The 57,671-nt window shown below is 73.4% G+C and carries 44 protein-coding genes (2 of these 44 cut by a window edge); 29 read left to right on the plus strand and 15 right to left on the minus strand.

Annotation, left to right across the window (positions count from 1 at the left end):
* The 9 genes from ACFXGN_RS24540 to ACFXGN_RS24580 form a co-directional block, all read left to right on the plus strand.
* Positions 1–813: the 3' portion of an EamA family transporter gene (locus tag ACFXGN_RS24540; RefSeq protein ID WP_384862926.1), read on the plus strand. It extends 174 nt beyond the left edge of the window; 813 of the gene's 987 nt are visible here — the last part of the coding sequence; its start codon lies beyond the left edge, outside the window; its stop codon occupies positions 811–813.
* Positions 814–1,026: 213 nt separating this feature from the next.
* Positions 1,027–2,472, plus strand: coding sequence for an aldehyde dehydrogenase family protein (locus tag ACFXGN_RS24545; protein WP_384862929.1), 1,446 nt, complete (start codon positions 1,027–1,029; stop codon positions 2,470–2,472).
* Positions 2,473–2,791: 319 nt separating this feature from the next.
* On the plus strand, positions 2,792–4,027 hold the full coding sequence (gene aroA, locus ACFXGN_RS24550) for a 3-phosphoshikimate 1-carboxyvinyltransferase (RefSeq protein ID WP_384862931.1): 1,236 nt from the start codon (positions 2,792–2,794) through the stop codon (positions 4,025–4,027).
* Positions 4,028–4,061: 34 nt separating this feature from the next.
* Positions 4,062–5,312: a 1-deoxy-D-xylulose-5-phosphate reductoisomerase gene (dxr, locus tag ACFXGN_RS24555; RefSeq protein WP_384862934.1), complete on the plus strand. Its 1,251-nt coding sequence runs from the start codon at positions 4,062–4,064 to the stop codon at positions 5,310–5,312.
* Entirely contained in the window at positions 5,309–6,616 is a 1,308-nt protein-coding gene (locus ACFXGN_RS24560; RefSeq protein WP_384862937.1) for a M50 family metallopeptidase, read from the plus strand. Before dxr ends, ACFXGN_RS24560 begins: the two co-directional genes overlap by 4 nt.
* Before the next feature lie 103 nt (positions 6,617–6,719).
* Positions 6,720–7,877, plus strand: coding sequence for a flavodoxin-dependent (E)-4-hydroxy-3-methylbut-2-enyl-diphosphate synthase (gene ispG / locus ACFXGN_RS24565; RefSeq protein WP_351787056.1), 1,158 nt, complete (start codon positions 6,720–6,722; stop codon positions 7,875–7,877).
* 424 nt (positions 7,878–8,301) lie between these two features.
* Entirely contained in the window at positions 8,302–9,147 is an 846-nt protein-coding gene (locus tag ACFXGN_RS24570) for a GNAT family N-acetyltransferase (protein ID WP_384862940.1), read from the plus strand.
* Positions 9,148–9,175: 28 nt separating this feature from the next.
* Positions 9,176–9,721 carry a GNAT family N-acetyltransferase gene (locus tag ACFXGN_RS24575; protein ID WP_384862943.1) on the plus strand — a complete coding sequence of 182 codons (546 nt, stop codon included), beginning with the start codon at positions 9,176–9,178 and terminating at the stop codon, positions 9,719–9,721.
* A 103-nt stretch (positions 9,722–9,824) separates the two neighbouring features.
* Positions 9,825–11,525: a proline--tRNA ligase gene (locus ACFXGN_RS24580; protein WP_384862946.1), complete on the plus strand. Its 1,701-nt coding sequence runs from the start codon at positions 9,825–9,827 to the stop codon at positions 11,523–11,525.
* A gap of 162 nt (positions 11,526–11,687) precedes the next feature.
* Here ACFXGN_RS24580 and ACFXGN_RS24585 read toward each other — a convergent pair whose 3' ends face one another.
* Genes ACFXGN_RS24585 through ACFXGN_RS24600 form a run of 4 tightly spaced genes read right to left on the minus strand, consistent with a single transcriptional unit; the run spans position 11,688 to position 14,610 of the window.
* Entirely contained in the window at positions 11,688–12,617 is a 930-nt protein-coding gene (locus tag ACFXGN_RS24585) for a slipin family protein (protein WP_384863045.1), read from the minus strand.
* Positions 12,618–12,677: 60 nt separating this feature from the next.
* Complete coding sequence (locus ACFXGN_RS24590) at positions 12,678–13,577, minus strand: aminoglycoside phosphotransferase family protein (protein WP_384862949.1); 900 nt, start codon at positions 13,575–13,577, stop codon at positions 12,678–12,680.
* Positions 13,578–13,609: 32 nt separating this feature from the next.
* A complete protein-coding gene (locus tag ACFXGN_RS24595) occupies positions 13,610–14,026 on the minus strand; it encodes a ferritin-like domain-containing protein (RefSeq protein ID WP_384862951.1) in 417 nt (138 codons plus the stop codon).
* Complete coding sequence (locus ACFXGN_RS24600; protein WP_384862954.1) at positions 14,023–14,610, minus strand: hypothetical protein; 588 nt, start codon at positions 14,608–14,610, stop codon at positions 14,023–14,025. The genes ACFXGN_RS24595 and ACFXGN_RS24600 overlap by 4 nt, the downstream gene beginning before the upstream one ends.
* Before the next feature lie 169 nt (positions 14,611–14,779).
* On the opposite strand from ACFXGN_RS24600, the gene rimP reads away from it, so the two are divergent.
* The 10 genes from rimP to ACFXGN_RS24650 all read left to right on the plus strand — a co-directional run bounded on the left by rimP (position 14,780) and on the right by ACFXGN_RS24650 (position 29,162).
* Positions 14,780–15,277, plus strand: coding sequence for a ribosome maturation factor RimP (gene rimP / locus ACFXGN_RS24605; RefSeq protein ID WP_384862956.1), 498 nt, complete (start codon positions 14,780–14,782; stop codon positions 15,275–15,277).
* Between the two features lie 2 nt (positions 15,278–15,279).
* The gene (gene nusA, locus ACFXGN_RS24610; protein WP_384862958.1) at positions 15,280–16,275 is read left to right on the plus strand and encodes a transcription termination factor NusA; all 996 of its coding nucleotides are present in this window, start codon (positions 15,280–15,282) and stop codon (positions 16,273–16,275) included.
* Positions 16,276–16,350: 75 nt separating this feature from the next.
* On the plus strand, positions 16,351–16,632 hold the full coding sequence (locus ACFXGN_RS24615) for a YlxR family protein (protein ID WP_384862960.1): 282 nt from the start codon (positions 16,351–16,353) through the stop codon (positions 16,630–16,632).
* 153 nt (positions 16,633–16,785) lie between these two features.
* The gene (infB, locus tag ACFXGN_RS24620) at positions 16,786–19,869 is read left to right on the plus strand and encodes a translation initiation factor IF-2 (RefSeq protein WP_384862962.1); all 3,084 of its coding nucleotides are present in this window, start codon (positions 16,786–16,788) and stop codon (positions 19,867–19,869) included.
* Positions 19,870–20,015: 146 nt separating this feature from the next.
* Positions 20,016–20,309, plus strand: a complete 294-nt coding sequence (locus ACFXGN_RS24625) for a DUF503 domain-containing protein (protein ID WP_351787021.1) — start codon at positions 20,016–20,018, stop codon at positions 20,307–20,309.
* 30 nt (positions 20,310–20,339) lie between these two features.
* On the plus strand, positions 20,340–20,780 hold the full coding sequence (gene rbfA, locus ACFXGN_RS24630) for a 30S ribosome-binding factor RbfA (protein WP_351787018.1): 441 nt from the start codon (positions 20,340–20,342) through the stop codon (positions 20,778–20,780).
* Positions 20,777–21,676: a tRNA pseudouridine(55) synthase TruB gene (gene truB / locus ACFXGN_RS24635; protein ID WP_384862965.1), complete on the plus strand. Its 900-nt coding sequence runs from the start codon at positions 20,777–20,779 to the stop codon at positions 21,674–21,676. Before rbfA ends, truB begins: the two co-directional genes overlap by 4 nt.
* A 234-nt stretch (positions 21,677–21,910) precedes the next feature.
* Positions 21,911–26,320, plus strand: coding sequence for a serine protease (locus ACFXGN_RS24640; protein ID WP_384862968.1), 4,410 nt, complete (start codon positions 21,911–21,913; stop codon positions 26,318–26,320).
* A 31-nt stretch (positions 26,321–26,351) separates the two neighbouring features.
* Positions 26,352–27,320, plus strand: a complete 969-nt coding sequence (locus ACFXGN_RS24645; RefSeq protein ID WP_384862971.1) for a bifunctional riboflavin kinase/FAD synthetase — start codon at positions 26,352–26,354, stop codon at positions 27,318–27,320.
* A 711-nt stretch (positions 27,321–28,031) separates the two neighbouring features.
* On the plus strand, positions 28,032–29,162 hold the full coding sequence (locus ACFXGN_RS24650; protein WP_384862972.1) for a type III polyketide synthase: 1,131 nt from the start codon (positions 28,032–28,034) through the stop codon (positions 29,160–29,162).
* Positions 29,163–29,429: 267 nt separating this feature from the next.
* Here ACFXGN_RS24650 and ACFXGN_RS24655 read toward each other — a convergent pair whose 3' ends face one another.
* From ACFXGN_RS24655 to eccE, 8 genes are all read right to left on the minus strand, one after another.
* Positions 29,430–30,428 (minus strand): ABC transporter ATP-binding protein, encoded by a 999-nt coding sequence (locus ACFXGN_RS24655; protein ID WP_384862974.1) that lies wholly within the window; start codon positions 30,426–30,428, stop codon positions 29,430–29,432.
* Entirely contained in the window at positions 30,425–31,387 is a 963-nt protein-coding gene (locus ACFXGN_RS24660) for an ABC transporter ATP-binding protein (RefSeq protein WP_384862977.1), read from the minus strand. The genes ACFXGN_RS24655 and ACFXGN_RS24660 overlap by 4 nt, the downstream gene beginning before the upstream one ends.
* Positions 31,384–32,268 carry an ABC transporter permease gene (locus ACFXGN_RS24665; protein ID WP_384862980.1) on the minus strand — a complete coding sequence of 295 codons (885 nt, stop codon included), beginning with the start codon at positions 32,266–32,268 and terminating at the stop codon, positions 31,384–31,386. The genes ACFXGN_RS24660 and ACFXGN_RS24665 overlap by 4 nt, the downstream gene beginning before the upstream one ends.
* Positions 32,265–33,326 (minus strand): ABC transporter permease, encoded by a 1,062-nt coding sequence (locus tag ACFXGN_RS24670; protein ID WP_384862982.1) that lies wholly within the window; start codon positions 33,324–33,326, stop codon positions 32,265–32,267. The genes ACFXGN_RS24665 and ACFXGN_RS24670 overlap by 4 nt, the downstream gene beginning before the upstream one ends.
* Before the next feature lie 3 nt (positions 33,327–33,329).
* The gene (locus tag ACFXGN_RS24675; RefSeq protein ID WP_384863048.1) at positions 33,330–35,183 is read right to left on the minus strand and encodes an ABC transporter substrate-binding protein; all 1,854 of its coding nucleotides are present in this window, start codon (positions 35,181–35,183) and stop codon (positions 33,330–33,332) included.
* Positions 35,184–35,373: 190 nt separating this feature from the next.
* Positions 35,374–39,105: an SCO5717 family growth-regulating ATPase gene (locus ACFXGN_RS24680; protein WP_384862984.1), complete on the minus strand. Its 3,732-nt coding sequence runs from the start codon at positions 39,103–39,105 to the stop codon at positions 35,374–35,376.
* Positions 39,106–39,323: 218 nt separating this feature from the next.
* On the minus strand, positions 39,324–40,124 hold the full coding sequence (locus tag ACFXGN_RS24685; protein ID WP_384862987.1) for a hypothetical protein: 801 nt from the start codon (positions 40,122–40,124) through the stop codon (positions 39,324–39,326).
* Positions 40,124–41,428 (minus strand): type VII secretion protein EccE, encoded by a 1,305-nt coding sequence (gene eccE, locus ACFXGN_RS24690; RefSeq protein WP_384862990.1) that lies wholly within the window; start codon positions 41,426–41,428, stop codon positions 40,124–40,126. Before eccE ends, ACFXGN_RS24685 begins: the two co-directional genes overlap by 1 nt.
* 189 nt (positions 41,429–41,617) lie before the next feature.
* Here eccE and eccB point away from each other — a divergent pair, with 189 nt between their 5' ends.
* From eccB to ACFXGN_RS24710, 4 genes are all read left to right on the plus strand, one after another.
* The gene (eccB, locus tag ACFXGN_RS24695; protein ID WP_384862991.1) at positions 41,618–43,168 is read left to right on the plus strand and encodes a type VII secretion protein EccB; all 1,551 of its coding nucleotides are present in this window, start codon (positions 41,618–41,620) and stop codon (positions 43,166–43,168) included.
* A 213-nt stretch (positions 43,169–43,381) separates the two neighbouring features.
* Positions 43,382–44,500 (plus strand): type VII secretion-associated serine protease mycosin, encoded by a 1,119-nt coding sequence (mycP, locus tag ACFXGN_RS24700; protein ID WP_384863050.1) that lies wholly within the window; start codon positions 43,382–43,384, stop codon positions 44,498–44,500.
* 190 nt (positions 44,501–44,690) lie between these two features.
* Positions 44,691–45,029, plus strand: coding sequence for a WXG100 family type VII secretion target (locus tag ACFXGN_RS24705; RefSeq protein WP_351795789.1), 339 nt, complete (start codon positions 44,691–44,693; stop codon positions 45,027–45,029).
* A 53-nt stretch (positions 45,030–45,082) separates the two neighbouring features.
* The gene (locus ACFXGN_RS24710; RefSeq protein WP_384862994.1) at positions 45,083–45,376 is read left to right on the plus strand and encodes a WXG100 family type VII secretion target; all 294 of its coding nucleotides are present in this window, start codon (positions 45,083–45,085) and stop codon (positions 45,374–45,376) included.
* A 77-nt stretch (positions 45,377–45,453) separates the two neighbouring features.
* Here the strand turns inward: ACFXGN_RS24710 and ACFXGN_RS24715 are convergent, their stop codons facing one another.
* The gene (locus tag ACFXGN_RS24715; protein WP_351795831.1) at positions 45,454–45,660 is read right to left on the minus strand and encodes a DUF397 domain-containing protein; all 207 of its coding nucleotides are present in this window, start codon (positions 45,658–45,660) and stop codon (positions 45,454–45,456) included.
* 217 nt (positions 45,661–45,877) lie between these two features.
* Entirely contained in the window at positions 45,878–49,846 is a 3,969-nt protein-coding gene (gene eccCa, locus ACFXGN_RS24720; protein WP_384862996.1) for a type VII secretion protein EccCa, read from the minus strand.
* Positions 49,847–50,029: 183 nt separating this feature from the next.
* On the opposite strand from eccCa, the gene eccD reads away from it, so the two are divergent.
* The 6 genes from eccD to ACFXGN_RS24750 all read left to right on the plus strand — a co-directional run bounded on the left by eccD (position 50,030) and on the right by ACFXGN_RS24750 (position 57,115).
* Entirely contained in the window at positions 50,030–51,499 is a 1,470-nt protein-coding gene (gene eccD / locus ACFXGN_RS24725; RefSeq protein ID WP_384862998.1) for a type VII secretion integral membrane protein EccD, read from the plus strand.
* A gap of 200 nt (positions 51,500–51,699) precedes the next feature.
* Positions 51,700–51,990 carry a 30S ribosomal protein S15 gene (gene rpsO / locus ACFXGN_RS24730; protein WP_351795801.1) on the plus strand — a complete coding sequence of 97 codons (291 nt, stop codon included), beginning with the start codon at positions 51,700–51,702 and terminating at the stop codon, positions 51,988–51,990.
* Between the two features lie 294 nt (positions 51,991–52,284).
* On the plus strand, positions 52,285–54,504 hold the full coding sequence (locus ACFXGN_RS24735; protein WP_384863001.1) for a polyribonucleotide nucleotidyltransferase: 2,220 nt from the start codon (positions 52,285–52,287) through the stop codon (positions 54,502–54,504).
* Positions 54,501–55,880, plus strand: coding sequence for a M16 family metallopeptidase (locus ACFXGN_RS24740; RefSeq protein WP_384863004.1), 1,380 nt, complete (start codon positions 54,501–54,503; stop codon positions 55,878–55,880). Before ACFXGN_RS24735 ends, ACFXGN_RS24740 begins: the two co-directional genes overlap by 4 nt.
* 27 nt (positions 55,881–55,907) lie before the next feature.
* On the plus strand, positions 55,908–56,660 hold the full coding sequence (gene dapB, locus ACFXGN_RS24745) for a 4-hydroxy-tetrahydrodipicolinate reductase (protein ID WP_384863007.1): 753 nt from the start codon (positions 55,908–55,910) through the stop codon (positions 56,658–56,660).
* A 2-nt stretch (positions 56,661–56,662) separates the two neighbouring features.
* On the plus strand, positions 56,663–57,115 hold the full coding sequence (locus tag ACFXGN_RS24750; RefSeq protein WP_384863008.1) for a hypothetical protein: 453 nt from the start codon (positions 56,663–56,665) through the stop codon (positions 57,113–57,115).
* Between the two features lie 32 nt (positions 57,116–57,147).
* On the opposite strand, the gene ACFXGN_RS24755 is transcribed toward ACFXGN_RS24750, so the two are convergent.
* Positions 57,148–57,671, minus strand: the 3' portion of a protein-coding gene (locus ACFXGN_RS24755; RefSeq protein WP_384863011.1) for a hypothetical protein. The gene runs 37 nt beyond the window's last position; 524 of the gene's 561 nt are visible here — the last part of the coding sequence; its start codon lies off the right edge, out of view — the gene reads right to left on this strand; the stop codon is at positions 57,148–57,150.

Raw genomic sequence — 57,671 nt, forward strand, 5'->3', positions numbered from 1 at the left:
CGGATCGTCGTCGAGACGATGCCGCCCTTCCTCTCCGCGGGCACCCGCTTCGTCACGGCGGGACTGCTGCTCGCCGGGATCATCGCCTGGCGCCGGGGTCCTGAGGCCCTCAAGGTCACCCGGCGGGAGCTCGGCTCCGCCGTCCTCGTCGGCCTGCTCCTGATCCTCGGCGGCAACGGCCTCGTCGTCCTGGCCGAGACCTCGATCCCGTCCGGTCTCGCCGCCCTGCTGATCTCCGTCGTCCCGGCATGGGTCGTCCTCCTGAAGGCGACTTCCGGCCAACGGCCGACCGCGGGCGGCCTCGCGGGCGTGCTCCTGGGGCTCGCCGGACTCGCCGTGCTGACCCTGCCGGGGCTCAGCGGAGAGGTGCGGACGAGCGGTGTCCTCCTCGTCGTCGTGGCGACCCTGCTGTGGTCCGTCGGCTCCTTCTCCTCCGCGCGCCTGCCGATGCCCAAGGACCCGTTCACGGCCAGCGCGTACGAGATGATCGCGGGCGGCCTCGGCGGTCTGCTCGTCGGACTGGTCCGGGGCGAGCAGCGAGGGCTCGATCTGGCCGCGATATCGGGGCGCTCGTGGGTGGCCCTGGCCGGTCTGATCGTCTTCGGCTCGCTGATCGCGTTCACCGCGTACGCCTGGCTGCTCCAGGCCGCCCCGCTCTCGCTGGTCGCCACCTACGCGTACGTGAACCCCGTCGTCGCCGTGGCCCTCGGCGCCCTCGTCCTGAACGAGGCCCTGACCTGGTCCATCGTCCTCGGTGGCGCGATCGTCGTCGGAGGGGTCTGGCTGATCGTCTCCACGGAGCGGCGCGGCTGACGGACGGGCCGGGGAGGCCGGTGCGCCCGGCGCGGCGCCCGTACCGGGCAGGGGACGGCGTCCCCTCGGCGGATGTCCGGAATCCGTTCGGCCAATTCGGACAGAGGTCTGGACCCATCACTCCACAGCGGACAAGCCCATGCCCGCCGCCCCGGCCCTAACGTGTCACGAGAGCAATCGCTCGCTCCCCGAAACGGAAAGGGCCGGGACGCAATGACGACCACCCACGCCTTCTGGCTCGCCGGCCGCGAGGCCACCGGCGAGGCCACCTTCGACGTCACGAACTCGTACGACGGACGTCTGGTCGGCAAGGTCAGCGTGCCCACCGAGGCCCAGGTCGAGGAGGCCGTCGCCGCCGCGCACGCCGTCGTCGACGAGTTCGCCGCCACCCCGGCGCACGTCCGCGCCGCCGCCCTCGACCACGTGTCGAAGCGGCTCGCCGAGCGCACCGAGGAGATCGCCCAGGTCATCTCCGCCGAGAACGGCAAGCCCGTCAAGTGGGCCCGCGGCGAGGTCGGCCGTGCCGTCTCCGTCTTCCGCTTCGCCGCCGAGGAGGCCCGCCGCTGGAACGCGGGCGAGGCCCAGCGCCTGGACACCGAGGCGGGCGGCGCGGGCCGCCTCGCCCTCACCCGCCGGATGCCCAAGGGCGTCGTCCTCGGCATCGCGCCGTTCAACTTCCCGCTGAACCTCAGCGCCCACAAGGTCGCCCCGGCCATCGCCGTCGGCGCCCCGATCATCCTCAAGCCGGCCCCGTCGACCCCGATCTCCTCCCTGATCCTGGGCGAGATCCTGGCCGAGACCGACCTCCCGGCCGGCTCCTGGTCGATCCTGACCGTGCCGAACGACCGGATGCCCGCCCTGGTCCAGGACGAGCGCCTGCCCGTCATCTCCTTCACCGGCTCCGACAAGGTCGGCTACGCCATCCAGCGGTCGGTGCCGCACAAGCACTGCACCCTGGAGCTGGGCGGCAACGCCGCCGCCGTCGTCCTCCCCGACTGGTCCTCCGAGGAGGACCTGGACTGGGCGGCCAGCCGGATCGCGACCTTCTCCAACTACCAGGGCGGCCAGTCCTGCATCTCCGTCCAGCGCGTGATCGTCGACTCCTCCGTCCACGACCGCCTGCTGCCGAAGATCGTCGCCGCCGTCGAGGCCCAGGTCACCGGTGACCCGTCCGACGCCGCCACCGACGTCGGCCCGCTGGTCGACGAGGCCGCCGCCGTGCGCGTCGAGTCCTGGGTGGACGAGGCCGTCGCGGCCGGTGCCAAGCTCCTCACCGGAGGCAAGCGCGAGGGCGCGACCTACGCGCCGACCGTCCTCACCGACCTCCCGGCGGACGTCACCCTGGCCCGCTCCGAGGTCTTCGGACCGGTCCTGACGATCGCGAAGGCGGACGGCGAGGCCGAGGCCTTCGCCGCGGTCAACGACTCCGACTTCGGCCTCCAGGCCGGTGTCTTCACCCGGGACCTCCAGGCCGCCTTCCGCGCCCACCGGGTCCTCGAAGTCGGCGGCGTGATCATCGGTGACGTGCCCTCGTACCGCGCCGACCAGATGCCGTACGGCGGTGCCAAGCGGTCCGGCGTGGGCCGCGAGGGCGTCAAGTTCGCGATGGACGACTACACCTACGAGCGCGTCCTCGTCCTGACGGGCCTGGCCCTCTAGGCGCTCCCAGGGGCGCCCCACCCGGGGCACACGCCCCACCCGGGGCACACGCCCCACCCGGGGCACACGCCCCACCAGACCAGGCGGTCCGGACCCACTGTGCGGGGGCCCGGACCGCCTTTCGCCGCACCGGGACCACCGGAGTCCGGGGAACCTCCAGGTGTGCCCGGGACCCCGCGTGCCCGGGGAACCTGGCGCCCCGCGCGCCCGGGAACCCCATGTGTCCGGGGCCGCCCGGCCCCACCCGTACGGCCGCTCCTCCGTTCCGTCATGCGGAACACCCCACCTTCCGGCGGGTCCACCCGGCAGGATGAGGGGCGTGACCGTCATAGACATCCCCGGCTCCAAGTCCGTCACCGCCCGCGCGCTGTTCCTCGCCGCGGCGGCCGAGGGCACCACGACCCTCCTGCGGCCCCTCGTCTCCGACGACACCGAAGGCTTCGCCGAAGGGCTCACCGCCCTCGGCTACGCCGTCCGTCGGGAGCCCGGCGCCTGGCACATCGAGGGCTGCCCCGCGGGCCCCGGCGCCGACAGCGCCGACGTCTACTGCCGCGACGGCGCCACCACCGCCCGCTTCCTGCCCACCCTCGCCGCCGCGGGCCACGGCACCTACCGCTTCGACGCCTCCGCCCAGATGCGCCGCCGCCCCCTCGGCCCGCTCACCGAGGCCCTGCGCACCCTCGGCGTCGACCTGCGGCACGGCGAGAAGGAGGGCCACCACCCGCTCGCCGTCCACGCCCACGGAGTGAAGGGCGGCGCGCTCACCCTCGACGCCGGACAGTCCTCCCAGTACCTGACGGCCCTCCTGATGCTGGGCCCGCTCACCACCGAGGGCCTCGACATCACCGTCACCGACCTGGTCTCGGAGCCGTACGTCGAGATCACCCTCGCCATGATGCGGAGCTTCGGCGCCGACGTCCGCCAGGAGGGACGCACCTACCGGGTCGCCCCGACCGGCTACCGCGCCCGGACCTACGGCATCGAGCCCGACGCCTCCACGGCCAGCTACTTCTTCGCCGCCGCCGCGCTCCTGCCCGGCCGCTCCGTCACCGTCCCCGGGCTCGGCACCGGCGCCCTCCAGGGCGACCTCGCCTTCGTCGACGTGCTGCGCCGGATGGGCGCCGACGTCGAGACCACCGACGCGGGCACCACCGTCCGCTCCACCGGCACCCTGCGCGGACTCACCGTCAACATGCGGGACATCTCCGACACCATGCCCACCCTGGCCGCCCTCGCGCCCTTCGCCGACGGACCGGTCCGCATCGAGGACGTCGCCAACACCCGGGTCAAGGAGTGCGACCGCCTCGACGCCTGCGCCGAGAACCTGCGCCGCCTCGGCATCACCGTGCGCACCGGCCCCGACTGGATCGAGATCCACCCCGGCACGCCCACCGGACCTGCCGGGATCGCCACCCACGGCGACCACCGGATCGTCATGTCCTTCGCGGTCACCGCCCTGCGCACCCCCGGCATCGGCTACGACGACCCCGGCTGTGTGAAGAAGACGTTCCCCGACTTCCACCGGGCGTTCGAGGCGTTCGTCCGCACCCCGTGAAGAGCGCGCGGGGTTTGGGGCAAGAATGGGGGGCATGAGCGACCGCCCCTCTCCTCTCGCCGACCCCCATATCGCCTTCGACGTGTCCGAAGGACGCCGGGACCTCGTCGTCCTCGGTTCCACGGGGTCCATCGGCACCCAGGCCATCGACCTGGTCCTGCGCAACCCCGACCGCTTCCGGGTCACCGCCCTGGCCGCGTCCGGCGGCCGGGTCGGCCTCCTCGCCGAGCAGGCGCACCGGCTGAAGGTCGACGCGGTCGCCGTGGCCCGCGAGGAGGCGCTGCCCGAACTGCGCGAGGCGCTGAAGGCCCGGTACGGCTCCGAGCCGCTGCCCGAACTGCTCGCGGGGCCCGACGCGGCCACGCGGCTGGCCGCCTCCCCGTGCCACACCGTCCTCAACGGCATCACCGGCTCCATCGGTCTCGCGCCGACCCTCGCCGCCCTCGAAGCCGGCCGCACCCTCGCCCTCGCCAACAAGGAGTCGCTGATCGTCGGCGGCCCCCTGGTGAAGGCGCTCGCGAAGCCCGGCCAGATCATCCCGGTCGACTCCGAGCACGCGGCCCTCTTCCAGGCGCTGGCCGCGGGCACCCGCGCCGACGTCCGCAAGCTGGTCGTCACCGCCTCCGGCGGCCCCTTCCGGGGACGTACACGCGCCCAGCTCGCCGACGTCACCCGCGAGGAGGCGCTCGCCCACCCCACCTGGGCGATGGGCCCGGTGATCACGGTGAACAGCGCGACCCTGGTCAACAAGGGCCTGGAGGTCATCGAGGCCCATCTGCTCTACGACATCCCGTTCGACCGCATCGAGGTCGTCGTCCACCCGCAGTCGTACGTCCACTCGATGGTCGAGTTCACCGACGGCTCGACCCTCGCCCAGGCCACCCCGCCGGACATGCGCGGCCCGATCGCCATCGGCGTCGGCTGGCCCGAGCGGGTCCCGGACGCGGCCCCCGCCTTCGACTGGACCAAGGCCTCCACCTGGGAGTTCTTCCCGCTGGACACCGAGGCCTTCCCGTCCGTGGGCCTCGCCCGGCACGTCGGCGCACTGGGCGGCACCGCCCCCGCCGTCTTCAACGCCGCCAACGAGGAGTGCGTGGCGGCGTTCCTGGCCGGACGGCTGCCGTTCAACGGCATCATGGACACGGTCACCGCGGTCGTGTCGGAACACGGCACCCCTCGTACGGGAACCTCCCTCACCCTCCCGGACGTCCTCGAAGCGGAGACCTGGGCCCGTGCTCGGGCCCGAGAGCTCGCAGCGAAGGCAACAGCGGAGGCCCGCGCATGAACGAAACGCTCCTGTACGTCCTGGGCATCGTCCTGTTCGCGTTCGGGCTGCTCGTCTCGATCGCCTGGCACGAACTGGGACACCTCTCCACCGCCAAGCTCTTCGGCATCCGCGTCCCGCAGTACATGGTCGGCTTCGGCCCCACCATCTGGTCCCGGAAGCGCGGCGAGACCGAGTACGGCATCAAGGCCATCCCCGCCGGCGGCTACATCCGCATGATCGGCATGTTCCCGCCGGGCGACGACGGACGGATCGAGGCCCGCTCCACCTCGCCCTGGCGCTCCATGATCGAGGACGCCCGCGAAGCCTCGTACGAGGAACTCGAACCCGGCGACGAGACCCGCCTCTTCTACACGCGCAAGCCGTGGAAGCGCGTCATCGTCATGTTCGCCGGACCCTTCATGAACCTGGTCCTGGCCGCCGCGCTGTTCTTCGGCTCGATGATGACGCTCGGCACGGAAGGCCAGACCACCCAGGTCGCGGGCGTCCAGAAGTGCGTCATCAAGCAGAGCGAGAAGCGCGAGAAGTGCGAGACGGGCGACCCCGTCTCCCCGGCGTACCGGGCGGGTCTGAAGGACGGCGACAGGATCGTCGCCTTCGACGGCGCCCCGGTCAACGACTGGGACACCCTCTCCGACCGCATCCGCGACACCACGGGCCCCGCGACCGTCACCGTCGAACGGGCCGGACAGCGGATCGACCTGCACCCCACCCTGGTCTCCAACAAGGTGCCGAAGAAGGACGCCGACGGCAGGATCGTCCAGCCGCTGACCTACATCGACGCCGGATACCTCGGCTTCGCCTCCAAGACCGAGGTCGCGCCCCTCACCTTCGGCGAGACCAGCGACCGCATGGTCGACCTCATGCAGAACGGCGTCCACTCGGTCATCGCCCTCCCCGGCAAGATCCCCGGCCTGTGGGACGCCACCTTCGGGAACGGCGAACGCGCCGACGACTCCCCGGTCGGCGTGGTCGGCGCCGCCCGGCTCACCGGCGAACTCATGACCGTCGAAGCCCCGCCCGAGCGGATCCTCGTCTGGTTCATGAACATCCTGGTGATGTTCAACGTCTCGCTGTTCCTGTTCAACATGCTTCCGCTGCTCCCGCTCGACGGCGGCCACATCGCGGGCGCCCTCTGGGAGTCCCTGCGCCGCCGGACGGCCCGGATCTTCAAGCGCCCCGACCCCGGCCCCTTCGACGTGGCGAAGCTGATGCCCGTCGCGTACGTGGTGGCGGGGGTCTTCGTCTGCTTCACGCTGCTCGTGCTCGCCGCCGACCTCGTCAACCCGGTGAAGATCACGTAACCCCCAGGGGGGCCGGACCCGTACGTGTCAGGCCCCCCACGCCCGGGGCGGTAACCTCGATTACCTGAGCCCGCCGACGCACAACCCTGAGGTTGCACAGAAGATGACCGCGATTTCTCTCGGTATCCCGACCGTCCCGACCCGGCTCGCCGAGCGGCGCAAGAGCCGCCAGATCCAGGTCGGCACCGTGGCCGTCGGCGGTGACGCACCCGTATCGGTGCAGTCGATGACGACCACCCGCACGTCCGACATCGGCGCCACCCTCCAGCAGATCGCCGAGCTGACCGCCTCCGGCTGCCAGATCGTGCGCGTGGCCTGCCCGACCCAGGACGACGCCGACGCCCTCGCGGTCATCGCGCGGAAGTCGCAGATCCCCGTCATCGCCGACATCCACTTCCAGCCCAAGTACGTCTTCGCCGCGATCGACGCGGGCTGCGCCGCCGTCCGCGTCAACCCGGGCAACATCAAGCAGTTCGACGACAAGGTCAAGGAGATCGCCAAGGCGGCCTCCGACGCCCGCACCCCCATCCGCATCGGCGTCAACGCGGGCTCGCTCGACGCCCGGCTGCTGAAGAAGTACGGCAAGGCCACCCCCGAGGCGCTCGTCGAGTCCGCCCTCTGGGAAGCCTCCCTCTTCGAGGAGCACGGCTTCCGCGACATCAAGATCTCGGTCAAGCACAACGACCCGGTCATCATGGTCGAGGCCTACCGCCAGCTCGCCGCCCAGTGCGACTACCCGCTGCACCTCGGCGTCACCGAGGCGGGCCCCGCCTTCCAGGGCACCATCAAGTCGGCCGTCGCCTTCGGCGCCCTGCTCTCCCAGGGCATCGGCGACACCATCCGGGTCTCCCTCTCCGCCCCCCCGGCCGAGGAGATCAAGGTCGGTATGCAGATCCTGGAGTCGCTGAACCTGCGCCAGCGCCGTCTGGAGATCGTCTCCTGCCCGTCCTGCGGCCGAGCCCAGGTCGACGTCTACAAGCTCGCCGAGGAGGTCACCGCCGGACTCGACGGCATGACCGTCCCGCTGCGCGTCGCCGTCATGGGCTGTGTCGTCAACGGCCCCGGCGAGGCCCGCGAGGCCGACCTCGGCGTCGCCTCCGGCAACGGCAAGGGCCAGATCTTCGTCAAGGGCGAGGTCATCAAGACCGTCCCCGAGTCGAAGATCGTCGAGACCCTCATCGAGGAAGCGCTGAAGATCGCCGAGCAGATGGAGAAGGACGGCGTCGCCAGCGGCGAACCCACCATCGCCGTCGCGGGCTGAGCACGCCTTTTCCCACGGCTTGCTTCGCCTCAGGGGCGCTTCAGCCGGTGGACCGGCCCCGACCGTGCTCGCCTCCCTCGTTCCTCGGGAGGCTCCGCGCGCTCGGGACCGGTCCACCGGCGCGCCCCTTCGGCTCAGCCGCCGTGCGGGCCCGTCCCTTCGGGTCGGCCGCCGGGACGGGGCGGCGAGGTGCCGCCGCCGGGAGCAGCCCCGGGTCGGCCCCGGGCCGTCCGGGCTCCCCGGTCCTCGGGCCCGCCGCGCGGGCCGATCGGCCGAGCCCGCACTCGGCCCACCGGCTGCCCGGCGCGCCGCGCCGCCACCGCCCCGTCGCCCCCGGCGGCGGGGCTCCGTGCTGCCAAGGGCAGGTCCGGGGCCCGCCGGGTAGAGTGCGCAGACCAGCAGAACCGTACGGTGAGGGCCCCTCGTGTTGACACAACCCGCCACCCGGGTCCTCGAACCCGCCGATCTCGGCGCCGCACTCGCCGTCCTGGAGAGCGCCCCCGTCGAGAACGCCTTCGTGACCGCCCGCGTCCAGATCGCCGGGCTCGACCCCTGGCGCCTCGGCGGCGAGATGTGGGGCTGGTACCAGGAGGGCAGGCTCCGCTCGCTCTGCTACTCGGGCGCCAACCTGGTGCCCCTCTGCGCCACCCCCGAGGCCGTCCGCGCCTTCGCCGACCGGGCCCGCAGGACCGGCCGCCGCTGCTCCTCCATCGTCGGCCCCGCCGAGCCCACCGCCGAACTCTGGCGGCTCCTGGAACCCAGCTGGGGACCCGCCAGGGACGTGCGCGCCCGCCAGCCGCTGATGGTCGCCGAGGAGCCCTCCACCACCGTCGCCGCCGACCCGCTGGTCCGCCGCGTCCGCAAGGACGAGATGGACGTGATCATGCCCGCCTGCGTGGCCATGTTCACCGAGGAGGTCGGCGTCTCTCCGCTCGCCAACGACGGCGGACTGCTCTACCAGGCCAGGGTCGCCGAACTCGTCGGCTCCGGCCGGTCGTTCGCCCGCGTGGAGAACGGCAAGGTCGTCTTCAAGGCCGAGATCGGCGCCGCGACGAACCGCGCCTGCCAGATCCAGGGCGTCTGGGTCGCCCCCGAACACCGGGGCAAGGGCCTGTCCGAGACCGGCATGGCCGCCGTCCTCCGGTACGCCCTGGCCGACATCGCCCCCGTCGTCAGCCTCTACGTCAACGACTACAACACCCCCGCGCGGGCCGCGTACCGCCGGGTGGGCTTCCGCGAGACCGGCGCCTTCATGAGCGTGCTGTTCTGAGACCCGGCCCGCTTGTAGGGTGCGCCGCATGGATGACGCAGACGTCGTGGTCGGACCGGTCAATCTCGCCGCCCGGGTGGACGAGGCCCTCGCCGTGCAGGCGCTCGCCTTCGGTCTGGGCCGCGACGAGGTCGCCGTCCGCCGCCACATCGTGCTGCGCCACCTGCTGTGCACCGGCGCCCGCGCCTACGGCGCCACCACCCCCGACGGGACGCTCGTCGGCTTCGTGTACGGGATGCCCAACGACCGCTCCCACTGGTGGTCCACCGTCGTCGAGTCGTATCTGCGGATCACCGGCGCCAACGACTGGCTCGACGACTCCTTCGTCATCACCGAGCTGCACGTCCACCCCGCCCACCAGGGGAAGGGCGTCGGCCGGAAGCTGATCACCACCATCACCGACGGAGCCGCCGAACCCCGCTCGATCCTCTCCGCGATCGACACCGAGAGCCCCGCCCGGGGCCTCTACCGCTCCCTCGGCTACCAGGACCTCGCCCGCCAGGTGCACTTCCCGAGCGCCGCCCGCCCGTACGCCGTGATGGGCGCGCCGCTGCCGCTCCCGCACCGGAACTGATTTCTCCGACCAGGGGCGGCCCGGCTAACCTCCTAGCCATCACCCCCCCTTCCCGGCCCCGTCCGGACCGGGGGACCATCCGCCCGGCAGGAGTACGAGAACCATGGCCAACGCACCGGTCCAGCGCATGTCCCAGTTGATGGCGAAGACGCTGCGCGACGACCCGGCCGACGCCGAGGTCCTCAGCCACAAGCTCCTCGTGCGCGCCGGATACGTGCGCCGCACCGCCGCCGGCATCTGGAGCTGGCTGCCCCTCGGCAAGAAGGTCCTCTCCAACGTCGAGCGGATCGTCCGCGAGGAGATGGACGCCATCGGCGCGCAGGAGGTCTCCCTGCCCGCGCTGCTGCCCCGCGAGCCCTACGAGGCCACCGGCCGCTGGGACGAGTACGGCGCCGAGCTGTTCCGCCTCCAGGACCGCAGGGGCGGCGACTACCTCCTCGGCCCGACGCACGAGGAGATCTTCACCCTCCTGGTCAAGGACCAGTGCTCGTCCTACAAGGACCTGCCCGTGATCCTCTACCAGATCCAGACCAAGTTCCGCGACGAGGCCCGCCCCCGCGCCGGCATCCTGCGCGGTCGCGAGTTCCTGATGAAGGACTCGTACTCCTTCGACACCGAGGACGAGGGCCTGGCCAAGTCCTACGCCCTGCACCGCCAGGCCTACCAGCGGGTCTTCGAGCGCCTCGGCCTCGACTACCGCATCGTCGCCGCCACCGCCGGTGCCATGGGCGGCTCCAAGTCCGAGGAGTTCCTCGCCCCGGCCGAGGCGGGCGAGGACACCTTCGCCGACTGCCCGAACTGCGACTTCGCCGCCAACACGGAGGCCATCTCCTACGAGCTGGTGTCCGTCGACGGCTCCGCGGTCCCGGCCGCCGAGGAGATCCCCACCCCCGACACCCCGACCATCGAGACCCTCGCCGCCTCGCTCGGCGTCCCCGCCTCCGCGACCCTGAAGAACCTCCTGGTGAAGGTCGACGGCGAGATCGTCGCCGTGGGCGTCCCCGGCGACCGCGAGGTGGACCTCGGCAAGGTCGAGGAGCACTTCGCCCCGGCGACCGTCGAGATGGTCACCGAGGCCGACTTCGCGGACCGCGCGGACCTCGTGCGCGGCTACGTCGGCCCGCAGGGCCTGGAGAAGGTCACCTACATCGCCGACCCGCGCGTGGCGCCGGGCACCGCGTGGATCACGGGTGCCAACAAGGAGCACACCCACGCGAAGAACGTCGTCGCGGGCCGTGACTTCGAGGTCGACGCGTACGTCGACGTGGTCGTCGTGCAGGAGGGCGACCCGTGCCCGAAGTGCGGCACCGGCCTGAAGCTGGACCGCGCCATCGAGATCGGCCACATCTTCCAGCTCGGCCGCAAGTACGCCGACGCCCTCAAGCTCGACGTCCTCGGCCAGCAGGGCAAGCCGGTCCGCGTGACCATGGGCTCGTACGGCATCGGAGTCTCGCGCGCGGTCGCCGCCCTCGCCGAGCAGACCGCCGACGACAAGGGCCTGTGCTGGCCCGCCGAGGTCGCCCCGGCCGATGTGCACGTCGTCGCCGCGGGCAAGGCCCTGCAGACGGAGCTGGCCCTGGAGGTCGCCGACAAGCTGTCCGCCGCCGGGCTCCGCGTCCTGGTCGACGACCGCGCGGGCGTCTCCCCGGGCGTCAAGTTCACCGACGCGGAGCTGATGGGCGTCCCGAAGATCCTGGTGGCCGGGCGCCGCTCGGGCGAGGGCGTCGTGGAGCTGAAGGACCGCCGCACGGGCGAGCGCGAGGAGCTGACCGTCGACGAGGCGCTCGCCCGCCTCACCGCCTGAGCCGTCCCCCGGCCCCTGCGGCCGGGGGCCCGGGGCCTCCCCTCGTCCGTCCGCCGGTCCGGAAGGGGCGGGGCCCGCAGGCCGCACCCGTCCGCCGTGCCCGCCCGCTCCACCGGGCGGGCACGGCGGACGTCGTCGCCCTTCCGGGCCGTCCGCGCGCCGTCAGGCCGTGTCCTCCCGGGGCGCCGGTTCCACCGAGGGCCCGGTCAGGTCCTCCACCGCCTCCCCCGCGTCCACCGGATCCGCCGACGCGGGAGCGTCCGGCGGCAGGGAGGGAGGTGGGGGTACGGGCGTGGGCCGGGGCGCGGGCCCGGCCGGATCGGCCCCGCCGCCCGGGGTCGCCCGCTCCAGGAACCGGAGCAGTTCCACCGGGATCGGCAGGACCAGCGTCGAGTTCTTCTCCGCCGACACCGCCATCACCGTCTGCAGCAGCCGCAGCTGGAGCGCCGCGGGCTGCTCGGACATCACGGCCGCCGCCTGCGCCAGCTTCTTCGATGCCTGGAGCTCCGCGTCCGCGTTGATCACCCGGGCGCGCCGCTCCCGGTCCGCCTCCGCCTGCCGGGCCATCGACCGCTTCATGGTCTCCGGCAGGGACACGTCCTTGATCTCGACCCGGTCGATCTGCACGCCCCAGCCGATCGCGGGGGAGTCCAGCATCAGTTCGAGGCCCTGGTTGAGCTTCTCGCGGTTCGACAGCAGGTCGTCGAGGTCGCTCTTGCCGATGATCGACCGCAGGGACGTCTGGGCCATCTGGGAGACCGCGAACCGGTAGTCCTCGACCCGGACGATCGCCTCCGCCGGGTCGACGACCCGGAAGTAGACCACCGCGTCGACCCGGACCGTGACGTTGTCCCGGGTGATGCCCTCCTGCGCGGGCACCGGCATCGTGACGATCTGCATGTTGACCTTGCGGAGCCGGTCCACGGCCGGGACGACCATGGTGAAGCCCGGCCCCCTGATGCCCTCGCGCAGCCGTCCGAAGCGGAAGACGAGCCCGCGCTCGTACTGCTTCACGACCCGCGCCGCGGCACTCGTGTACACGGCGACCGCGGCTCCCGCGCCCGCCACGGCGAACAGCAGTTCTTCGATCATCACGGCTCCTCGCATCGAGCCGGACCATATACATCCGAACCGTACGAAAAGGGTATTCCCTTAAAGCCAGCCCGCGAACTCGAGGAGCAGCTCGGCGTCCTGCCGCCGTCCCGCCGTCAGCGCCCGCGTCCCCGACTCGACCGCGCGGAACAGGGTCCAGCCGCGCAGCCGCTCCCGGTCCACCTCCAGGGAGTCCGCCAGCCTGTTGACCCGCCGCCGGGCCGCCGAGGCGCCGGAGGAGGCGGCCACCAGGTCCTCCACCCGGTCCCTGACCAGCCGGGCCAGGTCGTAGGCCCGCTCGCCGACCAGCGGCTCGGGCCCGACGACCAGCCAGGGCGCCCGGTCCCCGGCGAGCACCTTGCCCTGCCGGAAGTTCCCGTGCAGCAGCATCGTCTCGGCCGCGCCCGCGAGCAGCTCCTCGCGCGCGTCGAGCGCCGCCGAGGCCAGTGCCCCGGCCGTCGCGTCGGCGCGGTGGTGCTCCATCGCCGAGGACTGCCGGGCGGTCCGCTCGGCCACCGACTCGAAGCCGTGCCCCGCCGGGGGCTCGACCCACAGCTTCCGTACGGTCCCGGCCGCCTCCAGGAGCGCCTTCGCCTCCGGGAGGGAGCGCAGGGACACCTCGGGGTGCAGCCGTTCGAGGAGGAGCGCGTCCCCCGGGGCGCCGTCGAGCGGCCGGACCGCGCCCCAGCCGTTCCAGTGCGCCAGCGCGTCCCGCTCCCGGTCGGGCCGGGCGAACGGCGGCGCGACCTTCAGGGCGGCGGGGGAGCCGTCGGACCGCCGGACGAGCACCACCAGGCTGCTCCGGCCACCGGGCGCCACCACCCGTTCGGCGGCCAGGGAGGCACGGCCGACCAGGTGGCCGGTGAGCTCGGGCAGCTTCCCCAGCCACTCGGCCGCGACGGTGTCCCCGTACGTCTCACCGAGCGTCCTGGTCAGGCGCTGCGGCGGTTCGAAAGCCATGGGTACGTCGATCCTTCGGTCGGGGAGCGGGCTCACACCCGCTCGGCGAGCCCAGGAAAGGTTACGTCGCCGCCGCGCCAGCGCACGGCCCGTACCGCCGCCTCGGTGAGTGCCGCTGCGGCCTCCCGCCGGTCCGCGCCCGTGGTGGCCCTGACCAGGTCGGAGTACACCCCGGCCACCCGGTCCTCCAGGACGGCGGCGAGCCGGACGGCCCCGGCCGGGCCGGTCACCGGGAACGGCAGCGCGTACGCGGCCTCCGCCACCACCGGGGCGCCGCCGAGGTCGCGCACGGCCCGGCGCAGCGCGTCCCGGCGCGCCCGGTGCGCCTCGTGGGCGGCGGTGGCCTCGGCGCGGCGGTCCGGGGCGACCCGGGCGCCGACCACTCCGTACCCGTACACGGCCGCGTGCTCGGCGGCCAGCGCCGCCCGGGTGGCGTCGAGGGCGCTCACGCGCGGGCTCCTTCGGTCAGCAGGAAGGCGTGGGCGGCGCCCGCGGCGGCCACGGAGGCCAGCAGCCGGGCGTACTCGGGCGGCGCGGTGAGCAGGGCGGCGGTGTGCGCGGCGGAGGCGGTGCGGGCCGCCCGCGCGAGGTCGGTGAGCGCGGTCCGGGGGTCGGCGGCCACGGGCGCGGCGGGGGGCCGGGGACGCCCGGACGGCGCCCGGGTCCCGGCGGCGGTGGGGGAGGGGCCGGTGGTCGCGCCGCCGTCGGCCGGGGCCGTCACCGGGGCGGTCGTCGCACCGCCCTCGGCGAGGGCGGCGGTGTGCGCCGCCGCCGAGCGGCGCAGCGGGGCCAGCCGGTCGGCGAGCGCCGGATGGGCGGCGAGGGTCGTGTCGTAACGTTCCAGCAGGGTCCGGGAGACGGCCACGGAGCGCCCCCGGAGGGCGGTCTCGGCGCGGGCCGCCCGTGCGGCCTCCGCCTCGGCCGGGCTCGGCCGCCGGGGCGCCGGGTCCCCGGAGACGCAGCCCGTCAGGGCCGTCGCGGCGGCGGCGGAGAGCCCCGCCACCAGGAGCGCGCGCCTGTCCGTCGTCGTCACGTTCTCTCCCTCGGCCGTGGCGGGTCGTCGAAGATCTTCGGGATCACCGCAGGCGAGCGTACCCGTGGCCCCCGGGCGGGTGGACGGCAACACCCTCCGGGACCGGATACCCTTTGGTCTGACACGCGACGAACCCCACAACAGCACACGCGGCCGAGGAGTCACCCGGATGAGCACCACCCAGAGCGACAGGCTGCGCGGACTCGTGGAGCCGCTCGTCCACGCGAAGGACCTGGATCTGGAAGAGATCGAGGTGTCCCGGGCGGGTCGGCGCGGACTGGTGAGGATCGTCGTCGACTCGGACGAGGGCGTGGAGCTGGACGCCTGTGCCGAGCTGAGCCGCGCGATCTCCGAGAAGCTCGACGAGACCGACGTGATGGGCGAGGGCGAGTACGTCCTCGAAGTCAGCTCCCCCGGCGCCGACCGCCCCCTCACCGAGCACCGCCACTACGTGCGGGCCACCGGCCGGCTGGTGAAGCTCCAGCTCGCCGAGGACGGGGAGCTGGTCGCGCGGATCCTCGCGGTGGACGAGGACGGTCTCGACCTCGAAGTGCCGGGCGTGAAGGGGCGCAAGCCCACCGCCCGCCGGGTCGGGTTCGCCGATGTCGTCAGGGCGCGTGTCGAGATCGAGTTCAACCGCAAGGACAAGAAGGAAGAGGAGGCGTAGCCGTGGACATCGACGTGAAGCTGCTCAAGGGCTTGGCGCAGGAGAAGGAGATCTCCTTCGAACTGCTGGTCGAGGCGATCGAGTCGGCCCTCCTCATCGCCTACCACCGCACCCCCGACGCCCGCCGCCACGCGCGCGCGGAGCTGAACCGGCAGACCGGTCACGTGACGGTGTGGGCGAAGGAAGACCCCTCCGATCTGGAGGAGGGCCAGGAGCCCAAGGACTTCGACGACACCCCGTCCGACTTCGGACGGATCGCCGCGAGCACCGCCCGCCAGGTGATCCAGCAGCGGCTGCGGGACGCCGAGAACGACGTGACGTTCGGCGAGTACGCGCGCCGCGAGGGCGATGTCGTCGCCGGTGTGGTGCAGCAGGGCAAGGACCCGAAGAACGTCCTCGTCCGGCTGGACGACAAGCTGGAGGCCATCCTCCCGGTGCAGGAGCAGGTGCCGGGCGAGGAGTACACGCACGGTCTGCGGCTGCGCACGTACGTCGTCCGGGTGGCGAGGGGCGTGCGCGGTCCGTCCGTGACGCTCTCGCGGACGCACCCCAACCTGGTGAAGAAGCTGTTCGCCCTGGAGGTGCCGGAGATCGCGGACGGTTCGGTCGAGATCTCGGCCATCGCCCGTGAGGCCGGTCACCGCACCAAGATGGCGGTCCGTTCCACCCGTTCGGGTCTCAACCCCAAGGGCGCCTGCATCGGCCCGATGGGCAGCCGGGTCCGCAACGTGATGGCGGAGCTGCTCGGCGAGAAGATCGACATCGTCGACTGGTCGGACGACCCGGCCGAGATGGTGGCGAACGCGCTCTCCCCGGCCCGGGTCACCAAGGTCGAGATCGTCGACATGGCGGCCCGCTCTGCCCGGGTCACCGTGCCGGACTACCAGCTGTCGCTGGCCATCGGCAAGGAGGGGCAGAACGCCCGCCTGGCCGCGCGCCTGACCGGCTGGCGGATCGACATCCGGCCGGACACGGAGCCGGACGGTCCCCAGGACTGAGACCGTTTTCAGGCCAACAAGTGTTCGAATCTTGCCCCAAACAGGTGAGGTCGGTACGGGGAGGTAGACTTAATCGTGTCTGGCCGGACGCATACCCGCACGTGCCCTGAGCGAACCTGCGTGGGATGCCGGGAGCGAGCGGCCAAGAGCGAACTGCTGCGCATCGTGATGACAAAGGACGAGTGCGTTCCCGATCATCGCGGTACGCTGCCCGGCCGGGGTGCGTATCTGCACCCCGCCGTGGCTTGTCTCGATCTGGCGGTCCGCCGCCGAGCGTTTCCGAGAGCCTTCAGGTTTCAGGGTCCGCTCGACACCGCGGCACTCCGCCACCACGTCGAGCGGTCGGCACAGCAGTGAAGGAGTACGGCACTGGGGACACCCCGTGCGGTCAGGTACCTCGCGAGTTGGAAGTAGGTCGAGATTGCGATGAGCACCACTCGATGAGTACGCGATGAGTACGCCCATGAAGTAGCGACGGTCCGGCGGTAACCCGGACCTCAAAGGAGCGAAGTGGCTAAGGTCCGGGTATACGAACTCGCCAAGGAGTTCGGTGTGGAGAGCAAGGTCGTCATGGCCAAGCTCCAAGAACTCGGTGAGTTCGTCCGTTCGGCGTCCTCGACGATCGAGGCGCCGGTCGTGCGCAAGTTGACTGACGCTTTGCAGGGTCCCGGTGGCAACGCCGGCAAGACCGCTGCCAAGCCCGGCGCGCCCCGCAAGGCGACGCCCACCCCCGCCGCGCCGAAGCCGGCGTCGGCCACCCCCGCGCCGTCCCCGGCGCAGGCGGCACGTCCCGCTGCCCCCAAGCCTGGCGCGCCCACCCCGGCGCCCAAGCCCGCGGCGGCGGAGAAGCCCGCGGCGCAGGCTCCGGCCTCGCGTCCGACCCCGGGTCCGAAGCCCCCGGCCGCGCCGAAGCCGGCGCCCGCCTCCCCGGCTCCGACGACTCCGGAGTTCACCGCGCCTCCGGCGGCTCCGGCCGCCCAGCGCCCCGCCGGTGCGACCCCGGGCCCCCGCCCGGCCGCCGCCCGTCCGGGCCAGGCGTCCCGCCCGCAGGGCCAGGGCGCGCCGCGCCCCGGCGGCCAGCAGGCCCCCCGTCCGGGCGGCAACCGTCCGGCCGGTCCCCGTCCGGGCAACAACCCGTTCACCTCGGGCGGCTCCACCGGCATGGCGCGTCCGCAGACGCCCCGTCCCGGTGGCGGCGCCCCGCGTCCCGGCGGCCCCGGTGCCGCTCCGGGCGCCCCGCGCCCGCAGGGCGGCCCCGGCGGCGCCCCGCGTCCGCAGGGTCAGGGCGGTCAGCGCCCCACCCCCGGTGGGATGCCCCGTCCGCAGGCTCCCCGTCCGGGCGGCGCGCCCGGCGGCAACCGTCCGAACCCGGGCATGATGCCGCAGCGTCCCGCTGCCGGTCCGCGTCCCGGTCCCGGCGGTCGTGGCCCCGGTGGTCCCGGTGGTCGTCCGGCCGGTCCCGGTGGCGGTGGCGGCGGCGGTCGTCCCGGCTTCGCCGGTCGTCCGGCCGGTCCCGGCGGTGGCGGCGGCGGCTTCGCCGGTCGTCCCGGCGGTCCCGGTGGTGGCGGCGGCGGTCGTCCGGGTGGTCCCGGCGGCGGTGGCGGCGGCTTCGGCGGTCGTCCCGGCGGCTTCGGTGGCCGTCCCGGCGGTCCTGGTGCCCGTGGTGGCACGCAGGGCGCCTTCGGCCGCCCCGGCGGTCCCGCGCGTCGTGGTCGCAAGTCGAAGCGTCAGAGGCGCCAGGAGTACGAGGCCATGCAGGCCCCGTCCGTGGGCGGCGTGATGCTTCCCCGCGGTGGCGGCGAGGTCATCCGCCTGTCGCGCGGTGCCTCCCTCACCGACTTCGCCGAGAAGATCGGCGCCAACCCGGCGTCGCTCGTCGCGGTGATGATGAACCTCGGCGAGATGGTCACGGCGACGCAGTCGGTCTCCGACGACACGCTGACGATGCTCGGCGAGGAGATGAACTACACCGTTCAGATCGTCTCGCCCGAGGAGGAGGACCGCGAGCTGCTCGAGTCCTTCGACATCGAGTTCGGCGAGGACGAGGGCGGCGAAGAGGCCCTGGTCTCCCGTCCGCCGGTCGTCACCGTCATGGGTCACGTCGACCACGGAAAGACCCGACTGCTCGACGCGATCCGCAAGACGAACGTCGTCGCGGGCGAAGCCGGTGGCATCACCCAGCACATCGGTGCCTACCAGGTGGGTACCGAGGTCAACGGCGAAGAGCGTCGCATCACCTTCATCGACACCCCGGGTCACGAGGCGTTCACCGCCATGCGTGCCCGTGGTGCGAAGTCGACCGACATCGCGATCCTCGTGGTCGCGGCCAACGACGGCGTCATGCCGCAGACGATCGAGGCGCTCAACCACGCCAAGGCCGCCGGCGTCCCGATCGTCGTCGCGGTCAACAAGATCGACGTCGAGGGCGCGGACCCGGTCAAGGTCCGTGGCCAGCTGACCGAGTTCGGTCTGGTGGCCGAGGAGTACGGCGGCGACACCATGTTCGTCGACATCTCCGCCAAGCAGGGTCTGCACATCGACTCCCTGCTGGAGGCCGTCGTCCTCACCGCCGACGCCTCGCTCGACCTGCGGGCCAACCCGAACCAGGACGCGCAGGGCATCGCGATCGAGTCCCACCTCGACCGCGGTCGCGGTGCGGTCTCGACCGTCCTGGTCCAGCGCGGAACGCTGCGCATCGGCGACACCGTGGTGGTCGGCGACGCGTACGGCCGTGTCCGGGCGATGCTCGACGACAAGGGCAACAACGTCGAGGAGGCGACCCCGTCGACTCCCGTCCTGGTGCTCGGTCTCACCAACGTGCCGGGTGCCGGCGACAACCTCCTGGTCGTCGACGAGGACCGTACGGCGCGTCAGATCGCCGAGAAGCGCGCGGCGCGTGAGCGCAACGCCGCCTTCGCCAAGCGCGTCCGCCGGGTGTCCCTCGAGGACCTCGACAAGGTGCTCAAGGCCGGTCTCGTCCAGGAACTCAACCTCATCATCAAGGGCGACGCGTCCGGTGCGGTCGAGGCCCTGGAAGCCTCGCTGCTCCAGCTCGACGTCGGCGAAGAGGTCGACATCCGCGTCCTGCACCGTGGTGTGGGTGCGGTCACCGAGTCGGACATCGACCTGGCCATGGGCTCCGACGCCATCGTCATCGGCTACAACGTCCGTGCGGCCGGCCGTGCCGCGCAGATGGCGGAGCGCGAGGGCGTCGACGTCCGGTACTACTCGGTCATCTACCAGGCGATCGAGGAGATCGAGGCGGCCCTGAAGGGTCTCCTCAAGCCGGAGTACGAAGAGGTCGAGCTGGGTACGGCGGAGATCCGCGAGGTCTTCCGCTCGTCCAAGCTGGGCAACATCGCCGGTGTCCTCATCCGCTCCGGCGAGGTCAAGCGCAACACCAAGGCGCGCCTCGTCCGCGACGGCAAGGTCATCGCCGAGGACCTCACGATCCACGGTCTGCGCCGCTTCAAGGACGACGTCACCGAGATCCGCGAAGGCTTCGAGGGCGGTATCAACCTCGGAAACTTCAACGACATCAAGATCGACGACGTCATCGCGACGTACGAGATGCGCGAGAAGCCGCGCGCCTGACGCGTCCGCTCGCAGCACTGAGCCGGGGCCGGTCGGCGGAAAGTATTCCGTCGATCGGCCCCGGCCGTTGCGTGTACGGTTTCGGATGTCCCCGCCGGTTCGTCGGCGGGGCACCGAACCCGAACCGGCGGGACATCCGGACACACATGTACGTGGGGACCCTGTCCTTCGATCTCCTCCTCGGCGACATACGTTCGTTGAAGGAGAAACGCTCCGTCGTCAGGCCGATCGTCGCCGAACTGCACCGGAAGTTCGCGGTGAGCGTGGCGGAGACCGGCGACCAGGACCTCCACCGGCGGGCCGAGATCGGCGTCGCGATGGTGTCCGGGGACCCGGGACACCTCAGCGACGTGCTGGACCGGTGCGAGCGGCTCGTCGCCGCCCGCCCCGAGGTGGAGCTGCTGTCGGTGCGCCGCAGGCTCCACACTGATGAAGACTGATCTGAGCAAGGCGAAGAAGGAGAAGGACCAGTGGCCGACAACGCGCGGGCGAAGAAGCTGGCGGACCTCATCCGGGAGGTGGTCGCCGAGAAGCTGCAGCGCGGCGTCAAGGACCCCCGACTGGGTACGCACGTGACCATCACGGACACCCGTGTCACCGGTGATCTGCGGGAGGCCACGGTCTTCTACACGGTCTACGGCGACGACGAGGAGCGGGCGAGCGCCGCCGCCGGACTGGAGAGCGCCAAGGGCGTCCTCCGTTCGGCCGTGGGCCGCGCCGCGGGGACCAAGTTCACCCCGACGCTGACCTTCGTGGCGGACGCCCTTCCGGAGAACGCCAAGACGATCGAGAACCTCCTCGACAGGGCGCGGGCCTCGGACGCCCAGGTGCGGGAGGCGTCCTCGGGCGCCGCCTTCGCGGGCGAGGCCGACCCCTACAAGAAGCCGGGCGAGGACGAAGCCGCCGAATGAGCAACGCAGCAGCCACGCCCGACGGCCTCGTCATCGTCGACAAGCCGTCGGGCTTCACCTCGCACGACGTCGTGGCCAAGATGCGGGGGATCGCGAAGACCCGCCGCGTCGGCCACGCGGGCACGCTCGACCCGATGGCGACCGGAGTCCTCGTCCTCGGCGTGGAGCGGGCCACCAAGCTGCTCGGTCACCTCGCGCTGACCGAGAAGGAGTACCTGGGCACCGTCCGGCTGGGCCAGAGCACGGTCACCGACGACGCCGAGGGCGAGATCACCGCCTCCGTGGACGCCTCCAAGGTGACCCGCGAGGGCATCGACGCGGGCGTCGCCGAGCTGACCGGCGCCATCATGCAGGTCCCGTCGAAGGTCTCCGCGATCAAGATCGACGGCAAGCGGTCGTACGCGCGGGTGCGCGGCGGCGAGGAGTTCGAGATCCCTGCCCGCCCAGTCACCGTCTCGTCCTTCCAGGTGTACGACGTGCGCGAGGCGACCGCGGAGGACGGCACCCCCGTCCTCGACCTGGTCGTCTCCGTCGTCTGCTCCTCCGGTACGTACATCCGGGCGCTCGCCCGGGACCTCGGCGCGGGCCTCGGCGTGGGCGGTCATCTGACCGCGCTGCGGCGCACCCGGGTCGGCCCGTACAAGCTGGACTCCGCCAGGACGCTGGATCAGCTCCAGGAGGAGCTGACGGTCATGCCGGTCGCCGACGCGGCCTCGGCGGCGTTCCCCCGGTGGGACGTCGACGAGAAGCGGGCCGGACTGCTGCTCAACGGGGTCCGGCTCGACATGCCGGAGTACCCGGCGGGTCCCGTCGCGGTCTACGGTCCCGCGGGGAACCTGCTCGCGCTCGTCGAGGCCCAGCGGGGCAAGGCCAAGAGCCTGGCCGTCTTCGGCTGAGACCGGGCCCGGTCCGGCCGGACCGGGGGCCCCGGACGTTCACGGTGGGGCGGGCACACGCGCGTGCCCGCCCCACCGTGTTCCCCCCTTTTCCCTCCCCCTGCGCGATTCTGTCCGGAACACGCCGGAGTATCACCCGAACAGGCAGGCGTCCGGAGTGAAAGGGGGCGTGAAGAGGGGCGTGTTCGCCTCCGTGGTTCTTGGCGTGATCGGCGGCGGCCTACCGTCGACGCCATGGGACGCGAGGACCTGGCGACGCTGGTGAGGATCTGCGATCCGGCGGGGCGGCCACGCGGCGCCGGATTCCTCGCCGACCACCACGGAACGGTCGTCACCAGTCACGAAGCCGTCGAAGGGCTCAGCCATGTCCTTCTCCGCGCCCCCGGCGACCGGAGCTGGCTCGCCGAGCCGGAGGCCGTCACCCGGCTGCCCGAGAGCGGCCTCGCCCTCGTCCGCACCCGGGGCCTCGGCGTACGGCCCCTGCCGCTGGCCACCCGGGACGGGGTCGAACCCGGCACCTACGTACGGATCGCCGCCCACGGCTGGCGCGAGGCCCGCGTCCTCGGCCCCGCCGCCGTCACCTACACCGCCGCCGACCGCTCCCACCCCCTCGGCGACGCCCTCGAACTCGCCATCGGCACCGACGGGGCCGAAGCCCTCAGGCCTGGCGGACAGGCCGCCGGAGGCCCCGTCCTCGACACCGCCACCGGCACCGTCCTCGCGGTCCTCGGCACCGCCCTGCACGGCGGGCGCCCGGCCGCCGGATACGCCGTGCCGATCCGCCCCGGCGGCGCCCTCACCGCCCTGCTCCGGCGCAACGCCGCCACCGTCCCCGCCTACGGCCCCGACCTCAACCTCGCCGCCGTCCTCGAACTCACCGCCACCGGCCCCGCCCGCGACCCCGACCCCTGGCCCGAGCCCGTCGAACGCGCCGGATGCGCCCGCGAGTTCGCCCGCTTCACCGCCGGGGACGTCCCCGTCCTCGCCCTCGTCGGAGCCCCCGGCACCGGTCGCACCACCGCCCTCGGGGCCCTCTGCGCCCGCCGCGCCCGGGGCGTCGCCCCCGCCCCCACCGTCCGGCTGCGCGGCGCCGACCTGCGCGCCGACGACCGCTCCCTCGCCGACGCCGTCGGCCGCGCCCTGCGGCAGGCCGGACGGATCGTCACCGCCTCCGGGGCCACCGGGGACACCGGCACCGCCACCCCCGAACGGGCCGCCGCCCTCGCCCGCGACGCGGGCCGGCCGCTCCTCGTCCTCCTCGACGGCCCCGAGGAGATGCCCCCGCTCCTCGCCCACCGGCTCGCCGACTGGACCTCGGCCACCGAGCACTGGCTCCGCGCCCATCAGGTCCACCTCGTCACCGCCTGCCGCCCCGAGCACTGGGAGCAGGCCGGTGCCCTCTACACCCCCGGCGCGCTGCACCGGCCCGTGACCGGCCCCGGCGGAGGGCTGCCCGCCGCCGTCGCCCTCGGGCCGTACTCCGCGTCCGAGGCACGGGCCGTCCGCGAGGGGTACGGGCTCGCCGCGACCGACCTCGCCGAGGCCGACGCCCACCACCCGCTCGCCCTGCGGCTGCTCGCGGAGGTCCGCGCGGCCCTGCCCGGGGAGGTGCCGGGACGGCCCGGCCGCGAGGAGATCTTCACCGCCCATCTGGACCTGATGTGCCTGCGGATCGCCGTCCGGATCGCGGCGGGCACCCGGCCCCTGCCCGGCGGCGGCGCCGTCCGCCGTCTCGCCGCCCGCGTCACCGGCCAGGTCCACGAGGCGGCCCGCCGCTGCCTCGGCCCCGGACACGGCGTCCTCGACCGCACCTCCTTCGAGCAGCTCTTCCCCTGGCGGGAGGGCTGGGCCCCGGCCGTCCTCACCGAAGGACTCCTCACCCCGGCGGGCACCGGCTACCGCTTCGCCCACGAGGAACTCGGCGACTGGCTCCAGGCCGCCCACCTGGACGTGGACGGCGCCCTGACCGCCCTCCTCCGCCCCCGCCCCCCGACGGTCCCCGCCGCGCCCGCCCCGGCCCCTTCCGGCCCGGAGACACCCGAGTCCTCCACGGGAGCGGCGGGAGCGGCGGGAGCGGCGGGAGTGGCGGGAGTGGCCGGGGCGGCGGGAGCGACCGGAGCAGCCGGGCCGGTGGGGGCCGCGAGGTCGGCTGGGCCTGGCGGGTCCGCCGCGCCCGTGTTCCCCGACGGCTCAGGGCACCTCACCGTCCCTGCCGCTCTCGCCCCGCCCTCTCCCTCGGGAGGACTTCCCCCTGGGTTCGCGGCCCCTGGGTTCGCGGCCCCTGGCCTCGCGGCCGGGTCCGCAGTGGCGCTGTCTGGGTCGTACTCCGGTCCGGTGGCTCCCGTCTCCGGGCCGTACTCCGGTCCCGAAGCTCCCACTTCTGGGCCGCGTTCCGGTCCGGCCGCCCCGGCCTCCGGGCCGTACTCCGGTCCCGAAGCCCCCGCCTCCGGGACGCGTTCCGCCCCGGCCGCCACCGCCTCCGGGCCGTACGCCCGTCCCGTAGTCCCGGCCTCGGGGCCGTACGCCCGTCCCGAAGCCCCCGCCCCCGGGCCGTACGCCCGTCCCGCCGGGGCCGGAAGCGTCACCCACCCCGGCGTTTCTGTTCCTTGCGTCGTCCCGGGGGCGGACGCCCCCGGCCCCGCGTCCGGCGCGCCCGCCCCCGGGGTCCTCTCCGGGGCCACGGAGTCCGCGTTCCCCGCCGGGGCCGGGCGCTTCACCGTCCCCGGCGCTCCCGTGCCCCACGTCGTCCCGGGGGCGGTCGCCCCGGGCCCCGCTCCCGGCGCGCCCGCCCCCTGGCCCTCCGCCGGAGCCGCGCACCTCACCGGCCCCTCCGCTCCCGGCGTGGGCACCCCCGGGCTCCCGGCCGGGGACTCCGGGGCCGGGCCCCAGGGCCTCTCCGGCCCCTCCGCGCCGGGCGCGCCCGCCCTGTGCCGGTCCTTCGCCGACGCCGTCCCCGGCGTCCCCCGGCAGCGCACCCCCGCCGGGGCCGCCCCGCCGCCCGTGCCGCGCCATCGCATCGGGCCGGTGCTCCAGGCCCTGCTGCTGCTCCACCGGGAGCACGGTCCCGAGGCCCTCGCGCCCCGGCTGACCACCCTCGCCGAGGCCCTGCACCGCTTCGCCGACCACGGGTCCCCCGCCGCCGGGGACGGGCCCTGGTGGGCCGCGCGGCTGTTCGGGGAGGCCGTGCGCGGGATGCGGGACCCCCGCCCCTACCTGCCCGTGCTGCGCCTCCTCGCCGACCGGATCGGGGCGCGGCCCGGCCGCCCCGCCGCGTACGCCCCCTTCGGCCCCGGCTTCTGGCTCGGTCTGCCCCTCGGCGAGGACGAACGCATCGATCTGCTGCGCCGCCTCGTCCCCGCCGACCCGCCGCCCGGCGGACCCGTGGAGGACGGCCCGGCGCCCGCCGCCGGACCCCGCGCCCTCGATGCCGTCGCCGGGCTGCTCGCCCGTGACCCGAGGGGCGTCCAGCCCCTCCTGTGCCGCTGGTTCGGCGACGAACGGCCCCTGCCCGCCACCCCGCACGCGACCGTCGCCACCGCCGCGCAGGCCCTGCTGCACACCCACCGGGCGCTCGCCGCCGACGACCTGTGCGAGGCGCTCGTCGCCACCGCCCATCCGCTCGCCGAGGACCTCCTCGCCGCGCTCGCCGAGGACGAGCCCGGCGTCGTCTGCCGGGCCGTCGACCGCTGGGCCCACGACGACGGACGCCCCGAACGGCGCACCGCCGCCCTCGCGTACGGACAGCTCGTCGTCGGGCACGCCACCGCCCCCGCCGACCGGGAACTCCTCCGCTACGCGGCCCTCGCGCTGCTCGCCCGCCCCGCCGACCGGGCCCTGCACGGCCCCGCCCTCGGACTCCTCGTCCGCGACCCGCTCACCCGCGCCCGCCACCTGCCCCGCGCCCTCACCGAACCCCGGGTGCCCGCGAGCGCCCTCGCCGCCGCGATGACGGCCGACCCCGGGCCGGTGCTCGCCGCCTTCCGCATCCGGCTGCACGGCACCGGCGAGGCGCCCGCCGCCGCCCTGCGGGCCCTCGCCGAGGTCGAGGCGCCCGCCCTCGCCCGCCGCGCCGCCGCCCTCGTCCGCGACTACGCCGTCCGCCACCCCGAGGGCGCCGGGCTCGTGGCCGCCTTCGTCGACCGGCGCCTCGAAGACGGCCCGGCGGCCAGGGCGGTGCTCTTCCCGCTGACCGTCGACCTCATCCGGAGCCGCCCCGCCGCCCGCCGCGCCCTCGCGCCGGTCCTCGCCGCCCCCGGCACCGGCGCCTCCCGCCATCTGCGGGCCGAACTGCTCGACGTACTCCTGGAGCACGAGCGGTACGGGACCGGCGACGACACCGTCCTCGACGCCCTCCTGACGGCCGCCGCAGAGGACGCCGGGCGGCGCAGCGGGCCCCGCACGCGGGAGCTCGTGCGGCGGGTCGGCGCGCTGTCGAGCCGTACCGCCGAGGGCGCCGCACGGTTCGAACGGGCCCTCGCGGGTCTCGTGCGGGAGCGGCCCGCGTTCGCCGCCGTCCTGGCCGCTCCGGCGGACGACGGGCCCCCCGACCGGGTGCCGGAGCCGGTCCGGGAGGCCGGGAGCCCCGGCACTTCCATGCCGATGCGGACCGACGGCCGTGGACATGGCAGTCTTAGACCTGCGTAATCGGCGAACAGGCGGACGAGGAGCGGTCACAGTGCAGCGCTGGCGTGGCTTGGAGGACATCCCCCAGGACTGGGGGCGCAGCGTCGTCACCATCGGCTCCTACGACGGGGTGCACCGAGGACACCAGCTGATCATCGGGCGGGCCGTCGAGCGCGCCCGGCAGCTCGGGGTGCCCGCCGTGGTGGTCACCTTCGACCCGCACCCCTCCGAGGTCGTACGGCCCGGCAGCCATCCGCCGCTGCTGTCCCCGCACCACCGGCGCGCGGAGCTGATGGCGGGCCTGGGCGTGGACGCGGTGCTCGTCCTGCCGTTCACGGCGGACTTCTCCCAGCTGTCCCCCGCGGACTTCATCGTGAAGGTGCTCGTCGACAAGCTGCACGCGAAGGCCGTCATCGAGGGCCCCAACTTCCGCTTCGGACACCGGGCGGCGGGCAACGTGGCCTTCCTGTCCGAGCTGGGCGGCACCTACGACTACGAGGTCGAGGTCGTCGACCTGTACGTCACCGGGGCGGCGGGCGGCGGCGACCCCTTCTCCTCCACCCTCACCCGCAGGCTGGTCGCCGAGGGCGACATGACCGGAGCGGCGGAGATCCTGGGCCGCCCGCACCGGGTCGAGGGCATCGTGGTCCGGGGCGCCCAGCGGGGGCGCGAACTGGGCTTCCCGACGGCCAACGTCGAGACGCTGCCGCACACGGCGGTCCCGGCGGACGGCGTGTACGCGGGCTGGCTGACGGCGGCGGGGGAGCGGATGCCCGCGGCGATCTCGGTCGGCACGAACCCGCAGTTCGACGCCACGGAGCGGACCGTGGAGGCGTACGCGATCGACCGCGAGGGCCTGGACCTGTACGGACTGCACGTGGCCGTCGACTTCCTCGCGTACGTCCGGGGGATGTCGAAGTTCGACACCCTGGACGATCTGCTCCAGGCCATGGCCGCCGATGTGAAGCGGTGCCGTGAGCTGACGGAGGAGTACGACCGGGAGCACCCCACGGCCTCCTGAGCCGCCGGGCCGCTCCACCGGCCCGGGTGTTCTCCCGGACCGCCGCGCCCGGAGCGGTTCCGCCGACGACCGGGCCCACCCCGCGCACCCGGCGGTCCCGGTGTCCTCCCCGGCCGTCCTGCCGCCCGCCGGAGGTCCCCTCGCACCGGGTCGAGGACCTCGGAGCCGTACACCGCCTCACCCGCCCGGATCAGCGCCCCGCCGGCCTCGGCGTCCTCGGTCGCGACCTGGGACAGGCACACACCGTCGCGGTGCGCGATCCGGCGCGGCGACTCGTCGACGGACCCCGGCGGCGGCTCCGGCCCGGCTCTGGCGGGTCCGGCCGGGCGAGCAGAACGCACCCCCCTGTCGAGACCGGGGCGCCGGGCGGGACGGACACGCGCCCGGCGCGCGCCGAGGGGCCGGGGGCGCCACCATGCCCCCCGGCGCGCGCCAGGGGCTCCGCCGTCACTTCGGGGCGCGTTCGTACCGTCGTCACTTCGGGGGATGTTCCGGGCGGGGTTCGGGGGGTCGCGGGGGTCGCGGGGCGGCTGTTCCCGGCGTCGGCCGACCGCGACACGCCGGGCCTGGACAGCCCCCCGGACGGAGCATCGGACCCCCGTTCGACCCGTCACCCTCCGTAGGTGAACGGCCGTACGCGCGGTTGCGGGGTTGCGATCATCGGGCGAGTCTTGCGGATGTTGACGCGAACCGTACGAAGGAGCGAGCGTCGTGGTGACTTTGTGCAAGCCCGCAGTGTCCGTGCCCGAGCACGTGATCACGATGGAGGAAACCCTCGACCTCGCCCGCTCACACCATGAGGGCCACCCCCAGTTGGCCCTGGCGCTGCGGCTGATCGGCAACACCGGCGTCAACCGCCGTCACCTCGTGCAGCCCATCGAGGAGACCCTCAGGCACCCCGGCTTCGAGGAGCGCAACAAGCGGTACGAGACCGAGGCCAAGGCCCGGGTGCCCGCGGTCGTCCGGGAGGCCCTGGAGAACGCGTCCCTGCGCCCCGCCGACATCGACATGATCGTCTACGTGTCCTGCACGGGCTTCATGATGCCCTCGCTGACCGCCTGGATGATCAACACCATGGGCTTCCCCAGCCACACCCGGCAGGTCCCCATCGCCCAGCTCGGCTGCGCCGCGGGCGGCGCGGCGATCAACCGCGCGCACGACTTCTGCACCGCCTACCCCGACGCGAACGTCCTCATCGTGGCCTGCGAGTTCTGCTCGCTCTGCTACCAGCCGACCGACCTCGGCGTGGGATCGCTGCTCTCCAACGGCCTGTTCGGCGACGCGGTCGCCGCCGCCGTGGTGCGCGGCCGGGGCGGCACCGGCATCGCCCTGGAGCGCAACAGCGCCTATCTGGTGCCGGACACCGAGGACTGGATCGCCTACAGCGTCCGCGCCACCGGATTCCACTTCCTCCTCGACAAGCGGGTGCCCACCACCATGGAGCCGCTCGCCCCCGCCCTCCGCGAGATCGCGGGCGCCCACGGCTGGGACGCCGGGGACCTGGACTTCTACATCATCCACGCGGGCGGTCCGCGCATCCTCGACGATCTGAGCCGCTTCCTCGAAGTGCCCCCGGAGGCCTTCCGGTTCAGCCGCGCCACGCTCACCGAGTACGGCAACATCGCCAGCGCCGTCGTCCTGGACGCGGTCCGGCGGCTCTTCGAGGAGGGCGGGCAGGCCGAGGGCGCGCGGGGCATCCTCGCCGGGTTCGGGCCCGGCATCACCGCCGAGATGTGCCTCGGACGGTGGACGACCGCCCGGTCCTCTCCTGAGCCACAGCTCGGCACGCGCCGCATCGTGGGCTACTCGCCCCCGTTCCGCCCGGCCCGCACCTCCGCCTGACGGGCGCGACGGCGGGACGGGAGGGGAGAGCAGGCCGGACGGGCGGAACCGGAGGACCGGGCTGGACGGGCGATGCGGGCCGGACGGGCGGTGCGGGCCGGGTGGTGCGGTGCGGGCCGGGGCGCGTGTCGTCCCGGCCCGCCACCCCTTCCCGGCCCGCCGCCCTTGCCCGCCCGCCGTACCCGCCCCGCCGCCCGCCGTACCCGCCCCGCCGTCGTCCGCGCCGACAGCCCGCTCCGTCGGCCGTACTGTCGGCCCCCCGTCCCGTCAGTCCGTCTCCGGCGGCTCCGCCGTCGCCCAGTGGCAGGCCACCGCCCGGCTCCCGCCGCCGGTCAGGACCGGCAGGTCCTCGCCCCGGCAGCGGTCCTCCACCGCCGCCGCCCGGCCCGAGGCGAGGACCTGGCAGCGGGCGTGGAAACGGCACCCGGACGGCACCCGGGACGGGTCCGGCGCCTCCCCGCTCAGCACCACCGGGGCGCCGCCGGACTCCGGGAGCACCGAGAGCAGCGCCTGGGTGTACGGGTGCCGGGGCCGGGTCAGTACGGACTCCACCGGGCCGGACTCCACCACCCGGCCCAGGTACATCACCGCCACCCGGTCCGCGATGTTCCACGCGAGCCCCAGATCGTGGGTCACCACGAGGGCGGAGAGCCCGAGCTCGTCCCGCAGCCGCAGCAGCAGCGCGAGGATCTCGCCGCGCACCGACGCGTCGAGGGAGGCCACCGGCTCGTCGGCGACGAGGAGTTCGGGCCCCAGGACCAGGGCGCCCGCGATGACGACCCGCTGCCGCTGCCCGCCGGACAGCTCGTGCGGGTAGCGCAGGAAGAACCGCTCCGGCGGACGCAGCCCGGCCCGCGCGAGGGCCCCGGCGACCGCCTCCCGCTCGTCGCCCGGGTACCCGTGGACGCGCAGCCCCTCCGCCACCGCGTCGTACACGGTGTGCCGGGGGTTCAGCGAGCCGCTGGGGTCCTGGAGGACGAGCTGCGCCCGCTTGCGGTACGCCTTGAGGGCCGGGGCGGAGCGGCCGAGCGGCTGCCCGTCGAAGGAGACCGTCCCTGCGGTCGGCCGGACGAGCCCGAGCAGCGACCGGGCCAGGGTCGTCTTGCCGCAGCCCGACTCCCCGACGAGGGCCACGATCTCGCCCGCGCCGATGTCGAGGTCCACCCCGTCGACCGCGCGGGCGGGTGCCGCGCCGCGCCGTCCGGGGAAGACGACGCGCAGCCCGCGCGCCGAGAGCAGCGGGCGGTCGCCCGTGGCCGTGGTCATGCGGTGCTCCCCACGTGGACGCAGGCGGCCAGGTGCCCGGGGCCCGCCTCCCGCAGTTCCTGGTCGTCCCCGCAGGGGTCCACCGCCACCGGGCAGCGCGGGCGGAAGGCGCAGCCCGGCGGCAGGTCCGCCGGGTCCGGCGGGTCACCCGGCAGACCGCGCGGTGCCCGCCGGGAGGCGGGGTCCCCGACGCGCGGGAACGCCGAGGACAGCGCCCGCCCGTAGGGGTGCTCGGAGGCTTCGTACACCGCCCGCGCGGGTCCCTCCTCGACGACCCGGCCCGCGTACATCACGGCGAGCCGGTCGCAGGTGTCGGCGAGGACCGCCAGATCGTGGCTGATCATCAGGAGGCTGATGGACTGCTCCGCGACGAGCCCCTGGATCAGGCGCAGGATCTGCGCCTGGATCATCACGTCGAGCGCGGTCGTCGGCTCGTCGGCGACGATCAGCCGGGGGTCGCAGGCGAGGGCCATCGCGATCATCACCCGCTGCCGCTGTCCGCCGGAGAGCTCGTGCGGGTAGGCGGCGGCGCGGGCGGCGGGCAGCCCGACGTGTTCGAGGAGTTCGCCGCCGCGGCGGCGGGCCGCCGCCGGGGTGGCCCGGCCGTGCACGAGGAGCGGTTCGGCGATCTGGTCCCCGATCCGGTGCACCGCGTTCAGCGAGTGCATCGCGCCCTGGAAGACGATCGACGCGCCCGCCCAGCGGACCGCCCGCAGCCGCCCCCACGACATGGTGAGGACGTCGTCGCCGTCCAGGAGGACGCTCCCCGAGATCCGCGCCGAGGCCGGGAGGAGCCGTAGCAGCGCGAGCGCCAGGGTGGACTTGCCGCAGCCGGACTCGCCCGCGACCCCCAGTTTGCTGCTGCTCTCCAGGGTCAGGTCGACCCCGCGCACGGCGGGCACGGCGTCCGCGCCCGTCCCGTAGGTCACGCGCAGGTCCCGCACTTCCAGGAGGCTCATCGCCCCACCCCCAGCTTCGGGTTGAGCACGGACTCGACGGCCCGGCCGCACAGCGTGAACGCGAGCGCGACCAGGGCGATGGCGATGCCGGGCGGGGCCAGGTACCACCAGTGCCCCGAGGAGACCGCCCCCGCCTCGCGGGCGTCCTGGAGCATCCCGCCCCAGGAGACGACCGTCGGGTCGCCGAGCCCGAGGAAGGCGAGGGTGGCCTCGGTGAGGATGGCGGCGGAGATGCCGAGGGTGGTCTGGGCGAGCACCAGGGGCATCACGTTCGGCAGCACGTGCCGGGTCATGACGTGCCGGTGGCCGCCGCCCAGCGCGGTCGCCCGCTCGATGTACGGGCGGGACTCCACCGCGATCGTCTGCGCCCGGACGAGGCGGGCGGTGGTCGGCCAGGACGTCACGCCGATGGCCAGGACCACCGTCCACACCGACCGGGACATGACGGTGGCGAGGACGATCGCCAGGACCAGCGTCGGCATCACCAGGAACCAGTCGGTGATCCGCATGACGACCGTGGAGAACCAGCCGCCGTAGTGCCCGGCGACGATCCCCACCACGGTCCCGATGGCGACGGAGAGGGCCGCCGCGAGCAGCCCGACGAGCAGCGAGATCCGCGCCCCCCAGACCAGCAGGCCGAGCAGCGAGCGCCCGAACCGGTCGGTGCCGAGCGGGAACCGGGCGCTGGGCGGTTCCAGGGCGGTGCCGGTGGCCCCGGTCACCGACTGGACGTCGGCGCCGACCAGCAGGGGGGCGGCGAGCGCGAGCAGGGCGATCAGGGCCAGGGCGGCGAGCCCGTACAGCCCGGCGCGGTGGGCGCGGTAGCCGCGCCAGAAGCGGACGGCGGTCTCCCGGCGGCGCCGCCGGGTCAGCGAGGTCATCGGCCCACCCGGGGGTCGAGCAGCGGGAGGAGCAGGTCGGCGATCAGGTTCATCAGGATCATCGCTCCGGCGAAGACCACGAAGAGCCCCTGGACCAGCGGCAGGTCGGGCACGCTGAGGGCCTGGTAGAAGAGCCCGCCGAGCCCCGGCCAGGAGAACACCGTCTCCACCAGGATCGACCCGGCCGCCACATGGCCGAGGTTGATGAAGACCATGGTGACGGTCGGCAGCAGCGCGTTGGGCACGGCGTGCCTGCGGCGCACGTCGTCGTCGCGCAGCCCCTTGGCCCGCGCGGTCGTCAGATAGTCCCCGCCCATCTCGTCGAGGAGCGAGGACCGCATCACGAGGAGCGTCTGCGCGTAGCCGACCGCGACCAGGGTGACGACGGGCAGGACGAGGTGGTGGGCGACGTCGAGGACGTACGCGAAACCGGTCTCGCCGGTGCCCGACTCCATGCCGCCGGTGGGGAACAGCCCCGGGACCGGGCCCGCGCCGACGGAGAACACGATGATCAGGAGCAGTCCGAGCCAGAACGAGGGCACCGACCAGAGCGTCAGCGCGATCCCGGTGTTCAGCCGGTCGCCGAGCCTGCCGTGCCGCCAGGCCGAACGGGTGCCGAGCCAGAGCCCGAGCGCCGAGTACAGCACCACCGCGACCCCGGTGAGCAGCAGGGTCGCGGGCAGTCTCGCCGCGATCAGCTCCCCGACGGGGGCACGGAACTGGAAGGAGGTGCCGAGGTCACCGCCCAGCGCCTCGGCGCAGTAGTCGGCGAACTGCTGCCACAGCGGCAGATCCAGTCCGAACTGGCGCCTCAGTGTGGCGAGTTGCTCGGCCGAGGTGGGAACGCCGTGGGTCATCGCCCGGACCGGGTCGCCCGGGATGATCCGGAACAGGAAGAAGCTGGTGACGAGCACGGCGAAGAGGGAGACGAGCGCGCCGCCCAGCTTCCCCGCCGCGTGGCGGAGATAGCCGGTGGCCGCACCGGTGCGGGGGGCGCCGTCCGTGGCGCGGGCCTCCTCGGCCCGTGCCACGTCGGCGGGGGTGCTTGCCGTCGTCACCGGTCACTCGCGGTCGTCGGCGGAGGCGCGGCGGCGCAGCCTGAGGAGGACCACGGCGGCGGGCACGCCCACGACCAGGGCGATCCCGGTCCCGAGCACGGCCCCGGAGACGCCCCCCGAACCGGCGGAGCCGGACGCGGACGCGGCGGGCACGGCGGACCACCAGCTCCAGTAGCCGTCCTGCCCCCACAGGTTCCCGGCGGCCTCGGGCATGGTCGTGATGGAGGCGATCTGGTCCGTGCGGTACGCCTCCAGGGCGTTCGGGTAGGCCATGACGTTCATGTACCCCGTGTCGTACAGCCGGGACTGCATCCGCTTCACCAGATCCGCCCGCTCGGCGGTGTCGTACTCGGCCGACTGCCGCGCGTAGAGCCCGTCGAACTCCTTGTCGCAGATGAAGTTGTCGGTGGCGCCGGAGTCCTTCGGTGTCCTCGGGAGGGCGCCGCAGGTGTGGATGGACAGGACGTAGTCCGGGTCGGGATTGACCGACCAGCCGTCGAACGCGAGGTCGTAGTCGCCCTTGACCCAGGGGTCGGAGACGCTGTCCAGGCACTCGACCTCCAGGCCGATGCCCAGCTCGCCCCACCACTCCTGGAGGTACTTGCCGACCGCCTTGTCGTTCGGGTCGGTGGCGTGGCAGAGGATCCGGAAGTCCAGCGGCCGTCCGTCCTTGCCCACCCGTCTGCCGTCGGCGTTCTTCCGGTATCCGGCGGCGTCCAGGACCCGCGCCGCCGCGGCGGGGTCGTACGCCCGTCTCTGCGCGCCCCGCGGCTTCCAGAAGTACGAGGCGAAGCGGGGCGGGATGTAGCCCTCGCCCTCGACGGCGTGCCCCTGGAAGACCTTGTCGACGATCGCCGTCCGGTCGACCGCGAGGAACAGCGCCCTGCGGACCTCCGGGTCGAGCAGCGCCTTGTGTCCGTTGCCGAAGGTGCCGCCGTCCTGCGCCCGCGCGCCCGGATTGGTGGCGAGGGCGTAGAAGCGGCGGCCGGGGGCGTCGTTGACCTCGATGTCCTTCTGGGTGGCCAGTGCGGCGGCCTGGGCGGGCGTCAGGTTCGGGACGAACGACACCTCGCCCTTCTGGAGGGCGGCGACGGCCGCGTCCCCGTCCTTGTAGTACTTGAAGACCAGTTCGTCGAACTTGGGCGCGCCCCGCCAGAAGGTCTTGTTCGGCTTGAGCCTGAGGTACTGGTCGACCTTGAAGTCCGTGATGACGAAGGGTCCGTTGCCCACGATCGGGAAGCTCTGGTCGTTGTTGAACTTCGAGAAGTCGCCGACCTTCTCCCAGACGTGCTTGGGCACGATCGGCACGTCGAGCGCGGTCATCGTCGCCTGGGGCTTCTTCAGCCGGATGACGAGGGTGCGCGGGTCGGGGGCGGTGACCCGGGCGAAGTTGGCGGTGAAGCTGCCGTTGGCGGTGGCCGCGTCCGGGTCCGTCATCATCTTGGTGAAGGTCCAGGCCGCGTCCTCGGCGGTGGCCGGGCGGCCGTCGGACCACCGGGAGTCGTCGCGGATCGTGTACGTCCACGTCAGCTTGTCCGCCGAGGAGGTCCACGCGGTCGCCAGGCCCGGGACCGGGTGGGCGTCCTTCACGTCGTAGTTGGTGAGGTACTCGTAGGCCAGCCGCTGGACGCTGGTCGAGGTGAGCTTCTGCGCCAGGAACGGGCTCAGCGAGTCGATGCTCTGGGAGACGGCGACGGTGAGCGTGGTGCCGCCGGACCTGTCGTCCCCCGTCGCGGCACCGGCCGTGGCGCTGGGGGCGACGGCCCCGAGAGGGACGGCGGTGAGTCCGCAGGCGACCAGCAGACGGACGGCTCGGCGGGCGGTGGAGGAGGGGCGGGATGGAGCCTTCGTGACCATGACCATGTGACGTGACCTCGTGTCGGGGTGCTGTCCGGATCCTGGGCTGACGTGCGGTGGAGCGAAGATGTACCAGCGGTGGTCTGCCGTCGTCAACGACCCCTCAAACCCCTTGTGGGCTGCGGGAACGCCGAGAGGCCCCGTACCGGGGGACCGGTACGGGGCCTCAATGGTCTACTCCTGTGCCGCCTTACTGATGAGGGGCCGGCGGCGCCTGCGGCGGCCCCTGCGGGGTCCACCCGGGCGGTGCGACCTGCGCCTCGTCACCCTGGGTGTCGGACTGCGGGGGCAACGGCTGCGGGTACCCTCCGGGCGCGCCGGGCTGCCCCGGGGGCGTCCCGTAGGGCTGTCCGGGCGCGGGCTGGGCGCCGTACGGCTGCCCCGGTACGGGCTGACCGGGCTGACCGGGCTGTCCCGGCGGGAACTGCCCCGGCGGCGGCTGCTGCCCGGGGAAGGGCTGTCCGGGCGCCGCCCCGTACGGCTGTCCGGGCGCGGGCGGCCCGGCGTACGGCTGTCCCGGGAACGGCTGGCCCGGCTGTCCCGGCAGCGGGCCGGGGGGCTGGGGCGGATACGGCTGTCCGGGCGCGGGCTGTCCGGGGAAGGGCTGGCCGGGGAAGGGCTGACCGGGCGGGGGCTGGGCTCCGTAGGGCTGACCGGGGGCGGGCTGTCCGCCGTATGGCTGTCCCGGTACGGGCTGTCCCGGTACGGGCTGTCCGGGTACGGGCTGTCCGGGCTGTCCCGGCGGGAACTGCCCCGGGGCCGCCTGCTGTCCGGGGAAGGGCTGGCCCGGGGGCGTCCCGTACGGCTGACCGGGCGCGGGCTGGGCGCCGTACGGGGCACCCTGCGGCGGGGGTCCGCCGTACGGCTGGCCCGGGACCGGCTGGCCCGGCATCGGCGGGGCCATGTGCGGGGGCATCGCGCCCTGGCCGTCGCCCGTCCACAGTCCCTGCGCCTGCTGCGCGCGGACGAAGTCCTCGGCCACCATCGCCGACAGGTGGAAGTACGCCTCCCGGGTCTTCGGCCGCATCATGTCGAGGTCCACCTCGGCACCGGCCGACAGGTGCTCGTCGAAGGGCACCACCACGACGCCCCGGCAACGGGTCTCGAAGTGCTGCACGATGTCCTCGACCTTGATCATCTTTCCGGTCTCGCGGACCCCGGAGATGACCGTGATCGAGCGCTGCACCAGGTTCGCGTACCCGTGCGCGGAGAGCCAGTCCAGGGTCGTCGAGGCGCTGGAGGCCCCGTCCACCGAGGGCGTCGAGATGATGATCAGCTGATCGGCGAGGTCGAGCACCCCGCGCATCGCGCTGTACAGCAGACCCGTGCCCGAGTCCGTGAGGATGATCGGGTACTGCTTGCCCAGGACGTCTATCGCCCGCCGGTAGTCCTCGTCGTTGAAGGTCGTCGAGACGGCCGGGTCCACGTCGTTGGCGAGGATCTCCAGACCGGACGGCGCCTGCGAGGTGAACCGGCGGATGTCCATGTACGAGTGGAGGTACGGGATCGCCTGCACCAGGTCGCGGATGGTCGCCCCGGTCTCGCGCCGCACCCGGCGGCCCAGCGTGCCCGCGTCCGGGTTGGCGTCGATCGCGAGGATCTTGTCCTGCCGCTCGGTCGCCAGGGTCGCGCCCAGCGCCGTGGTCGTCGTGGTCTTGCCGACACCGCCCTTGAGCGAGATGACCGCGATCCGGTAGCAGGAGAGGACCGGGGTACGGATCAGCTCCAGCTTGCGCTGCCGCTCCGCCTCCTCCTTCCTGCCGCCGAGCTTGAAGCGCGCGGAGCCGCCGGGCGTCCGGCTCGACCGGGGCTTCTGCTTGTTGTTCCGCAGCAGCCGGTCGGAGGAGAGCTCCACCGCCGCGTTGTACCCGAGCGGGGCGCCCGGCACGGACCGCTCCCGCTGGTCGTGCGTCACGGGCGAGGGCCAGGCGGCCCCGGTCCTGGGGTCGACGGGCGGCTGCGCCTCCTGCGGCGGCGCGGCGGCGGGGTGCGGATAGCCGTACCCGCCCTGCGCCTGCGGCGGCACACCACCGGGCTGCTGCGGGTACCCGTACCCGTCGGGCCGCGGCGGGGTCCCGGGGTGGGGGAAGCCGTACCCGCCCTGGGGCGCGGGAGGCTGCGGGGCCTGGGGAGGCTGCGGGGCCACGGGAGCCTGCGGGGCCTGGGGCGGCTGGGGGTAGCCGTAGGCGTCCGGCGCCTGCGGATAGCCGTACGTCCCCGGGGGCTGGGGCTGTGCCCGCGGCGGTACGGGCCCTGCCGCGGCGGGCGGCAGCGGTACGGCCGGGGGCACCGGCTGGACCCCGGGCGCGGGCTGCGCGGGCCACTGCGGTGCGGGGCCGGGCGCGGCGGGCTGGAAGGCGGGCGGCAGCGGCGGCAGCCCCGGTCCGGCACCCGGTCCGGCGGGGGCGAACGGGGGCTGTGGGGCGCCGGGGAACGGTCCGGGCGCGGGCGGCTGCGGGACGTCGGCGCTCGGGAAGGGCGCGGGAGGTGCCATCGGGGCGGCGGGACCGGTGGTCCCACTGGTCCCGGCGGGGTCGGTCGTCCCGGCCGGGTGGGCCTGGTCGGCCGGGGGAACGGCATCGGCGACCGGCACCGCGTCCGGCACGGCGGCGGTCGCGGCGGCGGGAGGGGCGTCCGCCGGGGTGTCGGCGGACGGCTGCGGCAGGGCGTCCCTTACGTCCTCCGGCACCGCGTCGGGCGCGGGGGCGGCGGCGGTGTCCGGCGCGGGGACGAGCGCGGGGGCGTCGGTGCTCTCGACGGCCTCGGCGCCCCCGGCGGCCTCGGCGGTATCCGTGGCGGTGCCGGAGCGGTCGGCGTGCTCCGTGGAGTCGGCCGCCGGGTCGGCGTTCCGGTCGTCCGCCGTCGTTCCGGTCGCCACCGGGGCGCCCGTGGTGTGCGGCTCCCCGGTGGTGCCGGACTCCCCGGTGGTCACGGGCGCGGAGCGGTCGGTGTCGTGCTCCCCGCTCCGTCCGGCGGGGGCGGACGCGGGGGAGGCCGCTACGTCCTCGGTGGCCTCGGGGACCGCCGTACCGGCGGAGGCACTGGGCGCGCGGTCCGTGGCCTCACGCTGGATCGAGACGGGGGAGAAGCGCATGGTCGCGCCGCTCTCGATGTCCCCGCCGCCGAACGGCACGGACGCCCCCGGCAGCGGCGTGGGCGGCGGGAAGGCCATGGGCGCGGGCGCACCGGTCGCACCAGCCGCACCAGTCGCGCCGGGCGTCCCGGGCGCGCCCGGCGTGGGCACCCCTGCGGACGGCGTCGGCGGGGTCGCGGGAATCCCGGGGGTGCCGGGGGCCGGGGGAGTGCCGGGGGCACCCGGCATGGAGGACGCGCCCGGCACTGCGGGAGCGCCCGACAACGCAGGCGCACCCGACACCACAGGCGCACCCGGTGCACCAGAAGTCACCGGCGCACCAGGGAAATCAGGAGTCACAGGAACAGGCGCCTGGGCACCAGAAGCCATCGGATCACCAGGAATCCCAGGAGCCGCAGGAGTCACAGGAGCCCCATGACCACCAGAAACCCCCGGCACCACAGGAGGAACAGCAGGCGCAGACCCACCCGGAGTACCGAAAGGCACCGGCGCTCCCGGGCCGGGCGTCCCGCCCGGCTGCGGGGCCACCGGCGGCAGTCCCTGCCCCGCACCGGCCGGAGGGGCCGGGGGCGCCACCGGGCCCGTGCTCCAGCCCGGCTCGAAGCCGCTGCCCGCCGGGAGGCCCGGCACCGGCACGGGCGTCCCGTGCGGCGGCGGGGGAGTGGCGCCGCCGCCCGCCCCCGTACCGCCCGACGCGTTCTGCGTGTACCAGGCGGGCGGGGTGTAGTCGATGGTGAACTCACCCGTCATCTCGACGGAATCCGCGTCGGACTGATCGTCGGCGGGCGGATTCCAACCCCCGTGGATCTCGTCGCGATCGCCGTTCACTTTGCCTCCTGGAGTGGTCGAGCACCCTTGTGCCGTGGTGGGCCGGGCCCTTCCACCCTAATCGGCGCGGGCAACCCCGGGCAGGCCCGCCGAGCCCTCCGCGCGGCCCGCCCGGGAGCACGGCCGGACCCCCAAGTGGCCTGTCCGCGCGGCAAGGTGAGGAGGCCGCCCGTTCAAAACAATTCAAAAGGGGACGTACGCGGTCGACTTGGTCGCGCTCAGTCCATCCGGCGCGCGGCGCCCAGCAGTCCGGTCTCGGCGTCCGTCGCCCGCGTCATCACGAACTGGCGGTCGTCCGGAGTGCACCAGAGGGTCACCCCGTCCGCGAGCGTGGACAGGGCGTCCCGCTCGTGGTCCGGTAGACCCATCACCCGGCCGATCTGGACGGCCTCGTCGGGCGACACCCGCTGGACGCCGACCAGCGACGACTTCTCCAGGAGCCGGGGCGCGACCGGGCTCAGATAGGGGAGCAGCGTCACCACCGACTGCCAGGGCGCCGAGACGACCCGGCCGCGCGGCGGACGCATACCGCAGTCGCGGACCACGACCACCGGGCTGCCCGCCGACGCGCCCTGCGGCGGCACCCGCCCCACGTCGTGCAGCGTGACGCACGGCTGTCCGCCGCCCGCGGCCCGCGCCAGCGCGGTCCAGGACTGCGCCCGGCCCGTCTCGACGGCCACCCGGGCACCGGTCGCCGCCGCCCGCAGCGCCATCACCTGCGCGGTCCACAGCCCGCCGATGAGGGTGACGTCGTACGGGACGGGCCGGTTGATGCCGAGCACGGCGGGCCGGTTCTCGGCGTCGACGCCGATGACCATGCCGTCGTCGCCGACCGGCAGGGCCAGCGCGTCGAGCTGGTCGAGCGGGACGGAGTGCCGGTCGCGGCGCGGCCCGACGAGCCCGAAGCCGAACCGGGGCCGGGCGCCCCGCCCCGGGCGCCGGGAACCGGACCCCCGGCCGGTGGACCCACCGGTCGTGGCAGGGCCGTCCGGGGAACCGTAGGGGGAAGGCACGGACATCAGCGGGCACCTCCCAGCGGAAGCGTCGCCAGCATCCCCGGCACCTGTTCGCGGTCCAGCCGCACGAGCCCCGTCCTCACCCCGCGCGCCGCGCGCTCCAGTTCGTGCCGGGCGGTCACCAGCTCCTCGTCGCTGCGCCCGGTGATCCGTACGTGCCCGGTCACCGTGACCTCCTGCCGGTCGCCGCCGCTCAGCGTCAGACTGAACGTCGTCGCGAGCGCGGGCAGCGAGGTCAGCAGGGCCACCAACTGCGGCATCGACGCCCCCGCGCCACCGCCCCGGCCGCCCAACTGCGGCCAGCGCCCCACCCAGTACGTCGTGTGCCGCCGGTCGTCCACCCGCCAGGTGCGGGCCGTCTCCTGCGTCCGCCGGGTCCGGGTCCGGCCCCGTCCCGCCTGCGCTATCGCCATCGGGCTCGCACAGGTCGAGGTGGCGAGCGCCGAGGTCAGCTCCTGCTCGGTCAGCACGCTCGCGGTGAACCCGGCCCCCGCCAGACGGCTCGCCAACTGGTCCGCCGCGCGCACCACGCACTTCTGCGCACCCGTCAGACCGCCGCCGCGCGCGGCCACCGCCTCCGGGCACAGCTCGGGGTCGAGCTTGAGCGCGATCCAGGTGATCCGGACCGCGGGCGATCCCGTCTGCGCCTGGAGCGGCGCGTAGTTGCGGGCGGCCATCGACTGCTCGGGCAGGTGCGGGGCGGGCGCGGGCTGGGTGTGCTGCACGATCTGCGCCGACTCCAGCCGTACGCCGTCCACGCTCAGCACGTCACGGACCAGCCCCACGGGCAGCGGCCGGGCCGCCCGGTCGGGGCGCAGCGCGGTGCCGTCCGACTCGACCCGCAGCACGGCGGTGAGGAAGGTGCCGTCGCCGACCATGCCGACCGGCCGCCGGTCACGGTCGCCGTACGCGTAGGTCCGCAGCGCCGGATCGCACTCCACGACCGGCGCGAACCCCGGCTCCGTGCCCTCCGGCACGGTGAAGGAGGCGGCCCGGCGGCCCCGGGCCCGCAGCGTCAGGAAGGTTCCCAGCCACTCGGGCAGGGAGCGCCGGTGGCGGCGGACGACCGCCAGCAGGACGAGCACGACGGCGACCACGCCCGCGGGCACCAGGAGCACCGGCTCGACGACCCAGGCGACGAGCAGCAGGGCCGCCGCCACCTCTATCAGTACGAGCTGTTGCAATCGGAACGAACCGAAGTGTCCGGGACGGGCCTGGAGCCTCGGTGACACCGAGGAGGCGGGTCCCGTGGACGGGGGTGCGGAGGCGGTGGCCGCGGCGGGCCGCGTCCGCGTCGCGGAAACCATGATGGAGAATCCCCCTCAATTCATCCCGATCACCCTGGCCCGCCAGCGCTTTGGGGGCCGGATCACCCTACCCGCCCCCCGCGCCCCGGGGGACAGCAGGCATAGTAGGGGGCCGGTCCGGCGGCCGGGGTCCGGGTGTCATCTCCACGGGCCCCGCGCGAAGATCGCGCGTGACGAGAATGGGGACTCATGACATCGCGGCGGGACGAACTCAACGCGTACACCTTTGCGAAGAAGCGCACGGTGGCGGCTTTCCTCCAGCCCTCGCCCTCCGGCACGGAGGAGGGGGCGCCGAAGCCGCTGCGCGCGATCCTCCCCGGACTGATCGTCGCCGCGCTGATCGTCGCCGGGTTCGGCGCCTTCGGCATGTTCAAGCCGCAGGCTCCCAAGGGCTGGGACACCCCCGGCACCCGGGTCGTCGTCGGCAAGCAGTCGACCACCCGGTACGTGGTCCTGCGGACCGGTGAGGGCGAGGCCGCCAAGACCCTGCTGCACCCGGTCCTCAACCTCGCCTCCGCCCGGCTCCTCCTGGACCCGGACCAGTTCCAGGTCGTGCAGGTCGCCGACAAGACCCTCGACAAGGGCGAGCCGCCGCGCGGCCCGATCCTCGGCATCCCCTACGCCCCCGACCGGCTGCCCAGCGCCGAGGAGGCGGGCAAGGCCAAGCGGTGGGCGGTCTGCGAGCAGCCCGGCGGAGGCGCGGGCGCCAGCGTCCAGAAGGCCGCCTTCCTCTTCGCCGAGCGGGACCTGAAGCGCACCGAGGGCGACGGACGGCTCAAGGACGGACAGATCCTGTACGTCAAGGGGCAGAAGGACGCCGCCCGGTTCCTCGTGGACCACACCGGCACCAAGTACCCGGTGAAGGCCGGGTCCCCCGGTCTGCTCACCGCCCTCGTCGGCCTCGGCAAGGAGCCGCAGCCCGTCACCGACGACTGGCTGGCCACCCTGAAGACCGGTGACGAGGTGGATTTCCCCCGGATCGACGGCCGCGTCGGCGACCCCGCGGGCGTCCCCGGCGGCGCTCTCGACGAGACCGAGAACCGGATCGGCATGGTCCTGCTCGCCGAGACCGGTTCCGGACCCCAGCACTACGTCGTCCTCGCGGGCAGGGTCCAGCCGGTCAGCCCCTTCACCGCCTGGCTCGTCATCAGCTCGCCGCAGACCGGCGTCCTCGACATGGACGGCAGGCCCATCCCCGTCGACGCCTCCTCCGTCGACCCCGACCCCACTCCCTTCCACGCCCAGGTCCGCTGGCCCCGGCTGAAGTCCGCCCAGGTCAACGCCACCACCGGGGCGGGCGCCCGGGACACCGTCTGCAGCGTCCTCACCGGCGTCGACGACAAGGGCGGCGCGACCCTCACCACCTGGGCCGGGACCGAGTACCCCGCCGACATCGCCACCGGCGGCACCAGCACGTACGTCACCCCGGGCACCGGCCTCCTCTACACCCAGGTCCAGGGCGCCGGACGGCAGGCCCCCGACGGCTCGCTGTTCCTCGTCACCGACACCGGACTGCGGTACGCGGTCCAGGCCAACGGCGACAGCGACTCCGCCCGCTCCGACATCGGCACCGGGGACAAGGAGAAGCCGACCGACGGACGCCCGGAACCCAGCGACGCCCAGAAGCGTCTGGGGTACGGGAAGGTCACGCCGGCCCTCGTCCCGATCGCCTGGTCGGAGTTCCTGTCGAAGGGTCCACGGCTCGACACCAACAGCGCGCGTCAGCCGCAGGGTTCCTAGGGGGTGGCACCGGTGACGACGAACCGCACGACGGCCGCCCTGCTCGCCGCCGCGCTCACCGGCCTCCTCGCGGCCCCGGCGGCGGCCGTGACCGCCCCGCCGACGACCGGAGCGACCGGCACGCCCGGTGCGACCGGAGCAGGTTCCGCGCCGGGGTCCGCGTCCGGGCCCGGCGGCTGGGCGCTCGACGGCGGCGGCGAATGCACCTTCCCGATGAAGAAGCAGATCGAGGGCACCCCCTGGCCCCTCCAGCGGGTGCTCCTCGACGCGCTGTGGCAGGACACCCGGGGCAAGGGCGTCCGGGTCGCCGTCATCGACACCGGCGTCGACGACGTCAACCCCCAGCTGCGGACCGCCGTCGACGCCAAGGCGGGCAAGGACTACCTGAAGCCCGACAAGAAGAACCCCGGCTTCGGCGACGAGAAGCGCGGCAGGACGGACGGCACCGTCGACGACGTCGGCCACGGCACCAAGGTCGCGGGCATCATCGCCGCCCGCCCTCGCACGGGCACCGGCTTCGTCGGCATCGCCCCCGAGGCGACGATCATCCCCATCCGGCAGAACGACGAGAAGAACAGCGGCAAGTCCGACACGATGGCCCAGGCCATCGCCTGGGCCGTCCGGCAGAAGGCCGACGTCATCAACATCTCCCAGGACACCACCCAGCCGCTGCGCCCGGACTCGGCCATGGGCAGGGCCGTCGCCGCCGCGATCGGGGCGGGCGTCGTCGTCGTCGCCTCCGCGGGCAACGACGGGATGAGCGGCGCCCGGAAGAACACCTACCCGGCCGCCTTCCCCGGCGTCCTCGCCGTCGCCTCCTCCGACCGCAACAACGAACGCGCCGCGTTCTCCCAGCCCGGCGACTTCGTGGGCGTCGCCGCACCGGGCGTCGACATCGTGTCCACCGTCCCCGGCGGCGGTCAGTGCGTCGACAACGGCACCAGCTTCTCCGCCCCCTACGTCGCCGGGGTCGCCGCACTGCTGCGCGCCAAGCATCCCGACTGGTCCGTCGCCCAGATCGTCACCCGCATCGAGCAGACCGCCGTCCGCTCGGTCAACGGACGGGACCCCTACGTCGGCTGGGGAGTCGTCGACCCGGTACGGGCCCTCGCCGACACACCCGGCACACCCCCCTCCTCACCCACGCCCGACCCCGGACCGCCCCGGCCCCCCGCCCCCGAACCGGCCGCGCTCGCACGGTCGGAGACCCCGCAGGAACGCTCCGAACGCCTCGCCACGTACACCCTGGGGATCGGCGCGGTCCTGGTGGCGGTGGTCGCCGGAACAGCCGTCGTGATCCGCGACAGCCGCCGTGGAAAGGGGGCCCGTTGACCCGTGCGCGAGCCAAGTGTCCGGTCCCTCCTTTGCAGTTGGAACTGCCGCCGCCAATGGCTACAGTGACCGCGGGACGCACGGCAGTGCGAGCCCGACACGGGGGCGGCATCAGAAGATTCCCGTCCGCATCACGACCGGAAGGCCCGACGGCCCGGCCGTCGACGCCACCGAAGGAAGAAGGGGCAAGATGTCGAAAGACCTGAACGTCACCAGTGCCGAACAAGTCAAGCTCGCCGGCCGGATCCAGGACTTCCACGACGAGCTCCAGGCCCGTGTCACCTCCCTCAACGGCGTGGTGGACCGTATCCAGGCGGGCTGGCAGGGCGCCGCGAGCAAGGAGTACGACCGGGTCCAGAACGACCTGAACCAGCGGCTGCGCACCATGCGCGTCGAGCTCGTGAAGCTCGAGGAGATCATGCGCATGAGCGCCGACGGGTTCACCCAGGAGGAAGAGGAGCGCGTGCGGACCTTCCGCACCATGGACAACACCTCCGCGGGCCAGAGCGCCATCCTCGGCATGGCCTGAGCCGTCCGGTCCGACCAGTCCTCCGCGCCACTCTCACCCCAGGAGTCATCACCATGACGACCGCGGTCAATTACGACACCGTGACCCAGGCGGCGGCCGACGTCCGCCTCACCTCCAGCACCCTCTCCCAGAAGCTCGAAGACCTCATGACCGAGGTCAACCGCGTCGCCTCCACCTGGGAGGGCGAGACGAAGATCGCGTACCGGGAGATCCAGGACCGCCTGACCCGTGACATGGGCGGCATGAACCAGGACCTGGCCAGCATCGCCCGGCTCCTCGACGACTCCGTCATCGGCTACCGGGACACCGACAAGGGCAACGCAGCCCGGTTCCGCATGATGATGTGAGCACCGCCGTCCTCCCGACGGAGACACGCGAGGGGGTGGCCCGCAGGACGGGCCACCCCCTCACGCGTGCCACGGTCTCACCGCAGGTCGAACTCGCCGTCCCGGGCGCCCAGGACGAACGCGTCCCACTCCGCCTTCGTGTAGCGCAGCACCGTGTCCTTGTCGAGCGACGAACGCATCGCCACCGCGCCCTCGGGCAGCCGCGCGATCTCCACCCGCTCCTCGTCCGGGCTGGTCCCCGGGGCGCCCTCCCACTCCGCGCCCGAGATGTCGAGCGCGTACAACTCGTCCTTCTGCCGCTGCTTCTCGGCCGCCCTCGCGGCCTCCTCGGCACTCCCCGCAGAACCGCCGACGGTCCCCTCGGCACTGCCCGTGCTGTTGTCTGCCTCGCTCATCGGCGCGTTCCCTTCGCGGTGGTACGGCGGTCCCTCCCACACTAGTGGGACCGCCCCGCCCGAGCGGCGGGAAATCCCCCGCCCGCCCCCGCCCGCCCCCGTCCCGTCAGTGCCGCTCCGGCAGCCAGCCCAACTGCACCAGCGGATTACCCCGCTTGCGCGACACGAACGTGCCCCGGCCCGGCGGCATCGGACGCGCCCGTACGTTGCCCAGGATGTCGCCCTCGCCCGGATCGCCGGACAGCAGCACGCCCTGCGCGCCCAACTCCTTCATCCGCTGCATGAACGGCTCGTACATCGCCCGCGAAGCACCGGCCGCACTGCGCGCCACGACGAACCGGATGCCCACGTCCCGCGCGAACGGCAGGTTCTCCACCAGCACCGACAGCGGATTGCCCGAGTTCGTCGCCACCAGCTCGAAGTCGTCGATCAGCACGAACAGTTGCGGCCCCGACCACCAGCTGCGGTCCCGCAGCTGCTGCGGAGTGATGTCCGGCTTCGGCGCCCGCTTCGTCATCACCGTGTTGATGGCGTCCATGTGCATCTGCATGGCCGACGCCATCGGCGCGTACTCGAGCAGGTGCGAGGGCGCGACCGCCTCCAGCATCGTCCGCCGGTAGTCACCCACCACGATCCGCGCCTGCTCCGGCGTGTACCGCTCGGACAACTGCTTCGCGATCAGCCGCAGCAGCGCCGTCTTCCCCGACTCGCTCTCGCCGAACACCAGGAAGAACGGGTCCGACTCGAAGTCGACGAACACCGGCTCCAGAGCGGTCTCGTCGATACCGATCGCGATGCCGTGCTGCGGGTACTCGAAGCCCTTCGGGAGCCGCTCGGCGGGCAGCTTGCGCGGCAGCAGCCGCACCGCGGGCGCGGGCGCCCCGGTCCAGCCCTCCTTCACCGCCCGGACGAACGCCGCCGTGCCGTCCGACAGATCGGCCCCCGCACTCGACCCGTCGATCCTCGGCAGCGCCCCCATGAAGTGCAGCTTCTCCGGCACCTGACCGCGCCCCGGCACCCCCGCCGGCACGTTCGCCGCCACCTTGCGGTCGAACTCGGAGTCCATCACGTCACCGAGCCGCAGCTCCAGACGGCCCAGCATCTGGTCCTTGAGCGCCGCCCGCACCTCCATGTAGCGCGAGGCGGTGATCACCACATGGACGCCGTACCCCAGCCCGCGCGCCGCGATGTCGGAGACGACCGGCTCCAGCACGTCGTAGTCGTTGCGGAAACCGCCCCAGCCGTCCACGACCAGGAAGACGTCCCCCCACGCCTCGCCCGGTAGCTCGCCCGCCGCCCGCTTGCGCCGGTAGGTCGCCATCGAGTCGATCGCGTGCGCGCGGAAGAACTCCTCCCGCCGGTTCAGGACCCCCATCACCTCCGCGACCGTCCGCCGCACCCGCTCGGGGTCCAGGCGCGAGGCGACCCCGCCGACGTGCGGCAGGTCCGCCAGCGACACCATGCCGCCGCCACCGAAGTCCAGACAGTAGAACTGCACCTCGGCCGGAGTGTGGGTGAGCGCGAACGACGAGACCAGCGTCCGCATGACCGTCGACTTCCCGGACTGCGGACCGCCCACCACCATCATGTGGCCCGCCGCGCCGGAGAAGTCCCGGTACAGCACCTCGCGCCGCTGCTCGAACGGCTTGTCGATGAGACCCAGCGGCACCGTGAGCGCGCCCTGCCGGGTGTACTCCGTCGCCGTCAGACCCCGCTCCGCCGTCCGCGCGAGCCCCGGCAGCAACTGGTCGAGCGACGGCGCCTGGTCCAGCGGCGGCAGCCACACCTGGTGCGCCGGCACCCCCTGACCCTCCAGCCTGCGCACGACCACATCGAGGACGGTGTCCGCGAGCGCGTCGTCCTCCCGCGCGCGCAGCTCCGTCAGATACGCCGGGTCCGGCGCCGCGTACACCACCGGCACCGGCGCCGCCGTGAACAGCGCGGGCCGCCGCTCCACCGGCAGCTGACCGATCTCCAGACGCGGCCCGCCCGTCCGGTACGTCCCCGACACGTACGCCGCCTTGAAACGGGTCATCTCGTCCGTACCGAACTTCAGATAGCCCGACCCCGGCACCGACGGCAGGTGATAGGCGTCCGGGACCCCGATCGCCGCCCGCGACTCCGCCGCCGAGAAGGTCCGCAGCCCGATCCGGTACGACAGATACGTGTCCAGCCCCCGCAGCCTGCCCTCCTCGAGGCGCTGCGAGGCCAGCAGCAGATGCACCCCCAGCGAGCGCCCGATCCGGCCGATCTGGATGAACATGTCGATGAAGTCCGGCTTGGCGGTGAGGAGTTCGGAGAACTCGTCGATCACCAGGACCAGCGAGGCCAGCGGTTCGAGCGGAGCGCCCGCCGCCCGCGCCTTCTCGTAGTCGTGGATGTTCGCGTAGTTGCCCGCCGACCGCAGCAGCTCCTGCCGCCGCTGGAGTTCGCCCCGGATCGCGTCACCCATGCGGTCCACCAGCGTCAGATCGTCCGACAGATTGGTGATGACCGCCGCCACGTGCGGCATCTGCGACATCCCCGCGAAGGTCGCACCGCCCTTGAAGTCCGCCAGGACGAAGTTCAGCGTCTCCGAGGAGTGCGTCACCGCGAGCCCGAGCACCAGCGTCCGCAGCAGCTCCGACTTGCCGGAACCGGTCGCGCCCACACACAGACCGTGCGGGCCCATGCCCTCCTGCGCCGCCTCCTTCAGGTCCAGCATGACCGGCTGCCCGTCCTCGCCGACCCCGATCGGCACCCGCAGCCGCTCGGCCACCGACCTGGGCCGCCAGGTCCGCGCCACGTCCACCGACGCCGCGTCCCCCAGACCCAGCAGATCCGTGAAGTCCAGATTGGCCAGCAGCGGCTCGTCGTCGTCCCCGCCACCCATCCGCAGCGGCGCCAACTGCCGGGCCAGCGCCTCCGCGGCGGGCAGCGAGATCCCGTCCGGCTGCCCCTCGTACGCGAAACCGCCCCCCGACTCCAGACGCAGCCGCCCCGGCCGCACCACCACCGAGAGACCGCCGCGCGGCTCGTCGAGATCGCCGGAGACCACCTCCACGATCGTCACGCCCTGCAGCCCCTCGGCCGCCGCCAGCAGCGAGTCCGGCGGCACCAGACCGCCACGGGTGGAATCGGAGTCCAGGACCACCACCACGTGCGGCTGGTCGAGCACCGGCTGGTTCTCCCGGGAGAACCGGGGCCGCCCGTCCAGCCGCGACCGCACCAACTGCTCCAGCTCACCCAGGTCGTCACCGAACAAGCGCTTCGTACCGGCCCCGTCGACCTGCCCCGGAACCTGCGTGTGCGGCAGCCACTTCGTCCAGTCCCACCGCCCCTGCGCGGGCCGCGCCGCCACCACGGCCAGCATCAGGTCGTCGGGGGAGTGCAGCGTCACCAACTGGGCCACCAGCGCCCGCGCCGCCGCCTGCGCCGACTCCGGCTCACCCGACACCGTCACGTGGTAGAAGGCCCGCATCGACACCGCCATCGGCAGCCCGTCCAACGTGCCGTGCACCGCGAGGAACTGCTGCATCGCGCCCGCGCACAACGGCTCCAGCTCGTCCACCGGCGCGGTGTCCGGCGCCACCAGCGGCGTCGCCAGCTGCTGCGCGCCGAGCCCGATCCTGGCCTGCCCGAAGTCATGGTCGCCGACCCGCCGCTCCCACAGCCGCGAACCCTCGGCCACCACCGACCACAACTGCTCCGGAGCCGGGTGCAGATACCACTGCGCGTCCCGCTGCCGCCGCGCCGTGCGCCGGACCGTACGCCGGGTCTGCGCGAGGTATTTGAGGTAGTCGCGGCGGACATCGGCCATTTGCCCCTGCGTACCGCGACGGAATCTGACGAACTGCGCGACGGCCATGGCGACCGTCGACGCCAGCATCAGCACACCCATGATCCGCATGATCGGAGACGGCGTCATGAAGAAGAAGACCACCGAGGAACCCATGCCGAGCATCGGCAGGAGCTGCATCAGAGCCGACTCCTGCTGCCCCCTCGGCAGTTCCGGCGGAGACTCCAGGACCAGTTCCTCACCGGGCACTTCCGGCGGAAGAGACCTCGGCGGGCGTTTGACGACGATCTGGCTCACCGGCGCATCAATCCCTCGTTGGAGACGGGCTCGTGGCGGGCGCGTCCGGGCGCCACCCCTGTCGGCGGCCGGGCGCACGGACTTCCCCCATGGGACGGCGATCCTACGTGCAGCCCCCGCGGACCGTCCCCGGTAGGGTGACGCGCGCATCGTGCGCAACCGCGAATCAGGGGGTCCAGACACGTGAGTACGACCGCAGCGACCGGCTTCTGCCGCGTCACCGTCGTGGCGCCGGACAGCCGCATCGACGTCGCGCTCCCCGAGGACATCGCCGTCGCCGACGTCTACCCGGAGATCCTGCGGCTCACCGGCCAGACCCAGGCCGCGGGCACCCCCACCGGCTACCACCTGGTCCGCCGCGACGGCTCCGTCCTCGACGGCGCCCGCACCCTCGCCGCCCAGCGCGTCCTCGACGGCGAGGTCCTCTCGCTCCGCCCCTTCGCCCAGTCCCTGCCCCCGGCCGTCTACGACGACGTGTCCGACGCCGTCGCCTCCGCCGTCACCCGCGACCGGCACCTGTGGAGCGACGAGCTGCTGCGCGGCGCCGGACTCCTCGGCGGGATCCTCCTCCTCGTCCTCATGGGCTTCGTCCTCTGGTTCGCCGACCCCGTCCGCCACGACATGCACAGCCTGCCCGGCGTCATCGCGGGCGGCGCCGGACTCCTCCTCACCGCCTTCGCCGGGGTCCGCGCCCGCGTGTACGCCGACCGCGCCACCGCCGTCGCCCTCGGCCTCGGCGCCCTGCCCCTGCTCCTCATCGCCGGTTCCGGCATCGTCGCCGCCGACCCCGGCCAGGGCCCCGGCCGCCTCCAGTTCCTCCTCGGCTGCGTCACCGTCCTCGTCGCCTCCGTGACCCTCGTCGCCCTCACCCCCAGCGGCGACGCCCCCTTCGTCGCCACCACCTTCCTCGCCACCGTCGGCACCCTCGCCACCTTCCTGGCGATCCTCACCGACACCCCCGCCACCGAGACCGCCGCCGTCTGCGCCCCCGTCGCCATCGGCCTCGTCGCCTTCCTGCCCGGCCTCTCCGCCCGCTTCGCCCGGCTCCCCATCGGCTACGCCGCCCCGCGCAGCGCCGCCGACGACGAGTTCCTCGGCGAGCAGCAGCAGGGCGAGCCGCAGCCCGTCGACGGCGAGCGCATCGCCCTCCAGGCCCGCCGCGGCCACGAGATGCTCCTCGGCCTGGTCGGCGGCTGCGCGGCCGTCGTCGTCGGCTCCGCCGCCGTCCTGGGCTTCGCCGGAAACGTCTGGGGCCAGCTCCTCGCCCTCGCCGCCGGTCTGGCGATGCTGCTGCGCGCCCGCCTCTTCCGCTACACCTCGCAGGTCGTCTGCGTCCTCGCCTCCGGCCTCGCCGCCATCGCCCTCCTCGTCCTCGGCCTCTCCCTCGATCCGCCCGCCGACCTCGTCAAGGAGTTCCTCCTCCACGGGGACCGCGGCGGCCTGGACATCCGTACGATCTGGCTCACCGCGGCCGTCGCCGCGGGCGCCGCCCTGATCACCGCGATCGGCCTGGTCATCCCGAAGAAGGGACTCTCCCCCTTCTGGGGCAGGCTCCTCGACCTCACCGAGGGCTTCGTCCTGCTCTCCCTCGTCCCGCTCTGCCTCGCCGTCCTCGACGTCTTCACCACCGTGAGGTCCCTCACCAGCAGATGACCGGGCGGCCCCGGCCCCGCTCCGGCGAGCTGGTACGCTGTGTGACGGCCGTTTGTGTACGCGCTCCCGGAAAGCACCGAATCCGTTCGGAAAGCCTCTGGAAGCTGCGCCCATCGGACCTTCGCCCGTGGAGTCACGGAAGCTTCCCCTGAGACCTAGACCAGGGGCACCCGCGGGCGCACGAACCAAGAGGAGACCACGTGGCTCTCGACGCCGCCGTCAAGAAGCAGCTCATGACCGAGTTCGGCACCAAGGAGGGCGACACCGGCTCCCCCGAGGTCCAGGTCGCCATGCTGTCCCGTCGCATCTCGGACCTGACCGAGCACCTCAAGCGCCACAAGCACGACCACCACTCCCGTCGTGGTCTGCTGATCCTGGTCGGCCAGCGCCGCCGCCTGCTCCAGTACCTGGCCAAGAAGGACATCCAGCGCTTCCGCGCGCTGGTCGACCGCCTGGGCATCCGTCGCGGTGCGGCCGGCGGCGCCAAGTAATCCGTTCCATGGAGAACGCTGCGGAGGGAGCGGTTCCCACTTTCAGGGGGCCGCTCCCTTTGCCGTACGTGCACAAAGTGTGCGCACCGGCTTAGTCTGGTCGCACAACCCCATACGACGGGCGAGGAACCGCCGGCCAGCCGCCGGTCCTCGGTAGTGGCCCCCGGGAACGAATCCCCGGGTGCTTCGATCGAAGACCGGCCCGCACCCGAGGCGCTCCTCCGCCACCGTCGCCACCGTTCCCGGCCACACGGGCCGAAGGACGCAAAGACGAACACGTAGGAGAAACCACTAGTGGAGAACGAGACCCACTACGCCGAGGCCGTCATCGACAACGGCACCTTCGGCACCCGCACCATCCGCTTCGAGACCGGCCGCCTCGCCAAGCAGGCCGCCGGTTCCGCCGTCGCCTACCTGGACGACGAGACGATGGTCCTTTCCGCGACCACCGCCTCGAAGCGCCCCAAGGACCAGCTCGACTTCTTCCCCCTCACGGTGGACGTCGAGGAGCGGATGTACGCGGCCGGCAAGATCCCCGGCTCCTTCTTCCGCCGGGAGGGCCGCCCCTCCGAGGACGCGATCCTCACCTGCCGTCTGATCGACCGGCCGCTGCGCCCCTCCTTCAAGAAGGGCCTGCGCAACGAGATCCAGATCGTCGAGACGATCATGGCGCTCAACCCCGACCACCTGTACGACGTGGTCGCGATCAACGCCGCCTCCTGCTCCACGCAGCTGGCCGGCCTGCCCTTCTCCGGCCCGATCGGCGGCACCCGTGTCGCCCTGATCAAGGGCCAGTGGGTCGCGTTCCCGACGCACACCGAGCTCGAGGACGCCGTCTTCGACATGGTCGTCGCCGGTCGCGTCCTGGACGACGGCGACGTCGCGATCATGATGGTCGAGGCCGAGGCCACCGAGAAGACCATCGAGCTCGTCAAGGGCGGTGCCGAGGCGCCGACCGAGGAGGTCGTCGCCGCCGGTCTCGAAGCCGCGAAGCCCTTCATCAAGGCCCTCTGCAAGGCCCAGTCGGACCTCGCCGCCAAGGCCGCCAAGCCCACCGGCGAGTTCCCGGTCTTCCTGGAGTACCAGGACGACGTCCTGGAGGCGCTCACCGCCGCCGTCAAGGGCGAGCTGACCAAGGCGCTCACCATCGCGGGCAAGCAGGAGCGCGAGACCGAGCTCGACCGCGTCAAGGAGCTCGCCGCCGAGAAGCTCCTCCCGGCCTTCGAGGGCCGCGAGAAGGAGATCTCCGGCGCGTACCGTGCGCTGACCAAGAAGCTGGTCCGCGAGCGGATCATCAAGGACAAGGTCCGCATCGACGGCCGTGGCCTCACGGACATCCGTACGCTCGCGGCCGAGGTCGAGGCCATCCCGCGCGTGCACGGCTCGGCGCTGTTCGAGCGTGGCGAGACCCAGATCCTGGGCGTCACCACCCTCAACATGCTCCGCATGGAGCAGCAGCTGGACACCCTCTCCCCGGTGACCCGCAAGCGCTACATGCACAACTACAACTTCCCGCCGTACTCCGTCGGCGAGACCGGCCGCGTGGGCTCGCCCAAGCGCCGTGAGATCGGCCACGGCGCGCTCGCCGAGCGCGCCATCGTGCCGGTCCTCCCGACCCGCGAGGAGTTCCCCTACGCGATCCGCCAGGTGTCCGAGGCCCTCGGCTCCAACGGCTCGACGTCCATGGGCTCGGTCTGCGCCTCCACCATGTCGCTGCTGAACGCCGGTGTGCCGCTGAAGGCCGCCGTCGCCGGTATCGCCATGGGTCTGATCTCCGAGGAGATCGACGGCCAGACGCACTACGTCGCCCTCACCGACATCCTCGGTGCCGAGGACGCGTTCGGCGACATGGACTTCAAGGTCGCCGGCACGAAGCAGTTCGTGACCGCCCTCCAGCTCGACACCAAGCTCGACGGCATCCCCGCCTCGGTCCTGGCCGCCGCGCTGAAGCAGGCCCGCGACGCGCGTCTGCACATCCTCGACGTGATGAACGAAGCGATCGACGTTCCGGACGAGATGTCCCCGAACGCCCCGCGGATCATCACCGTCAAGATCCCGGTGGACAAGATCGGTGAGGTCATCGGCCCCAAGGGCAAGATGATCAACCAGATCCAGGAGGACACCGGCGCCGACATCACGATCGAGGACGACGGCACCATCTACATCGGTGCCCAGCAGGGCTCGCAGGCCGAGGCCGCCCGCGCCACGATCAACGCGATCGCCAACCCGACCATGCCGGAGGTCGGCGAGCGCTACCTGGGTACGGTCGTCAAGACCACCACCTTCGGTGCCTTCGTCTCCCTGATGCCCGGCAAGGACGGTCTGCTGCACATCTCGCAGATCCGCAAGCTCGCCGGTGGCAAGCGCGTGGAGAACGTCGAGGACGTGCTCGCGATCGGCTCCAAGGTCCAGGTCGAGATCGCCGAGATCGACCAGCGCGGCAAGCTCTCCCTGATCCCCGTGATCGCGGACGAGGACGCCGCCGAGGGTGACAAGGACGACGCTGCCAAGTGACGTCCCGTAGTTCCCGCGCGACGGCCCGCCCCTCTTCGGAGGGGCGGGCCGTCGCCCGTACCCAAACGCTTCTCCCGGGCAAGGACGGCATCGGCACGGTCCGGCGCACCACCCTCCCCGGGGGCCTCCGGATCGTCACCGAGACCCTTCCCTCGGTCCGCTCCGCCACCTTCGGCATCTGGGCGCACGTCGGCTCCCGCGACGAGACCCCGGCGCTCGGCGGTGCCACCCACTACCTGGAGCACCTCCTCTTCAAGGGCACCCACAAGCGGTCCGCCCTCGACATCTCCGCCGCGATCGACGCGGTCGGCGGCGAGATGAACGCCTTCACGGCGAAGGAGTACACCTGCTACTACGCCCGGGTCCTCGACACCGACCTGCCGCTGGCGATCGACGTCGTCTGCGACATGCTCACGGACTCGCTCATCCTCGAAGAGGACGTGGACGCCGAGCGCGGTGTCATCCTCGAAGAGATCGCGATGACCGAGGACGACCCCGGTGACGTGGTGCACGAGCTGTTCGCGCAGACCATGTTCGGCGACACCCCGCTGGGCCGCCCGGTCCTCGGCACCGTCGACACGGTCAACGCCCTCAGCCGGGGCCAGATCGCCCGCTTCTACAAGAAGCACTACGACCCCACCCATCTGGTCGTCGCCGCCGCGGGCAACGTCGACCACGCCACGGTCGTGCGCCAGGTCCGCCGCGCCTTCGAGAAGGCCGGCGCCCTCAGCCGTACGGACGCCGTCCCGGTGGCCCCCAGGACCGGCAGCCGCGCCCTGCGCACGGCGGGCCGCGTCGAGCTCCTGAACCGGAAGACCGAGCAGGCCCACGTGGTCCTCGGGATGCCGGGTCTGGCCCGCACCGACGAGCGCCGCTGGGCCCTCGGCGTGCTGAACACCGCCCTCGGCGGCGGCATGTCCTCCCGGCTCTTCCAGGAGGTCCGCGAGAAGCGCGGCCTGGCCTACAGCGTGTACTCGTACACCTCGGGCTTCGCCGACTGCGGTCTCTTCGGGGTGTACGCGGGCTGCCGCCCCGGCCAGGTCCACGACGTCCTCCAGATCTGCCGCGACGAGCTGCACAAGGCCGCCACCGAGGGCCTCACCGACGACGAGATCGCCCGCGCCGTCGGCCAGCTGTCCGGCTCGACCGTCCTGGGTCTCGAAGACACCGGCGCGCTGATGAACCGCATCGGCAAGAGCGAGCTGTGCTGGGGCACCCAGATGTCGGTCGACGACATGCTGGACCGGATCGCGGCCGTGACCCCGGACGAGGTCCGCGAGGTCGCCCGCGATGTACTGGACCAGCGGCCCTCGCTCTCGGTGATCGGCCCGCTGAAGGACAAGCAGGCGGACCGCCTCCACCACGCGGTCTCCTGACCCCGAGCCCCTAAGGAATTCAGAGCAATGAGCAAGCTGCGCGTGGCGGTCCTCGGTGCCCGGGGCCGCATCGGCTCCGAGGCCGTCCGGGCCGTCGAGGCCGCCGAGGACATGGAGCTGGTCGCGGCCCTGGGCCGTGGCGACGACCCGGAGCGCCTCGTCGAGGCGGGCGCCCAGGTGGCCGTCGAGCTGACCACCCCCGACTCGGTCATGGACAACCTCGACTTCTGCGTGCGCCACGGCATCCACGCGGTCGTCGGGACCACCGGCTGGACCGAGGAGCGCCTCGCGCGGCTGGAGGGCCTGCTCGCCGGTTCCCCGGGGACCGGCGTCCTCATCGCTCCGAACTTCTCCATCGGCGCGGTCCTCACCATGCGGTTCGCCCAGCTCGCGGCCCCGTACTTCGAGTCCGTCGAGGTCGTCGAGCTGCACCACCCGAACAAGGTGGACGCCCCTTCCGGCACCGCGACCCGGACGGCCCAGCTGATCGCCGCCGCCCGTGCCGGGGCCGGTCTGGGCGCCCAGCCGGACGCGACCGCGACCGGCCCGGCGGGCGCGCGCGGCGCGGACGTGGACGGCGTACGGGTCCACTCGGTACGGCTCCGGGGCCTGCTGGCCCACCAGGAGGTGCTGCTCGGCGGCGAGGGCGAGACCCTCACGGTCCGCCACGACTCGCTGCACCACTCCAGCTTCATGCCGGGCATCCTGCTCGGCGTCCGCCGGGTGACCGGTGCTCCGGGCCTCACCTTCGGCCTGGAACACTTCCTGGACCTGGGCTGATCATGGGCGGAAAGATCACGTACGTCTTCCTTGCCACCGTCCTCGTGCTGGTCTTCGGGGTGGTGGCGATGGAGGGCGTCCTGCTGATTCTCACCGGGGAGCCGGTCGCCGTCGGACTGGGCGCGGTGGCGTTCCTGCTGCCGGGCGTCGGCGGCTGGTTCCTCTGGAAGAACACCCGTTTCGCCCGTGGTGCGAACCGGCTCGCCGCCGAGCTGGAGGCCGAGGGCGGGCTGCCCGTCGACGAGCTGAGGCGCACCCAGGGCGGCCGGATCGACCGGGACTCGGCCGACGAGGTCTTCGCCCGGCGCAAGGCCGAGACGGAGGACTCGCCGGACGACTGGCGCTGCTGGTTCCGGCTCGCGGTCGCCTATCACGACGCCCGCGACACCCCCCGGGCCCGCAAGGCGATGCAGCGTGCCATCGCCCTCCACGAGGGGCGCCCGGCGGGCGTCTGAGCGACGGCGCGGGCCGTCGCGCGCGGCTGAGGTCAGCGCGTGGCGGCCGGGGCCGTACCGTACTCGGCGTTCCAGGCCTCGACCGTGTCGGCCGCCCGGTCGAAGGCCTCGATCCGGGAGAGGAAGTCGGCGTCGTGGTCGCTGAGCAGCAGCAGCCGCTCACCGGCCGGGCGGTCGAGCACCAGGGCCTGGCCCTGGACCGTCCGGGGGAGTCCCAGCCAGCGCACCGGCTGCTGGACGGTCCGCAGGGAGGTCACCTTGGTCCACGGCACGGTCCTGGTCGAGAAGAAGGAGACCCGGCGGACACCCGCACGGCTCACCCAGGCGCCCATACGGAGCATCCGCAGGGCGCCCACGATGACGAGCGCGGCGACACCGAGGGTGGCGACCGCGCCGCCGAAGGTTCCGGCGGCGGCGATGATCACGGCGGCCAGCAGCACGAAGGAAGCGAGCAGCAGCGCGAGCGCCGCCGCCCCGACCCGCCAGGACCCGGGCCGGTACGGACGGCGCCACTCGTCGTGGTCGTCGAACGGAAGGGCGACGGGGTCGGTCGTGT

The sequence above is a fragment of the Streptomyces sp. NPDC059247 genome (assembly GCF_042754005.1).
Classification (GTDB): Bacteria; Actinomycetota; Actinomycetes; order Streptomycetales; family Streptomycetaceae; genus Streptomyces.

What these genes read in the sequence shown, in the direction of transcription:
- ACFXGN_RS24545 (WP_384862929.1), top strand. Translation starts at nt 1,027, where the DNA reads ATGACGACCACCCACGCCTTCTGGCTCGCCGGCCGCGAGGCCACCGGC.
- dxr (WP_384862934.1), top strand. Translation starts at nt 4,062, where the DNA reads ATGAGCGACCGCCCCTCTCCTCTCGCCGACCCCCATATCGCCTTCGAC.
- ACFXGN_RS24560 (WP_384862937.1), top strand. Translation starts at nt 5,309, where the DNA reads ATGAACGAAACGCTCCTGTACGTCCTGGGCATCGTCCTGTTCGCGTTC.
- ispG (WP_351787056.1), top strand. Translation starts at nt 6,720, where the DNA reads ATGACCGCGATTTCTCTCGGTATCCCGACCGTCCCGACCCGGCTCGCC.
- ACFXGN_RS24575 (WP_384862943.1), top strand. Translation starts at nt 9,176, where the DNA reads ATGGATGACGCAGACGTCGTGGTCGGACCGGTCAATCTCGCCGCCCGG.
- ACFXGN_RS24580 (WP_384862946.1), top strand. Translation starts at nt 9,825, where the DNA reads ATGGCCAACGCACCGGTCCAGCGCATGTCCCAGTTGATGGCGAAGACG.
- ACFXGN_RS24585 (WP_384863045.1), bottom strand. Translation starts at nt 12,617, where the DNA reads ATGATCGAAGAACTGCTGTTCGCCGTGGCGGGCGCGGGAGCCGCGGTC.
- ACFXGN_RS24590 (WP_384862949.1), bottom strand. Translation starts at nt 13,577, where the DNA reads ATGGCTTTCGAACCGCCGCAGCGCCTGACCAGGACGCTCGGTGAGACG.
- rimP (WP_384862956.1), top strand. Translation starts at nt 14,780, where the DNA reads ATGAGCACCACCCAGAGCGACAGGCTGCGCGGACTCGTGGAGCCGCTC.
- ACFXGN_RS24625 (WP_351787021.1), top strand. Translation starts at nt 20,016, where the DNA reads ATGTACGTGGGGACCCTGTCCTTCGATCTCCTCCTCGGCGACATACGT.
- truB (WP_384862965.1), top strand. Translation starts at nt 20,777, where the DNA reads ATGAGCAACGCAGCAGCCACGCCCGACGGCCTCGTCATCGTCGACAAG.
- ACFXGN_RS24640 (WP_384862968.1), top strand. Translation starts at nt 21,911, where the DNA reads ATGGGACGCGAGGACCTGGCGACGCTGGTGAGGATCTGCGATCCGGCG.
- ACFXGN_RS24655 (WP_384862974.1), bottom strand. Translation starts at nt 30,428, where the DNA reads ATGACCACGGCCACGGGCGACCGCCCGCTGCTCTCGGCGCGCGGGCTG.
- ACFXGN_RS24660 (WP_384862977.1), bottom strand. Translation starts at nt 31,387, where the DNA reads ATGAGCCTCCTGGAAGTGCGGGACCTGCGCGTGACCTACGGGACGGGC.
- ACFXGN_RS24665 (WP_384862980.1), bottom strand. Translation starts at nt 32,268, where the DNA reads ATGACCTCGCTGACCCGGCGGCGCCGCCGGGAGACCGCCGTCCGCTTC.
- ACFXGN_RS24675 (WP_384863048.1), bottom strand. Translation starts at nt 35,183, where the DNA reads ATGGTCACGAAGGCTCCATCCCGCCCCTCCTCCACCGCCCGCCGAGCC.
- ACFXGN_RS24685 (WP_384862987.1), bottom strand. Translation starts at nt 40,124, where the DNA reads ATGTCCGTGCCTTCCCCCTACGGTTCCCCGGACGGCCCTGCCACGACC.
- eccE (WP_384862990.1), bottom strand. Translation starts at nt 41,428, where the DNA reads ATGGTTTCCGCGACGCGGACGCGGCCCGCCGCGGCCACCGCCTCCGCA.
- eccB (WP_384862991.1), top strand. Translation starts at nt 41,618, where the DNA reads ATGACATCGCGGCGGGACGAACTCAACGCGTACACCTTTGCGAAGAAG.
- mycP (WP_384863050.1), top strand. Translation starts at nt 43,382, where the DNA reads ATGAAGAAGCAGATCGAGGGCACCCCCTGGCCCCTCCAGCGGGTGCTC.
- ACFXGN_RS24705 (WP_351795789.1), top strand. Translation starts at nt 44,691, where the DNA reads ATGTCGAAAGACCTGAACGTCACCAGTGCCGAACAAGTCAAGCTCGCC.
- ACFXGN_RS24710 (WP_384862994.1), top strand. Translation starts at nt 45,083, where the DNA reads ATGACGACCGCGGTCAATTACGACACCGTGACCCAGGCGGCGGCCGAC.
- dapB (WP_384863007.1), top strand. Translation starts at nt 55,908, where the DNA reads ATGAGCAAGCTGCGCGTGGCGGTCCTCGGTGCCCGGGGCCGCATCGGC.
- ACFXGN_RS24750 (WP_384863008.1), top strand. Translation starts at nt 56,663, where the DNA reads ATGGGCGGAAAGATCACGTACGTCTTCCTTGCCACCGTCCTCGTGCTG.